We start from the raw sequence: 43,713 nt of genomic DNA on the forward strand, positions 1-43,713 counted from the left end.
TTGCCTTTGTCGAGCATGATCTGCAGCGAGGCGACCCACGCGACCAGCGACAGCAGGCCGATCTTGTCAATGGGAAGCTTGCGCGTCGGGGAGTCGCGGTCGCGGTAGATCACCCAGGTTACGGCGGCGGCGAACAGACCCACCGGAATGTTGATGTAGAAGATCCACGACCAGCTATAGCTGTCGGTGATCCAGCCGCCCAGCGCAGGACCCGCAATCGGCCCGACCGTCGCCGTCATCGCCCACAGCGAAAGCGCCGTCGAACTTTTTTCCTTCGGATACGAGCCGAGCAGAATTGCCTGCGAGAGGGGAATCAGCGGGCCCGCGACGGCGCCCTGCAATACACGCGCAGCGAGTAGCACGATCAGGTTCGGCGCGACGCCGCACAGCCACGACGAGAACACGAACAGCACGATCGCAGCCACGAACAGCCTGATCTGGCCGACACGCTGCGTGAGCCAACCCGTCAGCGGAATCGCCACGGCATTGGCCGCCGAGAAGAGTGTGATCACCCATGTGCCTTCGTCGACGGATACGCCGAGGTTGCCTGAGATGGTTGGAATCGCAACGTTGGCAATGGATGAATCGAGTACGTTCATGAACGTCGCGAGCGCAACGGCGATTGTCGCGAGAACCAGCTTTCCGCCTGTCAACGGAGGCGGTGCAAGTTGCATTGGGGAATTCATCTCGCTTCCAGTCTGAAGTATTCGACAGGCCCGGCATAGTTATCTGGCCTGTCCGACTATTGAATAAACCAGGGCGCGACTACGAGGTGCACCCCGGGGATGCGATTCAACCTGCTCGCTGTTTAGCGCCACTCTTGTCGCTTGCGTCGCGCTTTGCGGAATGCATCGACGATACGACGTTGCCCATGGATCCAGCATGCAAAGGGACAACGTTCTGCGCGATGATCTTCTCGATCTCGGCATCTGCCTGCGCGCCATACTCGGCAAACACGTCCGTGCGATACGACGTGTTCATCGCCGCGCCGAGCTGCGGGCCCGTGTTGTTGCGCGTATCCACATCGACATCCATCGACAGGCCGATGCGCAGCGGATGCGCTTCGAGTTCCTTCTGATCGAGCTGGATGCGCGCGGGCAGACGCTGCACGATCTTGATCCAGTTGCCCGTCGCGTTCTGCGCCGGCAAGCTCGCGAACGCGCTGCCCGTACCCGCCGAGAAGCCGACGACGCGGCCGTGATACTTAACCTTGCCGCCATACACATCGGCCGTCAGCGTGACGGATTGACCTATGCGCATGTTGCGCAACTGGCTTTCCTTGTAGTTCGCATCGACCCACACGCCGTCGAGCGGCACGATCGCCATCAACGGCGTGCCCGGCGACACCCGCTGGCCGACCTGCACCGAACGCTTCGCGACATAGCCTGTGACGGGCGCGGGCAACGTGTTGCGCGCGTAGGCGAGATACGCATCGCGCACTCTCGACGCGGCAGCTTGCACGTTCGGGTGCTGTTCGATCGTCGTGCGGTCGGTCAACGCCCGGTTGGCTTGTGCCTGTTGACGCGCGGCGTCGAGCGCGGCCCGCGCGGCCGTCACGGTGTCGCGCGCGTGCGCGATGTCTTCGGCCGACACGGCGCCCGTATCGGCGACGGCCTGGCGGCGGCGCAGATCGTCCTGCGCGCGGGCGAGATCGGACTGCTTCTGCGTGACGTTCGCTGCGTAGAAATCGTTGTTCACGTACAGGCTGCTCACCTGCCGCACGGTCTGCCCCAGCGTCGCCTCGGCGTTGCCGAGCGCGACTTTCGCATCGGCGTTGTCGAGCGTAACAACGGAATCGCCCGCCTTCACGATCTGCGTATCGTCGGCATTCACGGCGACGACGGTGCCCGCCACCTGCGGCGTCAGTTGCACGAGGTTGCCGCTGACGTATGCGTCGTCGGTGGACTCATGGTAGCGCGCATATGTCGTGTAATACGCGCCATATGCCGCCGCCGACACGACGACAGCCACGCCGAGCAGCGCGAGCAGCACCTTGCGCTTACGTGTGTCGGGTTCGTTTGCAACAGAAGCTTTCGTCTGTGCCGCGTCATGTTTCGCGCCCGCCGCTTGCATCTCTTGGCGCTCCGTTGCATCGATTTCGCTCATTTCAAGTCTCCAGACAGATTCGGTAGGCAGCCGCTCAGCGCGCGGCGACGACAGGCGTGTTGGGTGCGGACGCGTCGGCGCGCGGCGCTGCTCCGGCGTTTGCGTTCGACGTGTCGACGAAACCGCCGCCCAGTGCGGCAGCCAGCGCAATCTGTTGATCGAGGCGATTCATGCGCAAATTCGCGACGCTCTGATTGGCGGAAAGCGCGTTGACGTCGGCGTTCAACACGGTCAGTTGATTCGTGAGACCGGCCTTGTATTGCACAAGCGCGAGTTCGGCGGCTTTGCGGGCGGCGTCCTGCGCGGTCTGCGCATCGACAAGCTGCGCATCCGTCGAACGCACATCGGCGAGTTGCGTTGCGACTTCGCTCAACGCTGTCACGAGCGCCTGGTTGTAGGTCGCGACGGCATAGTCGAAATCGGCATAGCGGCCCTTCAGTTGCGCACGCAGTTCGCCCGCGTCGAAGACCGGCAGGTGGATTGCCGGACCGACCGATGCCGTGCGACTCGCCGCCGTCAGAAAGCGGCCGAAGCCGAAAGCGTCGAGCCCGATTGCGGCGCTCAGGTTGATGTCTGGATAGAACTCTGCCTTCGCTTCCTTCACGCCGTGCGTCATCGCGTCGACGCGCCAGCGCGCAGCGACGATTTCCGGGCGGCGGCTGACAAGATCGGCGGGCAGGTTGTCGGGCAGGCGTACTTCGTCACCCATGCCGAGCGCCGGGCGTGCGATCCGCAGGCCACGGTCGGGACCCGCGCCGAGCAGCACCGCGATCTGATAGCGCGTCGTGAGGATCTGCCCGTCGAACGATTTCAGCGCAGCGCGGCTCGTTGAAAGATTGGCCTGTGCGGTCTTGCGTTCGACTTCCGTTTCCAGGCCCGTCGCGATGCGGCCCGCTGTGATACGGTCGATCTGTTCGCGCTGCATGATTTCCTGTTGCGCGATATCGCGCAACACATACAGACGCGCAAGCTGGTTGTACGTGCGGGCAATCGACGTCGTCAGCGTCAGCTTGACGACTTCCGCGTCGGCCTGGCTCGCCTGAAGCTGCGAGATTGCCGCTTTGAGCGCTTCACGGTTCTTGCCCCACAAATCGAGGTCATAGGAAGCGCTCAGCAGGCCCTTGTTCTCCGTCTGCCACGCCCCACCAAATGGAGGCGGCACGAATGTTGTATTCGAGAACTGTTGACGCGTGAGCGAATAGTTCGCGTCGACGCGTGGCATCGTGCTTGCCTTCGCCGTTTCGCTGTATGCCGATGCAGCCGCAACGCGAGCATGTGCCTGGTCGAGTGTCGGGTTGCTTTTCAACGCTTCGTCGATCAGCGCCTTCAGTTGCGCGTCGCCAAACTGGTCGGCCCAGTTGGCGCCGGGCCAATGACCTTGTTCGGCGGGAAGGCTTTGCTGCGTCGCATACTGCTGCGGCTCGGCCGTTTTCGCGTCGCTGTGGATGCCGGCGTAGTTCACGCACGCCGACAGCACCGCCGCTAACATCGCCGAGACACCCAGCTTCAGCGCGCGTGATACGCGCTGTTCCGTGTGTGACTGAATGCTCATTTTCTGGCCTATCAGATCGTTGAGTAAAAGAGTCTTTGTTGAAGTCACGGTGCACATCCGGTGCAACCTCTGCGTCATGCAGCGCTACCTAAACTGCGACTGTCCCGGCGAGTCGGCTTCGCTTGGTCACGGAGGGCATGCATTCTCCCCTCGCAAGCGCAAACAGCATCTTGATACCTGTCCACGGATTCCTTAAGCACCTGCGTACCTGCTCACTACGCGCGACGCCTAGTACACACCATGTGCAGAAGTGTTCGCAGTTATTGGTCAGCAACTGATATTGATCTTCGCCGAGGCGGGACCTAGCCCTGTCCACGGCATCAGTCCCGGTATAAATGGCGTCTGGTTCAGACTGAACTTTTATCCCTTTTCCTGCTGCAAAGCCGTGCAACTGAATATATTCAATGGGGCGCCGTTTCGCGGAATGATGAAAGCCCCCATAGTGAATAACCTGCCCATTCCCCGCATAAATTCCGTGGTGTGTATAGCCTTCCCGCTCACTAACAAGATGGGCGCCAATTGCGATAGTGCGTTCTGTGCCGATCAACGCCGGCGAAGCTGCGAGCCAATCAATATGTGGAGTGTCCATGGCGAGCCGCCGATGTCATATCCGTGATGAGTTCAGTACCACCGGAAACCTTGTTCATAAACGCACCGAAGAGCCAATCACTCTCCCCGGACCGAAGACAAAGCGAGTCCTTCCGAGGAGGCTCCCCTCAGGAAAAGTGATCACTTCATCACGGTGGATTTACATTCACCCGCCGCCGGCAAATGGGCTGTCAGGAAGATCGAGTCGTGCGGTCGCCCTCAAGCACACTCCTGCGGATTGCTAATCCAGTTGGATGGCCGGCTTGCGAGTCGCATTTTCCAGACCTCATACCTCGCCGACTACAGAAGATGGCGATCTGGGAGGCCGGTATCAGACTTCAGAAAATGCCGCTGAACGAGACAGCAATTGCAAGTCCGACACTGACCGCGGATAGCATGATCCAGCCTACAAACACCGACAGGGGTCCGAGACGAAACATGGCACTCTCCACTAACGACCTCAACGACCTTCAACTCAATCGATTCGCTCACGAAGCCATGTCGGAATGGTAGGCGCCGAGTCCCCCGCTCGGTAGATACGCACCAGAACACTCACTGTTGCCGCGTAGACACCAATAGGTGCCGCCACGGTACTGCTCCCGAAGTCAGCGAGGCTGAGCGGCCTCGTCACCGGGGGCTCGCTCGGGAGGAAGACATCGGCGAATTTGCGTCGCTTGCGTTTCCACCAAACACTATGCATCGCCCGCAAAACTGTGCAAGGAAGCTCAGTCATGCAGATGATGACGCGAGCCAACGAGAGTAACGGCACGTGAGTATCGAGACTTGGTTCGATCCCGATACGCAGCTCGCCGAAGCTGGCCGAGCATGTGCACGTAAATGGATAGGCCGATTTGCAAACTAAATGAGGGGGTTCTCAGGCAAGCGGCGCTGTCGGACAGCAATTTCCGTTCGACATGTCGGCACCCTGATGGAATTGAAGCGACTACGTTTGTAATTGCGGCAGCGTCACGATACAGAAGCACCGTGGCCTTCAACGCAACATTTGAAGGGTGCGCAAGAGTTCCGGAGTGGACTGGAATAGGTATGATTTCGTCGACTATGAGGACTCTTTGAGGAGGAAAGTTGTTGAAGCCTCCAGCCGGTCATCATCGCCGTCAATATTTTTGTGCAATGTGGATGAGGTTTGTGACCGCGAAGCACGTCGACAATGTGATCACACCACTTATGGGGTCCATAAATAGCTTCACGCCTGATGCTCGCGTTCCAAATAGTCCGGATTGAATTCTCCCAGGCAAAGCGGGTTGAGCGCCCGAATCTCCTCCGTCATGAAATCGACAAACACGCGAATGCGTGAAGGCAAATTCTGTCGGCAGAGATAGCAGATGTAGTGGCCCCGGTCGTCCGGCACATACCGCCTTAAGGCCATGACGAGTTCATTGCGCGCGATGTAATCACCTATCTGATATCCCGGCATCTGGGCGATTCCGCGACCTTCCAGGACTGCCTGCAATACCAGGTCTGCATCATTGAAAGTCAATCTGGCGGTTGGCAAATACTTTCGCATGCGGCCGTCGACCTTGAAATCCCACTCAAACACGCGACCGCTAAATCTCAAATTGATACAGTCGTGCTGCGCCAGATCTTCCAGCGTAGATGGCAGCCCCCGCTCTTCGGCATAGGCACGGGACGCGCAGAGTACCATCTGCATTGGAATCAACTGTTTCGCAATGATGCTGGAGTCCTCGATGCATCCATCGCGAAACGCGACATCGATCTGTTCTGCAGCGAAATCGGCTGGCCTGTCATCCAGGCTCAGATCTACCGCGATATCCGGGTAGACCTCGGAAAACTTGAAAAGCAACGGAGCAACCACCTTGCGTCCAAATCCAACTGTCGAGCGGATTCGAACGAAGCCACGAGGTGGACCTTGGCGGAGGTCCAGCATGTCGTTCATTGCCTCGACGATATGGGTCACGCCCTGGTTGCAGTTCTCGAAGAACCTTTCGCCCTCCTGCGTCAGGTTTGTGGTCCTGGTCGTTCGGAGAAACAGACGAGTGCTTAGCTGCATTTCGAGCTTCTGAACATTTCGACAGACGGCCGAGCGTCCGATCCCCAATCGTTCCCCGGCTTTGGCGAAGCTTCCCTCGGTCGCGACCGCCATGAACGCGATGATCCCCGCGTAGCTCGTCGCGAAACAGGTAGACAAAGCGTCAGCGTTATTGGGTAAGCCAACGCGAAAGCCTCGCTGCGATGTATCCGATTGATCCATTGATGGCCCCACTACTGACACATGAACGGGTGAGCCGTCCGGGGCGCCAGCATGCGTTCTGGCGCCGACCACGACTATCGTGTTGCAGCTATGAAGCGACCGTGATTGACGCTGCCCTGGCAAGACGGAAAACGCCTGTGAATGCAGCCCGGGACGACCGTCGCGCTACAGTCCGGGACGCAGCCTCCAGCTGGACAGATACCAGCGACTGCATCAAGGACTGTCAGGATTTCCCTATAGGGGTTTCCTATTCCGCTCTGTCTTACCCGACCTTCGTGCAGCCACAGAAGCTTGACGCCCGAATATCAATACCCGTCGAGACGGCCGTATTCCGCATGCGGCGCCGTCACACTGAAGTCTAGCGTGTAGCAGTCTAGCACTTGCCTGTTGCAAACGAATTGCTGAATGCGGCCGCTCTCATCTAGCCGGTGCGTATGGGTCCAGGCAACTTTTTACGCTTCGCCCGGCTCGATCGAGACCCGTCAGTCTTGATATCCCACGCCCATCGACACCCCTGCGCACGAGCACGGAATCAGCCGCCTCGAGCGCGTGACGGGACGCTCCAGTTTCGTGTGACCATTTTGCATTGGCGCCAAAGCGGAAACATCATGTCTCCCTGGACGACTCTACCGTTACCATCCGCGCTCATCTACCATGGGGGCGGCGTTGTCCCGTCGCCTACCAGAAATCGGAGTGGGCGAGAGGTCGCCCCATTTACTATACGATCGTTCGTTCCATGCAACTCCTCGAAGTCCCAGAGATCGTGCTTGCTCCTGCAGGTGCAGCCCGCCGTGATAAGGCAGGCTTCGACAAATTGACGACTGAGAGCCGGAACGCGCATCACTGAACTCGAGACCGCACCATGGACGACAAGAAGCTGCAAGCTCCTCCGCTTTCCCTCCTCGACAGGTATCGGGGCCGGGATTTTCATCCACTGTACACAACGACTGTCACCGTTTCCGGCGGCGAAACGGGACACGGTCGCGCATCTGGCGTGGCCCGTTCAGATGACGGAAATCTTGTCGTGGAACTGCGGCTCCCCACCGAGTTCGGCGGACCCGGTAACGGGACCAATCCCGAGCAGTTGTTCGCGGCGGGCTTTGCCGCGTGTTTTCACGGGGCGCTAAACCTGATCGGGAAACGCGCCGCAATGGAGATCAACGATACTGCTGTGGAGGTGCAGGTTTCGTTTGGTCGTGATCCCATGGATGGAGGCTATGCGTTGGTCATCGATCTCCGCGTTCGGATGCCGGGCGTTGACCGATGCGTGGCCGAAGAGATGGTTCGAACCGCGGAACGCCTGTGTCCGTATGCAAAGATGGCCAGACAAGGGACTGTCAATATCGTGACCGTTGTTGACTGACTCAACGCCTCTCGGGCGGCAGCAACGTGTGATTGTCTGTTGAAGACGTTCATTGCCGCTGCCGCACGTGGTTGACCGACTCCGCTCATCGCAACAACTTAGGCGGCGCCAACGGGTTAGCCAAGGGAAGCTTGCGGGTTACCCGCTGCCAACGCTTCGGTACGGTTCGGCGCTGGCGGGTAGATCCACTGCGTGTTGATCATCTGTTTGCGCGCCTTTCCTTCCGCGTGCGTCAGTTTGATCTGTCGATCCCAGCCTTCCGAGTAAACAGCGCCCCATTCGCCAAGGTCGAGGCAAGTCGCATAGAACGGCTGTCTATATTCCAGTGTCGGAACACCGATCAGGTCTGCAGCCACGTTGTGCCCGCCGAATTGCCCCATCACGATAGCGTGTTGACAGGACATCAATGCATAGTGGCCGTCATCGTCGCTCCGAGCTCGCGCAACATCGCCCGCTACAAATACCTCAGGTGCTTCTGCCACGCGAAGATCAGGTGTCACCTCGACGCGTCCAAGTGGGTCAAGATGCGAGGAAACTTGCGCTGTCAGTGAGCTGGCACGCATTCCACCCGCCCAGATCACGGTCATGGCTGCGATACGGGTACCCGCCGCAGTGCGAACCCCGTCCGCATCGACCGACACTACGCCAGATCCAAGTACCGTCTCAACGCCCAGCGAGTCAAAGGCTTCGGATACATACGGCCGAGGATTGGGGCCGAGATCGGGACCGATATCGTCCTGGGATCCGATCACGATCACACGGACTGCCGCGTCGGCGCCAAACAACTCACGGATTCGCTTAGGCAATTCAGTTGCGACCTCGATACCCGTAAAGCCACATCCGACAACTGCAACCGTGTTGCGTGCTGGCGTATCCGGCAGTTTCGCCAGCTCTGTGAAGTGGTTGTCGAGCGCTACCGCGTCCTCAATGCGATCGACAGAGAATGCGTACTCCGTCAGACCCTGAATCGGCGGCCTGTTTAACCTGCTGCCACTGGTCAACAGCAACCGGTCATAGGCGAGCGAACGCGTCGCCCCGTTGGCCGACACGACACTTACCGTCTTGTCATGAACGGATATCTCTTCGACACTGCCTTCCAGAAAATTTACGCCCACAGCGTCCAGCAGCGGACGCAGCGGTGCAGCCATCCGCTGCGGCTCGCTTTCGTACAGCCGCGGACGGATCTGCAATTCCGGTTTCGGGGAGATCAAGGTGATTTCAACGTCACTGCTCCTTACGCCGGCACCATCGAGCACGCGAGCCGCGCCTAGTGCACCCCACACTCCAGCGAAGCCGGCACCCACTATCAGGATTTTCTGCGACATGATTATTGCCTTCGGTTGGAAAATTACGAAGTCGACGATAAGCACCGAACTCATAGCAACGGGTGCCTGCTTTATTCAGCGGCGAGTGTCGAGATCGCTGAGCATGATTCCCGAACTCGGAGAACGATGGCGGCCGCGCGCGCAAGCGACATCACAGACGTCGCTTGCGCGGCACCGTCAGGACAGATCGTAGACTCGGACATCGAGGGCTAGTAGCCCCGCGAGCGAACTCACCATGTTGCCTCGACAACAACAATCAACAAGACGGAACGACATCGGTATCAATTGCCGCGCTTACGTCCGTTGCCAGAAACGGAGCCGATGTCCGAATGTCCGAGCGTGATTGCGGGTAATTGTCCGTAGATGACGTGCGCAGTGAAAGGGCGGTGCTTTCCGGTGGGTGAAGCCCTTGATCTGCCTTTGATTGGTGCCGGGCGGGCAACGCCGTGTGTCTGTTTGCGTGTCTACCGCAACAGGCGGCGCCCGCCTACGATCACGATGTGCTTTAACGAGCGTAGCGCATGCTCAGGGCACATCCGACCCGCAAAATGCTCTGTCGGAGTCCACTTCAACCAGCCGAGGATGGCCGTCCATCGGAAATCAGCACTGCGACGGACAGTGGGACCCACGCGCCGGCCACCCGTGGTCATCGGCCTCAAGGAACCCGAACGCCGGTCACTAAAGTGCGAGCTGATCGTGGGAACATCGCGAATCAGGTCGATTTACCCGCGAAAAATCCCGGATTTTTCCTCACCTGCATTCGAGCCCGATTGGGGTATCGAGTGGTCGACAAAGGATAGCAAACCATGAAGATCGTCGTCATCGGCGGCACCGGCCTGATTGGCTCGAAGGCCGTCGCCATTCTGCGCCAGAACCGCCACGAGGTCGTCGCTGCCTCACCCAGAAGCGGTATCAACAGCATCACCGGAGAGGGACTCAAGGAGGCCGTGGCCGGCGCGCAGGTGGTGATCGACCTCGCTAATTCACCATCATTTGAAGACAAGGCGGTGCTTGAATTCTTCGAGGCTTCCAGCCGCAACCTTCTCGCGGCCGAGGCAGCAGCGGGCGTCCGGCATCATGTCGCGCTATCCATCGTCGGAATCGACCGGACGCCCGCTAACGGCTATTTCCGCGCCAAGGTCGCGCAAGAGAAGCTGATCGAGACCTCCGGCATCCCCTACACCGTCATCCGCTCCACGCAGTTCATGGAATTCCTCGGCGGCATCGCCGCGTCAAGTGCGGATGGAAACGTAATCAGGGTTTCACCAGGCCTGTTCCAGCCCATCGCGGCTGACGACGTTGCTGCGATCGTTGCAGACGTGTCGCTCACGGCGCCGCGAAACGACATCGTCGAGATCGCCGGCCCGGAACGAGCGCCGTTCAACGAAATCATCGCCCGCTATCTGAAGGCCGCCGGCGATCCGCGTGAGGTCGTGAGAGACCCCGAGGCCCGATATTTCGGCGGCCTGGTCGAGGAGCATTCGCTCGTGCCGTTGGGCGAGGCCCGCCTCGGCCGCATCGGTCTCGACGAATGGCTCCGCCACTCGCAGGCAGGAGCCTGATCCTGCATCCGCCAGCCGAATGATAGGAGCGCGATGAACGCATCCTTTATCCGGTGCTTGCCGCCATCCTGTCGTTCGGCAGCGTGTTCACGGACGCGCCGCAGTCGAGAGAACGCCAAAGCGCCCCTCGTCTACCAGCATGAGTTGCCGAACGTTCCGGGCAAGAGCATCACAGGCGCGTCCGCGTCGAATCCTACCCGGGGGGCTACTCGCCCGGGCACACGCATCTCAGATCCGCCTTCATCTAACGTCTACCAGGCGGCACGTTCCGCCTCGTGATTGATTGACACGACTAACTAACCATCATGCGTACCATCCAGATCCTGCTTCAAACGACCATCCTGCCTTGCAGCGACAACTGGTCAATTGCGCGATTCAGCCGCCTGGCGGAATTACTGCGGACACGTCAGGATCCTGAAGGGCGCGTGACGTTCAATGTCGTTGCTCGGGACCGCGAGCGGCTCGGGCAACCGGACCCGATTCTTTCTCGTCTCGATGAAACCGGGTTCGACGAGTTGTGGTTGTTTGCCGTTGACGAAGGCGACGGTCTGACCTCCGAAGATTGCGGAGGGATCACGCGATTCCGACGGGCAGGTCGCGGCCTGTTGGTCACGAGGGATCACATGGATCTGGGCAGTTCGCTGTGCAGTTTAGGCGGGGTGGGCAAGGCACACCACTTTCACACGCGCAACTTGGATCCCGACCATTCCAGACGTGTGGCCGACGACCCGTTCTCAACCCACATCTCCTGGCCCAATTTTCACTCCGGCACAAACGGAGACTTTCAGGAAGTCACGATCGTTGGACCCACACATCCAGTATTGGCGGACCCTGACTCTCCTGGCGGCGCAATCCGCTTCCTGCCCGCACACCCCCATGAGGGCGCCGTTAACGCTCCTGACGACGAACCAGCTCGAGTGATCGCACAAGGCAAAAGCAAAGTAACAGGCAAGCGTTTCAATCTTGCAGTCGCATTCGAACCTTCGGTTCGGGGAGGTCCCGCAGTCGCCCAAAGTACCTTTCATCATTTTGCCGACTACAACTGGGACACTCGACTTGGTTGTCCGAGCTTTGTGACCGAACCTCCTGGGAACGGGATGCAGACCGAGCGGCAAGCCCTGCGGGACATCCACCGTTACTCGGTCAACGTCGCGCTGTGGCTGGCTGGAGCGATCTGAATCCGTTTGCGCAGAATAGGACTATCGAAGCGAGCCATCTGCGGCGAGTTCCAATCGCAACGTGGCGAGTTGCACGAGTTCCTTGACCAGCGTGTCAGCGGGCGACGTACTCAGGAGATACTTGCGCGACCTGTTCCATCACACTTCATGCCAGAAGGTTCATGCGATCACCCACCGTTTGTTGCTTTTCAGGCAACACGGAAACCGCAGTGCGCAGTCTTCTATGCCGAACAAGATACGCATACGATAGCGTTCAGATCCGCTTCGTGCGCTATCAACGCCAACGATTTCTGAATCAACCGGAAAGGGATACTGATAAACCTCATGCAGCTCCTTCCCGCTCGAGTGTTACGACCACGACGAAATCATTTTCTCAGGATCATAAAATGTTTTCCCATGAGCTGCTTTCTCAGTATGGAGCGTTGATCGTATTCTTCAGCGTGCTAGCCTCATCGCTCGGTCTGCCGTTTCCTTCCATCACGACGCTAATGACGATCGGCGCGAGCATCGCCAGTGCGAGATATGACCTCGCGCGTACGCTGCTTCACTTCGTCATTCTGCTCGGTGCCGCCGTTTCCGGTGGTGTTCTTGGCGACTTCCTCTGGTTTCAAGGCGGCAAGCGCTACGGCAGACGCGCCCTCCAGTTGGTATGTAAGCTGTCGTTCGCGAGGCAATCGAGCGTTACTAGATTCGAGTACTTCTTTTCTCGACGTGGCGCGCGTGCGTTAATGATTGTCCGTTTTGTGCCCGGCCTTTCGCTGATCGCCGTTCCTCTTTGCGGAGCCATGGCAATCAAAACACGCTCCTTTATTTTGCACGACTGCGCCAGCGTATGCATATGGGCATGCGCTGGTCTCCTCGCGGGTGCGCTGTTGGCCGATCGACTCGACGCATTGTTCGCACGCCTTCACCAATCTGGATGGCAGGTGTCGTTGTTGGGCATCGTCGCGATGGGTCTTCTTTGCCCTGTATGGCTTGCTCATAGGGCTCGCACACGAACCCCGGTGGCAGACAGGCCACCGGGCGCGCCCCTCTGTACCGCCGGCATTGCGGGTTATTGCTGATCAACGCGAGACCAAATCGGCACGAACACCGCAGGCCCTCCCTCAAGCGTCGAATAGCCCAGACTCGTCTGGTCCGATATTCGTAAGCCTTGTATCTTTTCTCTTCACAAGGTACAAGGCTTCGCGCAAACACTGAATGCCAACCTCACGTTATCGAATCGTCCATCAACTCATAGGATGACGTATCAACTATATATTGATGAGCGTCTGATCGACCGTCTGCTGGGCCTTGATCGTCTGTGAATTTGCCAGGTAGTCGAGCTGCACCGTGATCAACCGAGGCAGGCTGGCGCGTGTTGCCGCCGAGTATGGCAACGTCTGAATGCTTCCATTTCTCTGTGGCGGATGCATCTGGGCCCGCTTTCGCTGCGCAGATCCGCCGGAACTGGAATCGGCCCGCGACGACGTAAACGTTGATGCCAGCGGCAAGCCAAACGGGCAAAACCAGAGCTTCACCACACGAACGTGCTTACTTCTCCGGCACGAGAACAGGCGCGCCTTTGTCCTTCAGAAGAAGCACGATGAACTTCGCGGGTTGGGTCTGGCTTGCGTTGCGGCCGACGGTGTGTACATCGTTAGGACCTTCATAGAAGGTCTGCCCAGGCGTGAGCGTGACTTCCTTGCCGCCCTTGACCTGCATCACGATCGACCCCTCCAGCACATAGACGAAGGCGTGCGCGTGATGCCGATGAACGGGATCGACAGAACCCGGTGGATAGGTCACGGTGATCATCAGCGCTTCCTTGCCGGGATAGTCGTCGAGCGGCTTTGTCATCAGCGGTGTCACGACGGCTTCGGGAGCCGCCGCACAAGCCACGCCGATATGTGCGCCCGCGACGACGAGCATTGCGATTGCCGTGTTCTTTAGTGAAAACATGGTCTGCCTGCCAAATGACGCGTCCCGCACATGCGGGACGAAGGTGGAAAGGAACGGAAGAACCGGACGGTTCAGGCGAGGTTCGCCCTGTCGAGGCCGAACGCCTTGTCGGCCGAACCCGGCACGGTCCTGAACGCGACGTTCGCGCGGTTCCAGGCGTTGATGGACATCACTTCGTACGTCAGGTCGGACAACTCCTTCTCGGAGAACTGCGTACGCACGCGTTCGTAGATATCGTCGGGCACGCCGAGTTCGGCAAGCGTGGTCAACGCTTCAGTCCACACGAGTGCGGCGCGCTCGCGCGGCGCGAAGAGCGTCGATTCGCGCCAGATCGCCAGGTGATGGAGGCGCAGTTCACGCTCGCCGTGCAGGCGTGCTTCCTTTACGTGCATGTCGACGCAAAACCCACAGCCATTGATCTGCGACGCCCGGATCGAAACGAGATCGCGGATCGATTCTTCGATTGCGCTGTCCTTCAGTTGATTGCTGAATTCAAGGAATTTCTTGAACAGCTCCGGCGATTGCTGAATGTAGTTGATACGCTGTGTCATGGACTTCTCCCGGTGAACACTCGCGCTTAGCGGATGTCGTTAGCGGCAATGCGCCGCACGAAGTCATCGTAGGCCGACGTGGCGTAGCGCGGTAGACCCGCAAACGGGATCACGGTGTTGTCCCTTTGGCACCAATCAAACGCAAGCTAGCGCAGGCAGGCCGGAGAAATATCAGCGTTCAGGTATTGCCGTGTGCTGCGGCGATACGTGCCAGCTTGTCGGGATTGCGCTGCACGAGAATACGGGCGATGCGCGTGCCGTCTGTTTCGAACGACTGCGCCGATTCGAGCTTGCCTTCGACAAATCGCAGCAGCGCCCATTGACCGTTGAGCATCACGAACCTGATGCTGAGTTCGCTGCCGTAGCGCCGGCACGCAGCGTAGAAAAGCTGTGCGATGCGCCGGCCGCCAACCATCGGTTTCGGGAAGCTCGGCACCTTGCCGCCGCCGTCGCCGACTAGCATCGCGTCTTCGGCCAGCAAGGCATTGATCGCAGTGAAATCGCCGCGCTCCAGCGCCTGCGCGAAGGTCTGCAGCAGGCGGAGATGGGTTTCGCGCGGCACGGCATAGCGTGGACGTTCATCCCGTAGTTGCGCTTTGGCACGGCTGACCAGTTGGCGGCACGCGGCCTCCGTCTTGCCGATGGCTTCGGCGACTTCGTCATAGTCCGCGTCGAAGACCTCGCGCAGCAGGAACGCTGCGCGTGCTTCCGGCGTAAGCCGCTCGAGCAACATCAGAAATGCCACGGAGACGTCGTCGGCACGCTCTCTGCCCCCTTCTGGCGTAGCAGCCGGGTCTGTCATTTCAGGTTCCGGCAACCATATACCCGAGTAATGTTCACGTTGAGTTTTTGCCGCACGAAGACGGTCGATGCACAGGCGCGTCGCAACTGCGACAAGCCACGCTTCAACGTTTTCGATGACCTCCCGGGGCGCCGTATGCCAGCGCAGCCAGACATCCTGCACGACATCTTCGGCCTCGGAAATTGTCCCCAGCATCCGATACGCAATCTTGTGTAGCCGAGGGCGAAGCCCATTGAAGGCACTTGCGTCGTCGTTCATGAACAAATCTCTCCAGCCGTGTGAAAACTTGGGCGCCAGTCCAACAACCCTCTGACAGCTGGATATTGCCACGCATGGAGTTGAAATCGCCGTGTGACGTTGCCCGGATGGTCCGAACATGATGCGGCGCCGGAATCGAACCTGGCCGACATCATATGCATGTCTAGTCCTCAACAGAAGACCAAAAAAGGACGCCCCCGTGTTGTCTTAAGAACAACAATCACCACTTGAATCAACCGTAGCATGAAGTCTGATGGAAGATTTTTCTGTCATATGTCACAAAAGTCGAGTGTGCAACGTCTTAGGGGAGGAGCAGTCCGATCAGTGTCAATTGGGCGCAGAACGTGGCGCTGGGTGCGCACGTTGTCCGCGTCTTTTTTCATTACTCACCTGCGGTAGCCTGAGACACACAAAATGCACCTTGGAAAATCGTATAAGTTATTGGAGTTTTTGATTTGGACTCGACGACAAATCTACGGACTTCTCATTTGCGGCTCTGTACCGGTCGTTCTGTACAAGTTCTTCGCTTTTACATGGTTGTCGGTACCTCTGACGATTGTGGTTTTGCTCGGAACCGCGACGTCGTTTATCGTCGGCTTCAAGAACGTTCAAACATACAACAGGGCAATGGAAGCCCTCGACATCTGGATTGACATACTGAGCGGAAGCCGTCGCTGGGGCCAAATCGCGCGCGATCTTGTCAATGACGAAGAAATTTCCCGAAAACTGGTGTATCGACACATTGCCTGGCTGACCGCGCTGCGATATGAGCTACGTCGACCCCGTGTGTGGGAAAGTACGAGCAAGCGTTTCAACGCTGAATATCGTCGGTTTTATCGTGTGCCGGAGTGGGAAAGGGACATTGATGAATTATTGCCAGAATATTTGTCTCCCGCGGAAACAGTGCAAGCGCTTTCTTCCATTTCTATCCCTACGTTCGTACTGAGCCTGCAAGGCGCTTCGCTCAAGATGCTTCACATGGCGGGGCACCTGAATTCAAACTTCTACATCGAGCTTCAAAGGGCGGTTGGGGATTTCATCGATCTCCAGTCAAGATCGGAACGTTTCAAGAATTTCCCCTATCCACGTCAATATGCAACGGTCAGTTCGCTATTCGTGAGGTTTTTTTGTTTGCTTTTCCCATTCGGGCTGCTTCACGAATTCGATAAGCTGAATGATGGAGTGAGTGGCTTCATGCATGGCAACATGGTATGGCTGGTGGTGCCATGCAGTGTCGCAGTATCGTGGATGTACACGTCGCTCGAGCAGGTTGGGGAAAGCACGGAGAATCCGTTTGAAGGCGGCGCAAATGACGTTCCCATTTCGACGCTGTGCAGCATCATCGAGCGCGATCTGAAGGAGATGCTCGGAGAACATGCTGGCGATCCATCTAGCCAGACAATCATTGCGCTATAGAGTCCAGTGTCTTTGTTTAGTAGATCCTCTGTAGCGCGAGAGTCGTCAAAGCCCGAAGTAAGATCCTGGCGTCCGTCGAAGCTCTATCGCCCTGGCTCGACGAGCATGCCTGGATGATCTGCCTGCGATCGGCGGCAACGAACACACGTGGTCCTAGAACGGGCTCCCCAATGCCCACCGCTCGTACACGTGGGCAACGCGACGGCCTATTGGTGACACCGGTGCGGCTGCGCAGAACGCATCAAGCAGCCCTACCGCATCGTGCGAAGGCATGCCGCGCCGCGCTTGTCCGAGATCGGGAGACATGCCCCGCGCGTCAGCCGTCCAGACACGCGCGTAACGCTCGCGCGAGACGGCCTGCTTCATCCGCATCAGCGATGTTCGCGAAGCCCATCACGAGGCCGCGCAGCGTGTGCCGCGCGCGGCCATTCGCGTACCAGATCGAAAGCGGCAGCACCGCGAGCCCCGCCTCGCGAGCGCGCGCGGCGACGGCGACGTCATCGACCGGGCCATCGGAGCCTTCGGCGAACTGCACTGCAAACTGGATTCCCCCTGGCGGCAGATCGACAATCAGCCGTTCGCCAAACGCCTGCTCCAGTGCGTGCACGATCAGCACGCGCCGCTCGCCATACAACGCACGCATCCGCTTCAGATGCCGTGCAAAATGCCCCTGCCCGATGAAATCCGCCGCGGCCGCCTGCAATAGCGTCGGCGATCCGGCGTTCATGCTGCGCGCCACGCGCCCGACGCGCTCGACGGCTCGCTCCGGCACCACCACATACGCAAGCCGCAAACCGGGAAACATCACCTTGCTGAACGTGCCGCAATAGATCACGCGATCGCGCCGGTCGAGGCTCTTCAAAGCCGGCAACGGCCGGCCCAGATAACGGAACTCGCTGTCGTAGTCGTCCTCGATGATCCAGCTGGACGCTTTCTCTGCCCAGTCCAGCAGCGCCATGCGTCTTGCGAGGGACAGCGTGTGCCCGAGCGGGCTCTGATGCGACGGCGTAACCATTGCGAAGCGCGCCTGCGCATCCAGCAGCGTGCCGCGCTCGACATCGATCCCCTCGCCATCCACTGGCACCGGCACGAGCTGCACGCCGGTTTCGGCCAGAAAACTACGCGCGAGCAGATAGCCGGGATCCTCGAACCACACGCGATCGTTCGGGCGGGCGAGACTGCGCAACACGAGTTCGAGCGTCGCACGGTAGCCGCCGGTAATGAACACCTGTTCCGGCAGGCAGGTCACGCCGCGCGACAGCCCGAGATACGTAGCGATATGTTCGCGCAGCGGCCGGAAGCCGGCCGGATCCGGGTACGCGAGCATCGCGCGTTCGCCGCTGCGCGCGTGCTGTGAAACAAACCGATTCCATACCTTGACCGGAAACGCGTCGAGCGCGGGCAGCCCTGGTTGCAACGGCCGCGGCTCGCCGCTCATGGTGACGGTAACGGCCAGCTGACGCGGCGCCACTTCACCGTCGCGCGATTCGCCTGGCGTCTGCGGCATGCCCGCTCCTTCCGTGCTTCGACTACCGCGCGCGTCCTGAACGCCTTGCGCAGGCGACGAGCGCATCACCGCTGCCGGCAGCGACGGCGATACAAACGTGCCCGCCGCGCCGCGCATCTGCAGGTAACCCTCGTCGACGAGGATCGTGTACGCCAGCTCGACCGTGCCGCGCGCCGTGTTCAGCTGCGTGGCGAGGCTGCGCAGCGCAGGCACGCGATCGCCGGGACGCAGATGCCCCGCGGCGATCGCGGTCCTGAAGCGCTCGCAGATCTGCAGATAGACCGGCAACTGCTGCTGCCGGTCGATTTCGATGGTCAATGCGGGAGTCGGTGCGGTCATGACGGTCTCGTTGGCAAGCGGCGCGGAGAAGATTTGGACTAGTCGGTTCGACGATTCTTGTCACTTTTCGGTAGAGCATGATTCTTCCACAATGGCCTCACGCGATGCGACGGCGGCGAACACTTTCACGCGATACGACACTCGCCGGACGCCCCACGCGTCCATTTACTCTCATCTGGAGAATCTGCCATGAAAATCGTCGTAATCGGTGGTTCCGGCCTGATCGGCTCGCGTCTGGTTACGCTGCTCAGGGAAGCCGGCCATGAGGCGCTCGCTGCGTCGCCGCGTACCGGTGTGAACACCGTCACGGGCGAGGGCTTGAGCAACGCACTGACGGGCGCCGATGTCGTAGTGGACGTGGCGAACGCGCCGTCATGGGAGCCGCAGGCGGTGCTCGACTTTTTCCGCACCTCGGCGCGCAACCTGGGCAAGGCCGAAGTGGCCGCAGGGGTTCGCCATCACGTCGCGCTATCCATCGTCGGCTGCGACCGCACGCCGGAGAACGCGTATTTCGTTGCCAAGGTCGCGCAGGAAGAGGCGATCGAAGCGGCGGGCGTGCCGTACACGATCGTGCGCGCGACTCAATTCATGGAGTTCATCGGCGGTATCGCGGATTACGGCACGGAAGGCGGGACGGTGCGCATCGGCGACGGACTGTTTCAGCCGATCGCCGCGGACGATGTCGCGGCGAACCTCGCGCAGGTCGCGCTCGCAGCGCCGCTGAACGGCACCGTCGACATCGCCGGCCCAGACCGCCGTCCCTTCGCGGAGATCGTGGCACGTTATTTGAAATCGGTAGGCGACGCGCGCCCGGTGGTGAAGGATCGCGATGCGCGGTACTACGGCGGCCGTGTCGAAGAACAGTCGCTCGTGCCGCTCGGCGAGGCGCGGATCGGCCGCGTCAGTCTCGATCAGTGGCTGGCGCAGGCTAAAAAGGGTTGATTGCAGGTCTATACGAAACCTGCAATCAACGCGTCTACATTTACGTTGATCGGAGTCGTCGGCCCGATCGGCGTTGAAGCCGAACAGAAGTTTTCTGGGTAAAGCATGAGCACATCACAAAAGGTCGTCGTCGTTACCGGTGCATCGCAAGGCATAGGCGCTGAAGTCGTCAAGGCGTTTCGCAAGCTCGGCTACCGCATTGTTGCGACCGCGCGTTCGATCATGCCGTCGGACGACGCGAACATCCTGACCGTCGCCGGTGATATTGGTGACCCGGCAACCGCCCGCCGTGTCATTTCCGAAGGTGTCGCACGATTTGGCCGGATCGACACGCTGGTGAACAACGCCGGCATTTACATCGGGAAGCCTTTTACCGAACACACTGCGCAAGACTTTGCCGCCGTGATGAATGTGAATGTCTCGGGCTTCTACTACGTCACGCAACTCGCCATCGCCGAAATGGAAAAGCATTCGAGCGGCCACGTGGTTAGCGTGACCTCCAGCGCCGCCGATCAAGCGATCAGCGGCGTGTATTCGGTACTGGCAGCCCTGACGAAGGGTGGTCTGAACGCCGCCACGAAGTCCCTGGCGATCGAGTACGCCAGGAAAGGTATTCGCGTGAATGCCGTCGCGCCGGGGATCATCAAGTCGCCGATGCACGCGCCGCAAACCCATGAAGCACTGGGCGCCTTCCATCCGCTCGGGCGCATGGGCGAGATGAGCGATATCGCCGACGCGATTCTGTTCCTCGATTCCGCACCGTTCATCACGGGAGAAATCCTGCACGTCGACGGCGGCCAGAGCGCCGGTCACTAATATTCCTCGGGCACCGCAAGCCGGTGCCCCTTTGTATCGCTACAGCAATTACATCATTCGAGAGTTCCTGGAATCACGCTGTGCACGCGTCAATCTTCTTCGGGCGCAATTCATGTCCGACGCGCAATACCAGGTTGTTCATTTTTCAGTCTGCGCGGTGAACATGTCTGGGCACCAGCTGGATTTACCCCTGTACCTCTGGACACCGCCTCACACTTAAGTTGATGAATCGGTCCTGCGCCTGAACTCGCGTGGCGAGCGGTACTTCAGCGCGCTATCGGGGTGCTGCTCGTTGTAATGCTCGAACGCGAGGGCGAGATTGTGCGCTGCGGTTGCTGCATCTGGCTTCGGCCTGAGGGCGACATAGTCACGCTTCATCGAACGGTAGAGATTCGGACAGATACCACTAAAAAAGACCACCATTTATCGCCGGCTGCACATCGATACTCTCGGAACATGCAGGTACAAAAAAAGCCGCAGAGCCTTATGGCGCGGCGACGTTGCGGATTCCATCGGAACTTGTCGGAAGAATTTCTGGTGCCGGGGACCGGACTCGAACCGGCAAGCCGTGAAGCGGCGGATTTTAAGTCCGCTATGTTTACCAATTTCATCACCCCGGCAAGGGCGGACGCGATTCTACCATTGTGCCGCGGGCGCACCAAACCGGGCGGCCTCGCGCCGGACGAACCCCGGCCCGCGCGGCACGCCGCAATTCCAGCGTCATTCCTGAGTCACAAACCCTGCCGATAATCCCTCCGACGAAAACGTTTACATCTCGGGCGGAAACAGTGATTCCAACGATCAAGGATGTGGCTGCACACGCGGGCTTTTCCATCGCCACGGTCTCGCGCGCGATCAACGCGCCGCACACCGTCAATCCGGTCACGCTCGACAAAGTGCGTCAGTCGATCGACGCGCTCAACTTCCGTCCCAGCCCGCTGGCCCGGCAGTTGCGCAGCGAGCGCACGCGCCTCATCGGCGTGGTGCTGCCGACGCTCGCCAACCCGGTGTTCGCCGAATGCCTGCAAGGCATCGACGATCTCGCCTCGGCACAAGGCTACCGGCTGATGCTGATGACCACCCAGTACGACGCCGATCGCGAACGCCACGCAATCGAGACGCTGCGCGAACACCGCGTCGAAGGCATGATCCTGACAGTCGCCGACGCGGACACCCATCCGCTGCTCGACGAGCTCGACCGCGCGGGTCTGCTGTACGTGCTGATGCATAACGACACGGTGCGGCGTCCGTCGGTGTGCGTCGACAATCGACTCGCCGCCTTTGACGGCGTGCGCATGCTGATCGCGCACGGCCATCGCCGGATCCTGATGCTGGCCGGTACGCTGGCCGCCTCCGACCGCGCCCGTCAGCGCCATCTCGGCTACGCGCAAGCCATGCAACAGGCCGGCCTCACGCCCGCGCCGGCGCTCGAGGTCGATTTCAACGCCGACGAACTGTCGCCGTCCGTACTCGCTCATCTGACGAGCGGCCCGCACCGGCCGACCGCCCTCTTCTGCAGCAACGATCTGCTGGCAATGGTCGTGATGCGCGGCCTGCGCCGCGCGCGTCTGCAGATTCCGCACGACATGTCGATCCTCGGCTTCGACGGCCTGGCGATGGGCGAACTGCTGTCGCCGCCGCTCGCGAGCATCTGCGCGCCGAATCGAGAGATCGGCTGCGCGGCATGGCAGCGCCTGCTGGCCCGCGTCACCGGCACCTACGAAGCACTCGGCGAAACATCGCTCGCGCTGACCTTGCCGCACACCTTGCGCGAAGGCGCCACCATCGCCGCGATCCCGAACCTGAGCGCCGCCTCGCCGGCGCGCACATCCGGGCTCACCGCGCGGCCCTTTGCATAACCCCGTTTGCGTACCTCATTGTCATCAATTCCGTTGTCACAACCTTCAAGCCTCGAACCACCCGCTTGCTTCCTCATCAGGAGACCCGCTGTGATCCGCTCTTCAGCACGCTTAGCTGCGCCCGTCAAACCGCTCTGGCGCCGCCTCAATCGCACCGCTGCCGCCGCGCTGTCGGCCTGCGCCATCGCCGGCGCCGCGCTGGCGAGCTTCGCGCCGCACCTCGCCCACGCCGAAGAAACCGCGATCTGCTACAACTGCCCGCCCGAATGGGCCGACTGGGCCAGCCAGATCAAGGCGATCCAGCAAAAGACCGGCATCCGCGTGCCGTTCGACAACAAGAACTCCGGCCAGTCGATCGCGCAATTGATGGCCGAGCAGAAGAGCCCGGTCGCCGACGTGGTGTATCTCGGTGTGTCGTCGGCTTTCCAGGCGAAAGACAAAGGCGTGATCCAGCCGTACAAGCCGGCGCACTGGGACGACATTCCCGCGAACCTGAAGGACTCGCAGGGCTACTGGTTCGCGATTCACTCCGGCACGCTGGGCTTTTTCGTCAACAAGGACGCACTCGAAGGCAAGCCGGTGCCGCGTTCGTGGGCCGACCTTCTGAAGCCTGAGTACAAAGGCATGATCGGCTACCTCGATCCGTCGAGCGCGTTCGTCGGCTATGCGGGCGCCGTCGCGGTGAATCAGGCGCTCGGCGGCACGCTCGAGAACTTCGAGCCGGGCCTCGACTGGTTCCGCAAGCTGAAGGCCAACGCGCCGATCGTGCCTAAGCAGACCGCCTACGCGCGTGTGATGTCCGGTGAAATCCCGATCCTGCTCGACTACGACTTCGACGCCTATCGCGCGAAGTACAAGGATCACGCGAACGTCGAGTTCGTGATTCCTAAGGAAGGCACAATCTCGGTGCCGTATGTGATGAGCCTCGTGAAGGGCGCGCCGCACGATGCGAACGGCAAGAAGGTGCTCGACTTCGTGCTTTCCGACGAAGGCCAGAAACTGTGGGCCGACGCGTATCTGCGTCCGGTGCGCGCCAATGCGATGAGCCCGGAAAGCGCCGCGAAATTCCTGCCGGCAAGCGACTACGCCCGCGCCAAGCCGGTCGATTTCGGCAAGATGGCCGAGAAGCAGGCGAGCTTCGGCGAGCGTTATCTGCAGGTGATGCATTGAACGACATCACGTTCCCGCTGCGCTGGCGCGTCGCGTTGATCGCGCCGGCGCTGGCGGTCTTCGTCGCGTTCTGGCTGCTGCCGATGGGCGCGCTCGCGCAGTTGAGCGGCGACGGCCACGCGTTCGCCACCTACCGCGCGATGCTGACCCATCCGCGCTACATGTCGAGCCTCGGCGCGACGGTCGTGTTGTCCGCGGCGGTGACGGCGGCGACGCTGGCGCTCTCGGTGATCGCCGGCTTGCTGCTGGCGCGCCGCGAGTTTGCGCTCAAGCGCACGCTGCTCGCGTTGCTGACGTTTCCGCTGGCGTTTCCCGGCGTGGTGGTCGGTTTCATGGTCATCATGCTGGCGGGGCGCCAGGGCCTGATCGGCGCGCTGTCGCTCAAGCTGACGGGCGACCGCTGGGTATTCGCGTATTCGATGAGCGGCCTCTTTCTCGGCTACCTGTACTTCTCGATTCCGCGCGTGATCGTCACGGTGATGGCGTCGGCGACCAAGCTCGACGCCTCGCTCGAAGAAGCCGCGCGCTCGCTCGGCGCGTCGCCGTGGCGGATCACGCGCGACATCGTGCTGCCCGCGCTGTCGCCGGGTCTGATCGCGGCGGGCGCCGTGTGCTTCGCCACCGCGATGGGCGCGTTCGGCACCGCCTTCACGCTCGCCACCGACATCGACGTGCTGCCGATGACCATCTACACCGAGTTCACGCTGAACGCGAACATGATCACCGCGGCAGGCCTGTCCATCGTGCTCGGCATCGTCACGTGGCTCGTGCTGGCGTTCGCCCGCAGCGTGACCGGCTCGGCCGTCGCGGCAAGCGCATGAGCGGCGTTTTCAAACCGGATGACAAGACCCCGATGAATTCCGTCACTGCTCCTATCCGCCCGGCTGCGAAGCCGCGCTCGCGGCTCAGGTTGCCGGACTCGCGCAGCTTGCTCGCGGCCGGCCAATGGCTCGTCACGCTGCTGCTGTGCGCGTTTCTGATCGTGCCGGTCGTGATGTCGATCGTGGCCGGACTCACGGTCAACTACTTCAAGGGCGTAGCGAGCGGGCTCACGCTGCGCTGGCTGAGCGAAGTGTGGACGCAGTATCACGGCTCGGTGTTCCTGTCGCTCGAAGTGGCGGCGGCGACCTTGCTCGTTACACTCGTGACCGGCGTGCCCGCGGGCTACGTGCTGGCTCGCAGCAAAACGCGGCTGTCGCGCATCATCGAAGAGTTTCTGGTGCTGCCGATCGCGCTGCCCGGTCTCGCCTCCGCGCTCGCGCTGCTGGTCGTCTACGGCGGTTTTACGATGTTCCGCATGAGCGTCGCGTTCATCGTCGCGGGGCATGTGGTGTTCACGCTGCCCTTCATGGTCCGCGCGGTCGCGGCAGTGTGCGCAAGCAGCGATCTGCGCACGCTCGAAGAAGGTGCGGCGAGTCTCGGCGCGAGCTTCCTGCAGCGCTTCGTGACGATCGTGCTGCCGAATGCGCGGCCGGGCATCGTCGCCGGTGCGCTGGCGGTGCTGACGCTTTCCATCGGCGAATTCAACCTGACGTGGATGCTGCACACGCCCGACACCAAGACGCTGCCCGTCGGTCTCGCCGACACCTACGCGTCGCTGCGTATCGAAATCGGCAGCGCGTACACGATTCTGTTCTTCATCATGACGATGCCTTTGCTCGTCGCGATGCAATGGCTCGGCGTCGATGCGACCGGCCAGCGCAGCGCGGCGCAGCGACGCGGCAACGCCGCCCGTTCGAAGCCACTACCGACGTCCACGCTATGAAACTCGCCTCCGTTCCCATCACGCTCACACAATGCGCGAAAACGTTTCGCGGCACCCGTGTGCTCGAACCGCTCGATCTGCAGATCGGCGCCGGTGAAACGCTGGTGCTGCTCGGCCCGTCCGGTTGCGGCAAGACCACCACGCTGCGCATGATCGCGGGCCTCGAAACACCCGACGCCGGCGGCCGGATCGCGTTCGGCGACGAGGACGTCACCGCGCTGCCGATCGAAAAACGCCAGGTCGGCATGGTGTTCCAGAGCTATGCGCTGTTTCCGAACCTGACCGTGCGCGGCAACATCGGTTACGGGCTGAAGATCAAACGCGTACCGGCTGAAACCGCGCGGCAACGCGTCGACGAATTGCTCGCGATGATGCGGCTCACCGCCCACGCCGACAAACCGATCGATCAGCTGTCCGGCGGCCAGCGGCAACGTGTTGCATTGGCGCGCGCGTTGGCCGTGCAGCCGCGCGTGCTGCTGCTCGACGAGCCGCTGACCGCCCTCGACGCCCGCCTGCGCGACACCTTGCGCAGCGAGATGAATACGCTGCTGCGCGAACTCGGCATCACGACCGTCTACGTCACGCACGATCAGGCCGAAGCGATGGAACTGGGCGACCGGATCGTCGTGATGAGCGCGGGGCGCATCGAACAGATCGGCTCGCCGCGCGAGATCTACTATCGTCCCGCGAACCGGACGGTTGCGCAGTTCGTCGGCACGATCAACCGGCTGGCGGGCGAACAACGCGACGGCATGCTGACCACCGCGGGCGGCGCCGTGCCTTTGCCCTCGAACCGCGCGCGCGCAAGTGCCGCGCAGGAATTCTTCTTCCGTCCCGAAGACGCCTATCTCGCCGACCCGGCGAGCGCCCAGTTGCGCGGCAGTATAGAAAGCACCGCGTTTCTAGGCGAGCGCACCCGGCTGACGATCGGCGGCGCCGCGCCGGACCCGTTGCTGGTCGACGTGGCTGGCCGCGTCGAACTGGCGCGCGGGACGCCGGTCGGCATTTCGATCGAGCGGGATGCGCTGATTGCGCTATCGTGACAAAGCCGCGGCATTTTTTGCGCGCTAAAAAAGGACCTTCCCATGCTGCTGGCTCAAATTAGCGACTTGCATATCAAACGGCCCGGCGCGCTGGCCTATCGGCGCGTCGACACCGGCGCCTACCTCGCGCGCTGCGTCGCCGCGCTCAATGCGCTGGATCCGCGTCCCGACGCGGTGATCATGACCGGCGACCTGGTCGATCAAGGCAGCCCGGACCAGTACGAACACCTCAAGGCGCTGCTTGCACCGCTCGAGATCCCCTACTACCTGCTGGTCGGCAATCACGACGAGCGCACCGCGTTGCGCGCGGCGTTTCCGAATCGCACGGAATTGCAAGGCGGTGGTGAATTCGTGCACTACGCGATCGATGTCGGCCCGCTGCGCGTGATCGCGCTCGATTCGATGGTGCCGGGCCGAAGCGCGGGCAATCTGTGCGACGCGCGGCTCGCATGGCTCGCGGCGCAACTCGATGCGGCACAAGGCAAGCCGACGGTGGTCGCGTTGCATCATCCGCCGTTCGCGTGCGGGATCGGACATATGGATGACCTGCGGCTCGATCCGGCTGCGTCGGACAAGCTCGCTGCGTTAATCGCGCGTTATCCGAACGTCGAGCGGGTGATCTGCGGGCACGTGCACCGGCCGATGTTCGTGCGCTTCGGCGGCACGATTGCGTCGGCGGTGCCGGCGCCCGCGCATCAGGTCGCGCTCGATCTGCGCGAAGAGGCGCCGTCCGCATTCGTGATGGAACCGCCCGCGTACGCGCTGCATCGCTACGATCCCGCAACCGGCATCGTCACGCATCATGCGTATGTCGACGAGGCCGACGGGCCGTATCCGTTCTATGAGCCCGAAGGCGAGTTGATCGACTGACGCTGTTGCCGGCTCGGTTGGCGGCTCAGTTGCGAGGTCAATGGGCCACGAAGGTTTCTTGCACACGCCGGGACAGCCTGAAATACGGTATCCCGAGCGTGGCCGCGACAAGCGCCTGGATGAAGCCGCCGAACGGCATCGCGATGTCGATAGCGATCGCCTGGCACATGTAGTCGCCAAGTAGATAGGCGCCGGTGCGCATGACGACGATCGCGACCAGCCAGGCCTGAACCTGAACCGGGAAGCGCGCCGATTTGCGCCACGCGAGTAGCGAAAGCCAGCCCGCGCCCGCCACGATAAACGCGCCGATGATCACGTCGCAGCCGACCGCCACGATCACCGTCCGATACCAGCCGTGCGTACCGGGCCGCACGAACACCGCGAGCAACTCCCATTCGAGCATCAGCTTGAGCGGATCGCGCAGCGCGATCGCGGTCGAGAGCACCCATGCGGCGAGGCAGAGCAAGGCTGGTAGAAGCCAGCCGCCGATCGCCCTCGGTTCGCGTTTCGTTGTTTTCGCTGCGTTCGTTGTTTTCTTGGCGATAGTCATGAAGTCGGTCACGTGATCAGTGCTTTAGCGCGTGACGATTCTACGAACGGCAAGCGAACGGCCATCTCATTTTGTCCGTGGACAAGTCCGCGCCGCCGGCGCGTTGCTTGCACCCCGCTTGCACCGCGTAAGCGCCCTGCGCGACCGTCAGCACGATCCGCCCTGCTCCGGTATGATCGGCACGCTTGAGGACCGCGCATGGGCCGGTCCCTCGACGGCTCTTCTCATGTCCACTTCCGACACCTCTTCTGCCGCATCCGCCGACCAGTCGTTGCGCGGGTTATTGCTTCTGCTCGCGACGATCGCCGGCGTGGCGGTGGCGAATATCTACTACAACCAGCCGCTGCTCGATAACCTCCGGCAGTCGTTTCCGGGCAGCGCGTCGTGGGTTGGCGCGGTGCCTGCCGTGACACAGCTCGGCTACGCGGCCGGAATGCTGTTGCTCGCGCCGCTCGGCGACCGCTTCGATCGGCGCCTGTTGATCCTGTTGCAGATCGCGGCCATGTGCGTCGCGCTGGTGGCGGCCGCCGCGGCGCCGACGCTGCCGGTGCTGATCGCGGCGAGCCTCGCGATCGGCGTGCTCGCCACCATCGCACAGCAGGCCGTGCCGTTCGCGGCCGAGCTGGCGCCGCCGGCGCAACGCGGGCATGCGGTCGGCACGGTGATGAGCGGCCTGTTGCTCGGGATATTGCTGGCCCGGACCGCGGCGGGTCTCGTCGCCGAGTATTTCGGCTGGCGCGCGGTATTCGTCGCTTCCGTCGCCGCGCTGATCGTGCTGGCGATGGTGGTCATCCTGCGCCTGCCGAAGAGCAAACCGACGTCGACTCTCGCGTACGGCAAGCTGCTCGTCTCGATGTGGCATCTCGTGGTCGAGCATCGGGCATTGCGCGAAGCGTCGCTGACGGGCGCGGCGATGTTCGCGGCGTTCAGTATTTTCTGGTCGGTGCTGGCGTTGCTGCTGGCGGGCGCGCCGTTTCATCTTGGGCCGCAGGCGGCGGGACTATTCGGGATAGTCGGCGCTGCCGGGGCGATGGCCGCGCCGCTGGCCGGCAAGTTTTCCGACCGACGCGGGCCGCGCGCGATTATCACGCTGTCGATCGTGCTGGTGGCGCTTTCGTTTGTCGTATTTGCCTTGTCGGCGAAGAGCATGGTGGGGCTCGTGATTGGCGTGATCGTCCTCGATGTCGGTGTGCAGGCGGCGCAGATTTCCAACCAATCCAGAATTTACGCGCTCAAGCCCGACGCGCGCAGCCGGGTGAATACGGTTTATATGGTCGCCTATTTTATTGGCGGAGCCCTGGGGTCGGGGGTCGGCGCTTTTGTCTGGCCGGCGTTTGGATGGATCGGAGTGAGTGTTGCCGGACTGGGGTTTGCCGCGCTGGCTGCATGGAATCATTTGCGGCTTGCGGCCGGGCGTGAGGCTTTGAGTTGAGGTGCAACGGCGAGGCGCCGCAAGCTCGAGCTGATCGTGATCGGCGGCGCCAGAGTCGCGACCGAGCTAGATGCTAAACGCACGATCCGCGAAGCCGCGCAAGCGGCAGCGGCGCTTCAGACGCGGCGCGCCGCCGCTCGCCTCACGCTAGCCCCTTCTTCCGGCGATCGAACCAGAAGGACAGGCCCACGCTCGCCAGAATCACGATGGTCGCGATCACGGTGGAATGCGTGACCGGCTCGCCGAGCAGCAGCGCGCCGAGCGCCACCGCGACCACCGGATTCACATACATGCAGCTGCTGGCGATCATCGGACTCGTATGGCGAATCAGAAAACCATAGGCGACATACGCGGCCATCGTCCCGATCAGCATCAGGTAGATGAACGCCAGCACCGGCAGAAAATGCACCTCGAGCATCCGTTCGCCCGATGCCAACGCGACCATCGTCGACATCGCGCCGCCAAGGCCGATCTGCAACGACGTCGATAGAAACAGATCCGACGGCAGCTTCAGACGTCCGGCCAGATGCGCGCCGCCGGCCCAGAAGAGCGCGCCGCACAGAATCGCGAGGCTGCCGCCCGCCGAGCCCGGCGAGTTGTCGCCGTGACTCAGGATCGCGATCCCGAAGAGCCCGAGGCCGACCGCGAACCACTCGCCTCGCGCGATCTGCCGCCCCGCCACCGCCGCGATCACCGTCGCGAACAACGGCACGGTCGCGACCATCACCGCCGCCGTGCCGGTGCCGACGGTACGCATCCCGAAAGCCAGCATGCCGCTCGACAGACCAACCAGCATCGTGCCGACCAGGCCTGCATTGCGGATTTCGGCGAAGCTCGGCCAGACCTGTGCGCGGCGCGCCGCAAACACGAACAGCCCGATGCCGGCAAACAGGTTGCGCAAACCGGAGAGCAACAAGGGCGGAAACGAACCGAGCGCCACGTGCACCGCGAGATAAGTCGAGCCCCACACGAGATAGACGACGGCGAGCGCAAGCGCGATCCGTCCGTTGTGGGACCGCGGCAAACGGATCGGGAAACCACGCGGAAAGCGTAGGGAAATACGCGAAAAGAGGCTAGGAAATTGCAGCGACATGCGTTCAGCCCGCCAATACCGTTCGAGGCGCCGCGCCCCCGCTGAAGACCCAGTGACGGGATGGCGGGCACCGCATCGGCGATGCGGTCTGACGGGCGAGGCTGGCGGACATGTCGGTGGAACGGAAGGACGATTACTGGCCAATGGGGCCATAACGCCGCGGCCATCGAGAAGGATCGGTCCACGGCTGACACGCGCCAAACGTCAGGCGCGAGCCCGCATTATGCAGTAAGCGCACACCGTGCCGCTCGAAAGAATCGTAACTTTTTGGTGTACTTGCAACAAAAAAGCCGGGGACTTCTCCCCGGCTTCAGGTCACGCGCTACCTGCCATGCGCGACGTGTCGCGCTCGATCTATGCGGCCGGCATCGCGCAATACGTCAGTTGCCCATGGCGCCCGACGCTTCGTGCTTCATGCCCATCTCGCCACTGCCTTTTTTCATCTTGTCGTGCTTCATCGCGCCCTTCTTCATGTGGTCCTTGGACATGGTGTCTTTGGACATCGAATCCTTCGACATCGCGTCGTTGGACATGGCGCCGCTTGCCTGCGCGAACGCGGTGCCGCCGCTGGTCAGGAAGGCGACTGCGATTGCTGCGATTGCGACTTTTTTCATGGGATGACTCCGTGGTGTTGTGGATGAATCTGAACCGGCTTGAGCCGGCCTGTTGCCGAAGCTTCTGCCGCTCGAGGTCACGCATTGCGCATGCCTGACCTGCGCGCGTCAGGAGCCTCCGAACCAGTTGTAGCCCTGGTCGACCCAATAGCCGCCGGGATAGGTGTTGGTGACGAACATCTCGACGATGTGCTTCGGATTCTTGTAGCCGAGCTTGGTCGGCATGCGCAGCTTCATCGGAAATCCGTATTTCGCGGGTAGACGCTCGCCGTCGTAGGAGAACGTGAGCAGCGTTTGCGGATGCAGCGCGGTCGGCATGTCGATGCTTTCGTAGTAGTCGTCCGCGCATTTGAAGCCGACGTACTTCGCGCTGGTGTCCGCGCCGATGCGCCGCAGAAAGTCGGCGAACGGCGTGCCGCCCCAGCGGCCGATCGCGCTCCAGCCTTCCACGCAGATATGCCGCGTGATCTGCTCGGCGTGCGGCAACGCGTACAACTCGGGCAAGGTCCAGACGCGCTGGCCGGTCACGAGGCCGCTCACCTTGAGCTTGTAGTCGGACGCATCGACCTCGGGCACTTCGTCGATGCCGTAGTACGCGTTGAACGGGAACGGCCGCGTAATCTGCGCCTCCGTGTAGGTCGGCGCGAGCTGCTTCGGATCGAACAGCGCGGCTTGCGCGCGGTCGTTCAGGCGCGACACCATCATCAGGAATTTGTTGACCGACTCGTCGTCGGTCAGCGAGCAGCCGGTCAGCATCGACAGACCGCCGAGCGTCAGAAGCCGTTTGCCGAACAGCCGGCGCGACGGCATCGCGAGTTCGCGTCGTGCGTCGATCAGGATCGATTCGCGGTCGAGTTTTTTGGCAGGTTGATTCATGATTCGATGTCCTTAAGCTTGGCTCACCGTCCGCGCAGCATCGCGAGAAGCGAGCGCGGCACGAGCGCCACCATCGCCAGATGAACGACGATGAAGGCCGCCATCAGCGACATTGCGCAGAAGTGCACGATGCGTGCGTTGTCGTAGCCGCCCATCAACTCGCGCAGCAGCGGGAATTGCACCGATTTCCAGATCGCGAGGCCCGACAGCACCAGCACGATCAGATCGCAGACCACGAACAGGTAAGCGAATTTCTGCACCGCGTTGTAGACGCGCAGGTCCGCGTGCGAGAGCTTGCCGGTGAGCGCCGCGACGAAGTCGCGCAGCACGGCGCGCGGCGAGAGCGGCAGGAATTTGCGCACGAAGCGTCCGCTGAGCAGATTCAGCGCGAGATACACGAGGCCGTTGAAGACCAGCAGCCACATCGCCGCGAAGTGCCATTGCAGCGCTCCGCCAAGCCAGCCGCCGAGGGTGATCGCGGGCGGAAAGGTGAAACCCGGAAAGACCGGCGAGGCGTCGTAGATGCGCCAGCCTGACAGCATCATCACGATGGCCGCCAGGGCGTTGAGCCAATGCGTGACGCGCACCCACACTGGATGAATCGTGCTGCTGAGCGGTGCCGCGGGCGGCGCGGTTTTGCTTAGCGTGTGAGGAGTAGCCATGAGAATCTCCCGTGAATAGTGGCGCGGCGAGCGCGGCGCGATTGGCCCGCGCGACTGGCCCGCGCAGCTGGCCCGATCAATGGCAGGCGGCCAGTTCGGCCACTTGCAGTACGTCGCCGGTCGCGGCGTTCTCGACGAAGGCGACGACGCCGAAGCTGTCGGCCGATGTGGCGGCATTGACATCGGCGTCGTCGATGCGGATGCCGCGATGGATTTGCGCGTTGCCGGCAATCAGCGGCACGGGGCCGATCCATTGCCGCACCACTCTTTCGTGATGCAGGGTTGCGCCGCTGTTTTCACCGGCGTGCACTTGCGAGGTCAGCGCGTTTTGATAGACCGCGACATAAGCGTTTAGCGTGTTGGCCGAAGCGGGGGTTCTGGCGGCGAATTGCGCGTCGACATCGAATGCGCCCTTCGCTTGTGGCTTCAGTTCCACGGCGACGTTGGCTTGTGCCGGCTCGGCTACGAGTTTGCCGACGCGGCTCGCGAAGCTGTCGCGCTGCGACCAGCTGCGCAGTTCGCGGCCTGATATGAAGATTTCAGGCGTGTAGATTGTGTGGCCGCCGGCCAGGTCGGTGAGGGTTTGCTGACGTTCGGTGAAGCGATGCTGCGAGAAGCGGTCGGTCCAGCCCAGGCTGTTCCAATAGTCGACGTGGAGTGCCAACGGCACGACGCTTTGGGTGGCGCCGCTGTTTTTCCATTGACTCAGCCAGCTGTCGGCTGGAGGGCAGCTGCTGCAGCCTTCGCTGCTGTAGAGCTCCACTAGCGCTACGCGGTGAGATGGGCTGTGGGACGTGCACATGGCGGTGGCCGCTGTTGCCAGGCCGCAGTTGGCCAGCGCGGCCAATGCGATGGTGAGCGCGATTACTCGCGTAAAGGGCCGGTTGGCTCGGCGGGTCAGTGCGGTTTGCATGGCGTGCTCCATCTGGATTTGCACGTTTGTCGAAGGTGGGGGCCGGATATGACGACCGGTTGGAAATATTTTTTTGGTTTTTTTGCACGCTCCGCGTGGGGATTTGTTTTTTTCTTCGCTGGTGTTGGTCATTGTGCGCCTGTGGTGGTTTGTTTTGTTTGCCTGCACGGCGTTCGTGTTTGTTCGCCTATGGGGCTGGTCTTTGTTTGTCCGCACCCCGCATCGAACAAAGAACCATCCCGCCCGTGCTAACATTCACCTTTCAATCGCGCCGCTGTCGCTTACCTCCGGCGCTCATTCGAATCCTCCTCTTTATCTGCCGGCTATTCAGATGCGCTTCCCGATCTACCGTGCCTTCACCCGCTTGCGCCCCCGCCGCGCAACCGGTTGTGCACGCGCGAACGTATCGCAGCAACGCGCCGGCCAGCCGCCCCGAACGCTTCCGCTTCCCGCCGCCCGGCGCCCGATCTGAACGCTGTGCCCCTTCACCGGAGCCACGTCGCCGGGCTCCGGGCCGATTTCATCCGCACGCTGTCCACTTACATGCAGATCGAATTGGAGAACCCATCATGAAAAAGACGAAAACCTGTTACCTGACCGAACTCGACGTCGCCCGCCTCGAAAAGCACGCCGCCGCGCCCGGCGCCGACGCCAGGTTGCACGGCATGCTCGACGACGTACTGGAACGCGCCGTCATCGTCGAGTCGCGCGACATTCCGGCGAACATCGTCACGATGAATTCGCAAGCCACACTGGTCGACGAAACCAGCGGCGAGCATATGACCTGGACGGTCGTCTACCCGCCCGACGCGGACTTCGCGCACGGCCGCCTGAACGTGTTTTCGCCGGCCGGCCTCGCCTTGCTCGGCGCCAAACGCGGTGATCGCATTCGCTTCACGCCGCCAAGCGGCACGGAAAAAGTGCTGAAGCTCGAAAAGATTCTGTTTCAGCCCGAAGCCGCCGACGATTTCACGCGGTAAATCCACCAGCCCGCGCGAACCCGAACGCGCCTTCGCGGCGCACCGCTGTTGCACCGCGTCACGTCTGACAACCCAATCGACTTAGGAATAGTGCACGGCTGAGCGCGGCGTGATATCCGCTATCCAAAATTTCAGGCCGGGTTGCCAAGCAGCGTCCGGCCGGTGTATCGTGTGCGCTGCTAACGCGGGGGTCCTGCGTCGCACGGTGGTGGGAGGTCCGTGTTGCGTGGGTGAGAAATACCCTTTGAACCTGATCTGGATAATGCCAGCGCAGGGAAGCGTACGGAGTTCGCACCCTGGTCTACCGCTTCATCTCTCGCGAATTCCGACGACATTCATCTCGTCTCCTGCTTAGCGGCCCCACATATTGCTTTGGGACCAGAGTAAGTGCTTTGCATGGGACCGGAGTAACGCGCTAAAGCGCGAACTCCGGTCGACAGCTAAAGCACCAACTCGGGTCGACCGCAATAAATCGCATGGGACCAGAGTAAGGCGCTAAAGCGCCAACTCGGGTCGACCGCAATAAATCGCATGGGACCAGAGTAAGGCACTAAAGCGCCAACTCGGGTCGACACAGGAGATCTGCATGAACGCCAATCCGAAGTTCCTTTCCGCCGACGCGCACGTCGATGCCGCCGCTGTCGCCCCGCTGCCGAATTCCCGCAAGGTCTACGTGACCGGCTCGCAACCCGATATCCGCGTGCCGATGCGCGAAATCTCCCAGGCCGATACACCGGATAGCTTCGGCGGCGAGAAAAACCCGCCGGTCTTCGTCTACGACACGTCGGGCCCCTACTCGGATCCGGACGCGAAGATCGACATCCGCGCGGGTCTGCCGGCGCTGCGTCAGCGCTGGATCGAAGAACGCGGCGACACTGAAGCCCTCGACGGCCTCACGAGCCAGTACGGCCGCGAACGCGCCGCCGATCCGGCCACCGCCGAGCTGCGCTTCCAGGGCTTGCACCGCACGCCGCGCCGCGCCGTCGCCGGCAAGAACGTCTCGCAGATGCACTACGCACGCAAAGGCATCATCACGCCGGAAATGGAATACATCGCGATTCGCGAGAATCAGCAGCGCGCCGCGTATCTGGAAAGCCTGCGCACGAGCGGTCCGAACGGCGAAAAACTCGCTGCGATGATGGGCCGTCAGCATTTAGGCCAGGCGTTCGGCGCAAGCGCGTTCGGTCCGAACGGCCTCACGGAAATCACGCCGGAATTCGTGCGTGAAGAAGTGGCGCGCGGCCGCGCGATCATCCCGAACAACATCAACCACCCGGAGAGCGAGCCGATGATCATCGGCCGCAACTTCCTCGTGAAGGTGAATGCGAACATCGGCAACTCGGCGGTAACGTCGTCGATCGGCGAAGAAGTCGACAAGATGACGTGGGCGATCCGCTGGGGCGGCGACACGGTGATGGATCTGTCCACCGGCAAGCACATCCACGAAACGCGCGAGTGGATCATCCGCAATTCACCGGTGCCGATCGGCACGGTGCCGATCTATCAGGCGCTGGAAAAGGTCAACGGCAAGGCGGAAGACCTGACGTGGGAAATCTTCCGCGACACGCTGATCGAACAGGCCGAACAAGGCGTCGACTACTTCACGATCCACGCGGGCGTGCGTCTGCAATACGTGCCGCTGACCGCGAAGCGCATGACCGGCATCGTCTCGCGCGGCGGCTCGATCATGGCGAAGTGGTGTCTCGCGCATCACAAGGAAAGCTTCCTGTACGAGCACTTCGAAGACATCTGCGAAATCATGAAGGCGTATGACGTGGCCTTTTCGCTCGGCGACGGCCTGCGTCCCGGCTCGATCTACGATGCGAACGACGAAGCTCAACTCGGCGAGTTGAAGACCCTCGGCGAACTCACGCAGATCGCATGGAAGCACGACGTGCAGACGATGATCGAAGGCCCGGGCCACGTGCCGATGCAACTGATCAAGGAGAACATGGACCTGCAACTGGAATGGTGCGACGAAGCGCCGTTCTACACGCTGGGACCGCTGACCACCGATATCGCCCCCGGCTACGACCACATCACGTCGGGCATCGGCGCGGCGATGATCGGCTGGTTCGGCACGGCCATGCTCTGCTACGTCACGCCGAAGGAGCACCTCGGCTTGCCGAACAAGGACGACGTCAAGACCGGGATCATCACCTACAAGCTCGCCGCGCATGCGGCCGACCTGGCGAAAGGCCATCCGGGCGCGCAGGTGCGTGACAATGCGCTCTCGAAGGCGCGTTTCGAATTCCGTTGGGAAGACCAGTTCAACCTGGGTCTCGATCCGGACAAGGCACGCGAATTCCACGACGAAACGCTGCCGAAGGATTCGGCCAAGGTCGCGCACTTCTGTTCGATGTGCGGCCCGCATTTCTGCTCGATGAAGATCACTCAGGACGTGCGCGAATTCGCAGCGCAACAAGGCGTCTCCGATGACGAAGCGCTGAAGAAAGGCATGGAAGTGAAGTCGATCGAGTTCATGAAGAAAGGCGCCGAGATTTATCAGCGGCAGTAAGGTTCGTCGGGCGGGTGCGGTGTTACGCGCCCGCTGCCGGGCCGCCCGAACGACCCGAACCGGAATACTGCATTGCAGCGTCGAAGCCCGCCCCCTGGCGGGCTTTTGCGTTTCTGCGGCGCTTCTGCAGCGCTTCTGCAGCATCGCTGCGCGAGCGGGCACGCCGCATGCTGCTTCATCAGAAACATTTAATTACGAAACCGACAGTCCGCTGACAAGCGCACACATCTGGATACCGGCTGCGGCGATAAGATGAAAAAAAAGAGGACGGCGCAAGCGTGTCCTGTTCCGAATCACCACTGGAGTAGGCATCATGAAATCGATCCGACAAATTGGTACGTTCGCGGCGATCGTCGCTGTCGTGGCGAGTCTTTCGGCGTGTGACGGCATGACTACGCGGCAACGCGATACCGCGATCGGCGCGGGCGTCGGCGGCGTGGCGGGTGCCGCGATCGGCGGCAATGCGCTATCGACTCTCGGCGGCGCAGCGGCCGGCGGCATTATCGGCAATCAGGTCGGCAAGTAAACGACTCGAAGCAAGGGACTCGATGCGAGCCGCGCTCATAGCTGCGGCTCGCGAGTGAACGGAAGCGGTGGCGCTTCAAATGCCGCGGCATGATCGCGCGCGGCTTCGGCACGCTGTGCAATGACGTGAAATAAGCCGTTACGGTTTTGCAATCCTGCGCGCGCGAGCGCGGCGTAAGCTCATGGCATGGCGCCTGCATGAGGGCGTCCAATGCAAACAGGAGCGCGTCATGAAGTCCCGCGTCGTCAATACCCTCAGCGCGATGAGCCAGCGGCTCCCCCGCGGCGTGCCACGCGTTTCACAAACAGGCATTGCGCTGACCGGCGTGGTTTCCATCCTCACGCTGTCCGGCTGCTACTACTACCCCTACGGCTACTATCCGGCCTACTACCCGTCTTACGCCACCGTCCCGGCCGCCGCGACCCAGCGCGAAGTACCGCTCGGATCCGTCGATTCGACTGCACAACAGCAAGCCCTAGCCGATTCGCAAGCCTCGCCGCCGGCCTACGTGGTGGCCCAACCGCCCCCCGTCTACGTCGCGCCGGTCTACCCCGCCTACTATCCGCCGCCCGTGTATCCGCCTTACTACGGCTATCCCGGCTGGTATGGGTATGGACCGTCCCTGTCGATCGGTTTCGGCTACTCGTGGGGCGGCCACCGCCACCATCGCTAAAGCATGCTTCGCCGGTAGTTTCCCTTCTTGACGCGCCTCGCCCGGACTCTATGCTTGGGATTGCCACACACAGTATCCGTTTAAATAAACGCCCCCGGCGCGCATTTCACGCGCGCCGCCGGCGCTCATCCGTCAGACCAGAGCGACGCGCCCGGTAGTGCGTAGTCCCGCGTCGAGTTCGAATAACAATGAAGGAGACGCGATGTTTCACCAACTACTCACGCCCGTCGGCAATTCGCTACTGCCGTCGTTCCTCGTTGCCGCATTGCCGATCATCGTCGTGCTGCTGTTGCTCGGCTGGGCCCGCCGGCCGGCGTGGCAGGCATCGCTCGCCGGCCTGATCGTCGGCTTGATCGTGGCGATTTTCGTCTGGCAGTTCCCTGTCAAGCTCGCGATCGATTCGGTCGTGGCGGGCGCGGTGTTCGCCTGCTGGCCGGTCATGTGGATCGTGTTCGCGGCGATCCTGCTCTACAACATCGCGCAGCGCTCGGGCCGCTTCGCGGCGTTCCGCATGTGGATGATCGACAACCTGCCGAACGACCGGCGCGTCGTGCTGGTGGTGGTGGGCTTTTCGTTCGGCGCGCTGCTCGAAGGCATCTCCGGCTTCGGCACGCCGGTCGCGATCACCAGCTCGCTGCTGATCCTGCTCGGTTTTCCGACGCTGGAGGCGCTCACCTTCACGCTGATCTTCAACACGGCGCCGGTCGCGTTCGGCGCGCTGGGGGTGCCGATCACGGTGCTCGGCGCGGTCACCCACCTGCCGGCCGACTCGCTCGCCAAGATGGTCGGCCGCCAGTTGCCGTTCTTCGCGCTCCTGCTGCCGTTCTACGTGATCGGCATGTATGCGGGCTTTCGCAACATGCTGCGCGTGTGGCCGGTGCTGCTGGTGGCGGGCGCGAGCTTCGCGCTGACGCAGTTTGTCGCGTCGAATTACGTGAACTACAGCCTGACCGACGTGTTGTCGTCGATGGTGTCGCTGATCGTGACGATCGCGTTCCTGCGCGTCTGGAAACCCGTCGCCGATCCGCAATTCGCCGTCAACATCGACCGCGTCGGCGAGGTACGCGGCAAGATCGGCGGCGGCCAGGGCTGGTATCCGTGGGTCATCGTGTCGGTGGTGGTGATCGTCTGGACCATTGCGAAGGTCTTTCTGATCGGCGACGTCAAAGTGCCGTGGCCGGGGCTCGACAAGGCCGTCTTCATCACCCTTTACAACACGCCGTACAGCGCGGTGTGGGACTTCCAGCCGCTTGGCACCGGCACGGCGATTCTGGTGGCCGCCATCATCACGTCTTTCGTGGTGGGACTCGGCGCACGCGAATTCGGCGCAGCGATCGTCGATACCTGGGTCCAGACGCGAATCGCGATTCTGACGGTGGCGACCATCGTGGGGCTCGCGTATCTGATGAACTACTCGGGCCTCAACTACACGCTCGGCCTGGGCGTCGCGTCGGTCGGACCATTCTTTCCGCTGGTATCAGCCTTCCTCGGCTGGGTCGCGGTGTTCCTGTCCGGCAGCGATACGTCGGGCAACGCACTGTTCGGCAATCTGCAGGTGGTAGCCGCCAACCAGCTGAACCTCAGCCCGATCCTGATGGCGGCGACCAACTCGTCCGGCGGCGTAATGGGCAAGATGATCTCGCCGCAAAACATCTCGACGGGCGTAGCGACCACCGACCTCAAGGGCAAAGAAGGCGTCGTGTTCGCGAAGACCTTCAAGCATTCGATTCTGTTGACGGTGATACTCGGCGTGCTCGTCTGGCTGCAACAAGGTGTCCTGCAAGGGATGATTCCGCACTGAATGCGCAGTGCGTTTAGCGGCGGGCGCGCGATTCGGACGGTGCGCCCGTGTGGTGGTGGGCGCCATGTTTGCCCCGCTCACGGAGACTTGCGCAACTGCTGCGCTGCGACAATAAAATTCACCTGCGCCCATTGCCTGCCTTATCGCACCGGCTTCGCCTGCCGCATCGCGCCATTTTCATCGCAATTTTCCTCACATCAGCGTGAGAATTACTCGTTTTGCGAGCGCACCGGCAGCGCTTACGATCACGCTATCGGACGCCCGGCCTCTCCCGAATCTTGCCATTTCATTCCAGCCTGAAACGTTTCGGGCGATTGCGCTGCTACGATGCGCTGGCGTCTCGACTCAACCGCGCGCGACGCCACCACAATGAATGCTAGAAACCTGTTGCAGTTGTTGATTCTTGCCGCCCTGTGGGGCGCGTCGTTTCTGTTTATCCGCGTCGGCGTGACCGACTTCGGCGTCGCGCCGCTGATGGCGCTACGTGTCGGCATCGGCGCGGCCTTCCTTGCGATCGTGCTGATCGCGCGACGGCCGCTGCGCCAGTCGGCCGCGACGCTGCGCACGCGGGCTTTTCCGCTGCTGGTGGTCGGCATTCTGAATTCGGCGGCACCCTTCTGTCTCTTCGCCTATGCGGAGTTGACGCTGTCGGCCGGCGTCACCTCGGTGATCAATGCAACCACGCCGCTGTGGGGCGCACTCGTCGGCTTCTTATGGCTGCGCGATCGCCTGAGCGCGCTGCGCACCCTGGGGCTCGTGATCGGCTTTCTGGGCGTATTGATGCTGGTGTGGGATCAGATCGCCGCGCCGAACGGCTCGGCCGCTACGCCGCTGACAACCGCGCTCGCGGCCGGCGCCGCGCTCGGCGCAACGCTGCTGTATGGTATCGCCGCCAATTACACGAAACGGCACCTGACCGGCGTCGACGCATTGACCGTCGCGACCGGCACGATGACCGGCGCCACCCTCGTTTTGCTGCCGCTCGCCGTGATCTACTGGCCGGCCACGCCGATCTCGCTACAAGCGTGGGGCGCCGTGATCGCACTGGGTGTCGCATGCACCGGCGTCGCGTACATGCTGTTCTTCCATTTGATCGCGGTGGCCGGACCGGCGCGTGCAATCACAGTGACCTTCGTGATTCCGATCTTCGGCATTCTGTGGGGCGCGCTGTTTCTCGGCGAAAGCGTGTCGCCCGGCATGCTGGAAGGCTGTGGCGTGATCCTGGTCGGCACTGCGCTCGCCACCGGCGCGATCAAACGGCTGCCGTGGCTCGGGACGCGCCGCGCCGACACCTGAATTCCGCTTGGGCGATGTCATCGACATCGCCACCTCTGTTGATCGCGTTCATTCCCGCGCACAAAAAATAGCCCGCACTCCACCGGAGTGCGGGCGAAACCGTCGCCCTACGAGGATAGGCGACGGGGCCACCGAGGCCGCGCGCGCCACGCGCGCAGGCCGACATCGGGCTCAGTACCGGTTCGTTGGCTGGTGCTGGAATGACCTGGGAATCGCCGGGCTGAAAGGCGCCGCCAAACTCACGCCGGACATAGTCATCCGGCCCCATGAGTCTTTATAAGCAGCTTGTGTGCCAGTTACGGCATGACACGAGGAACAGTTCGTAATACATTGATTATTATCATAATTTCATACGAACTGAGGATTGGATGGCGCGCGTTGGAGAGCGTGTCGAGCGTTACGTCACCGGCGTAACGTCACGTTACATGCGGCCGCACGCGGCGGCCGCGAGGCATCGCTTCAAGCGGTTGAACCGCTTTTAAACCGCCCGGATTCATGGCGCCGGCCACTTCGTCCGCTGCGACGTATGCCGCATCCGCAGGCCGGTCGGCCGCCACGGTTCCCGCGGCGCCAAAGCGGCTCCGCACACGAGCGCGAGGACGAGCAAGCTCGCAGCCCACATCCAGTAAGGGATCACATCGAACATGGTCAACTCCCGTAGGTATCCGCGTTGATTTCGCGTTGGTATCCGGTTGGTGCCGGTGATCCTGCATCGAAGCAAGACACGTGCGCAGCAACGAACACCTCCGTGATCACTAGGGAGAAATAGCGAGAGGCATAAAAAAACCCGCCCGGTTTGCATCCCGGGCGGGTTTTCAGACTGCGTTTTTGCCTACTACGGCTTCATTCAGTGCAACTGGTCGACCATCAGGCTCATGATCTGCTTAGCCGGCGCGCTCTGGTCGATCTGACCGCTTTCGTCGACCACGGCCACACGCGTCTGGTTGGGCGTCACCGCGCGCACGTTCACGCGATACTGCTTGGCGACCTTTTCCTTCTTGCCGTGGAAGACCTGGCTCCAGAAGCCCTGCTCGGCCGAACTCATATCCTTCGGATCGACGTAGCGCACGAAGTAGAGCCCGCGGTTGAGGTCGCGATCGTCGACGGTGAAGTTGCTGCGATCGAGCGCGAGACCGACGCGCAGCCAGGCACTGTCATACGGCTCGCCGAGCGTCAGCTCGGTGGACGAGAACTGCGCTGAGGTATTCGCCGAGTCCGCGTCCGGCGAGCGCTGCTGCGCCGACAGCGCGACATTTTGAGCCGCGATGGCCGCAGCCGCCGACTTCGCCCCCGCCGTGGCCGCATTCGGCGCCGTTTGCGCGCCGGCTGGCGACAGCTCGGCGCTTTGCGTATCGCCGCCCGACTTGGCCCGCGAATCGGCGAGCGCCAGCGCCGCCATCAGCCGCTTCAGATATTCCTGTTCGAGGGCCGGATCGTTCGGCTTCGGTTCCCACTTGGTCGACTCGTTGTTCGGGCCGGTGAGCGCTTCGCGCAGGCCTTTCTGGCTGATGAACACGTAGGTGCCGCCGTTCGGCGCCGCTTCGAGACGCGTGCGGAATTTGTTGCGCTCCGAGCTCACGTAGCTGTTGCCCATCGCCTTCGACAGCGTGCTGCGGATCAGGCCGTCGTTGATCTGCGCGTGAGTTTCGTTCCAGTCGGTTTCCATCACGCCCTTGTCGCGCTGGTCGACCACCAGCAGGAAGCCCTGTTCCTGCCAGAAGCGGCGGATCTGCGCCCACGCCTGGTCGGGCGCCTTGTTGTCGATCACCAGCCAGCTTTCGGTGCCGTCGCGCTGGATATGCATGCCGGTGACAGGCGGCACGACGACCACGCTATTGGCGGCCGGCGCTTGCGCCTGCACCTGCTTGAGTGTGGACAGCGAGGTTTCGCCGCCTTGCGGGGGCAACGAACGCTGATCGGACGTCTCATCGATCATGTTCGGCGGTACGGCGAGTGACACCTGCTTCGATTTCGAGTCGCTCTTGTAGTCGATTTTGGTCGGCGACGAGGTACCGCAGCCGGCGACCAGCCCGCCTGCCATCAGCATTACTGCAAACCGCTTGGTAAGACGAAGATCAGTCATGTTCGGGGAATCCTTCCGCTACGCCACGGCAAGTTTCCGTGGATCAACCCAACATTTTACCGATCCCGGCGACACATGTGCAAAAAGAGGGGTTTGCCCGCGTATTGGATACGATGCGACTAGCGGGATGCCCGCGCCAATGGCTTGCCAGCAAGCCGCCAGACCGCCCCCGGGGCGGTGACCTCGCCGGCAGCCCGGAACGGTGGGTGCCGGGTTCGTTGGCTGCTTCTGCTGTCTCCTGTGCTGTCTCCTCTGCCTCCTCCTCTGCCTCCTCCTCTGCCTCCTCCTCTGCCTCCTCCTCTGCCTCCTCCTCTGCCTTCTCTGCCCCCTCTGCCGCTTCATCAAGCAGCGAAATTTAACAGTTCACAACACTTCCCACTGCACTGTCAGGCATCCTGTAGTGGTCAAGTTATTTCGGACAGGGAGATAGGTTCTTTCACTGTCGGTTTCGCCTCGTAGGCAGCGGGCGACAGATAGCCCAAAGTCGAATGCAGGCGTACGGCATTGTAGAAA

37 protein-coding genes, 1 tRNA gene, 1 pseudogene and 1 riboswitch (1 of these 40 running past the window's edge) are annotated in these 43,713 nt (G+C 61.8%); of the genes and pseudogenes, 20 read left to right on the forward strand and 19 right to left on the reverse strand.

All coding sequences use genetic code 11. The annotated features are described in order from the left end of the window. The 5 genes from DLM46_RS25430 to DLM46_RS25455 form a co-directional block, all read right to left on the reverse strand. On the reverse strand, positions 1-686 hold the 5' portion of the coding sequence (locus DLM46_RS25430; protein ID WP_115105161.1) for a DHA2 family efflux MFS transporter permease subunit. The gene continues 865 nt to the left of window position 1, outside the view; the window shows 686 of its 1,551 coding nt (coding positions 1-686); its start codon is at positions 684-686; its stop codon lies beyond the left edge, outside the window. A gap of 106 nt (positions 687-792) precedes the next feature. Further along, on the reverse strand, positions 793-2,106 hold the full coding sequence (locus DLM46_RS25435) for an HlyD/EmrA/EmrK family protein (protein ID WP_115105163.1): 1,314 nt from the start codon (positions 2,104-2,106) through the stop codon (positions 793-795). Between the two features lie 34 nt (positions 2,107-2,140). Next, positions 2,141-3,658: an efflux transporter outer membrane subunit gene (locus tag DLM46_RS25440; RefSeq protein ID WP_115105165.1), complete on the reverse strand. Its 1,518-nt coding sequence runs from the start codon at positions 3,656-3,658 to the stop codon at positions 2,141-2,143. A gap of 88 nt (positions 3,659-3,746) precedes the next feature. After that, complete coding sequence (locus DLM46_RS25445) at positions 3,747-4,247, reverse strand: lecithin retinol acyltransferase family protein (RefSeq protein WP_115105167.1); 501 nt, start codon at positions 4,245-4,247, stop codon at positions 3,747-3,749. A 1,203-nt stretch (positions 4,248-5,450) separates the two neighbouring features. After that, a complete protein-coding gene (locus tag DLM46_RS25455) occupies positions 5,451-6,476 on the reverse strand; it encodes a LysR family transcriptional regulator (protein ID WP_115105172.1) in 1,026 nt (341 codons plus the stop codon). A gap of 862 nt (positions 6,477-7,338) precedes the next feature. On the opposite strand from DLM46_RS25455, the gene DLM46_RS25460 reads away from it, so the two are divergent. Next, the gene (locus DLM46_RS25460) at positions 7,339-7,839 is read left to right on the forward strand and encodes an Ohr family peroxiredoxin (protein ID WP_097389801.1); all 501 of its coding nucleotides are present in this window, start codon (positions 7,339-7,341) and stop codon (positions 7,837-7,839) included. Positions 7,840-7,955: 116 nt separating this feature from the next. On the opposite strand, the gene DLM46_RS25465 is transcribed toward DLM46_RS25460, so the two are convergent. Then, positions 7,956-9,164, reverse strand: coding sequence for an NAD(P)/FAD-dependent oxidoreductase (locus DLM46_RS25465; RefSeq protein ID WP_115105242.1), 1,209 nt, complete (start codon positions 9,162-9,164; stop codon positions 7,956-7,958). An 806-nt stretch (positions 9,165-9,970) separates the two neighbouring features. Here DLM46_RS25465 and DLM46_RS25470 point away from each other — a divergent pair. From DLM46_RS25470 to DLM46_RS25485, 3 genes are all read left to right on the forward strand, one after another. Then, positions 9,971-10,726, forward strand: a complete 756-nt coding sequence (locus DLM46_RS25470; RefSeq protein ID WP_115105174.1) for an SDR family oxidoreductase — start codon at positions 9,971-9,973, stop codon at positions 10,724-10,726. Between the two features lie 305 nt (positions 10,727-11,031). After that, positions 11,032-11,904 (forward strand): hypothetical protein, encoded by an 873-nt coding sequence (locus DLM46_RS25480; protein WP_115105175.1) that lies wholly within the window; start codon positions 11,032-11,034, stop codon positions 11,902-11,904. 266 nt (positions 11,905-12,170) lie between these two features. Then, a complete protein-coding gene (locus tag DLM46_RS25485; RefSeq protein WP_165848057.1) occupies positions 12,171-12,968 on the forward strand; it encodes a DedA family protein in 798 nt (265 codons plus the stop codon). A 469-nt stretch (positions 12,969-13,437) separates the two neighbouring features. On the opposite strand, the gene DLM46_RS25490 is transcribed toward DLM46_RS25485, so the two are convergent. The 3 genes from DLM46_RS25490 to DLM46_RS25500 form a co-directional block, all read right to left on the reverse strand. Beyond that, on the reverse strand, positions 13,438-13,845 hold the full coding sequence (locus tag DLM46_RS25490; protein ID WP_115105177.1) for a cupin domain-containing protein: 408 nt from the start codon (positions 13,843-13,845) through the stop codon (positions 13,438-13,440). 71 nt (positions 13,846-13,916) lie between these two features. Next, on the reverse strand, positions 13,917-14,396 hold the full coding sequence (locus DLM46_RS25495; RefSeq protein WP_115105178.1) for a carboxymuconolactone decarboxylase family protein: 480 nt from the start codon (positions 14,394-14,396) through the stop codon (positions 13,917-13,919). 178 nt (positions 14,397-14,574) lie between these two features. Further along, a complete protein-coding gene (locus tag DLM46_RS25500) occupies positions 14,575-15,456 on the reverse strand; it encodes an RNA polymerase sigma-70 factor (RefSeq protein ID WP_115105179.1) in 882 nt (293 codons plus the stop codon). 414 nt (positions 15,457-15,870) lie between these two features. Here DLM46_RS25500 and DLM46_RS25505 point away from each other — a divergent pair, with 414 nt between their 5' ends. Then, positions 15,871-16,872: a bestrophin family protein gene (locus tag DLM46_RS25505; RefSeq protein ID WP_115105180.1), complete on the forward strand. Its 1,002-nt coding sequence runs from the start codon at positions 15,871-15,873 to the stop codon at positions 16,870-16,872. A gap of 316 nt (positions 16,873-17,188) precedes the next feature. Here the strand turns inward: DLM46_RS25505 and pdxR are convergent, their stop codons facing one another. Continuing rightward, entirely contained in the window at positions 17,189-18,718 is a 1,530-nt protein-coding gene (gene pdxR, locus DLM46_RS25510; RefSeq protein ID WP_115105181.1) for a MocR-like pyridoxine biosynthesis transcription factor PdxR, read from the reverse strand. A gap of 189 nt (positions 18,719-18,907) precedes the next feature. Here pdxR and DLM46_RS25515 point away from each other — a divergent pair, with 189 nt between their 5' ends. Beyond that, positions 18,908-19,660: an SDR family oxidoreductase gene (locus tag DLM46_RS25515; RefSeq protein WP_115105182.1), complete on the forward strand. Its 753-nt coding sequence runs from the start codon at positions 18,908-18,910 to the stop codon at positions 19,658-19,660. A gap of 105 nt (positions 19,661-19,765) precedes the next feature. Beyond that, positions 19,766-20,476 carry an SDR family NAD(P)-dependent oxidoreductase gene (locus tag DLM46_RS25520; protein ID WP_115105183.1) on the forward strand — a complete coding sequence of 237 codons (711 nt, stop codon included), beginning with the start codon at positions 19,766-19,768 and terminating at the stop codon, positions 20,474-20,476. Between the two features lie 216 nt (positions 20,477-20,692). Here DLM46_RS25520 and DLM46_RS25525 read toward each other — a convergent pair. Next, positions 20,693-20,857, reverse strand: a pseudogene (locus DLM46_RS25525) (integrase core domain-containing protein); the annotation flags it as partial. A gap of 154 nt (positions 20,858-21,011) precedes the next feature. Then, positions 21,012-21,096: transfer RNA gene (locus DLM46_RS25530), tRNA-Leu, on the reverse strand. Positions 21,097-21,264: 168 nt separating this feature from the next. On the opposite strand from DLM46_RS25530, the gene DLM46_RS25535 reads away from it, so the two are divergent. The 6 genes from DLM46_RS25535 to DLM46_RS25560 all read left to right on the forward strand — a co-directional run bounded on the left by DLM46_RS25535 (position 21,265) and on the right by DLM46_RS25560 (position 27,183). After that, positions 21,265-22,335: a LacI family DNA-binding transcriptional regulator gene (locus tag DLM46_RS25535; RefSeq protein ID WP_115105185.1), complete on the forward strand. Its 1,071-nt coding sequence runs from the start codon at positions 21,265-21,267 to the stop codon at positions 22,333-22,335. A 90-nt stretch (positions 22,336-22,425) separates the two neighbouring features. After that, positions 22,426-23,505 (forward strand): ABC transporter substrate-binding protein, encoded by a 1,080-nt coding sequence (locus DLM46_RS25540; RefSeq protein WP_115105187.1) that lies wholly within the window; start codon positions 22,426-22,428, stop codon positions 23,503-23,505. Next, positions 23,502-24,326, forward strand: coding sequence for an ABC transporter permease (locus DLM46_RS25545; RefSeq protein ID WP_115105189.1), 825 nt, complete (start codon positions 23,502-23,504; stop codon positions 24,324-24,326). The genes DLM46_RS25540 and DLM46_RS25545 overlap by 4 nt, the downstream gene beginning before the upstream one ends. A gap of 32 nt (positions 24,327-24,358) precedes the next feature. Then, positions 24,359-25,270: an ABC transporter permease gene (locus DLM46_RS25550; RefSeq protein WP_115105243.1), complete on the forward strand. Its 912-nt coding sequence runs from the start codon at positions 24,359-24,361 to the stop codon at positions 25,268-25,270. Further along, positions 25,267-26,313 (forward strand): ABC transporter ATP-binding protein, encoded by a 1,047-nt coding sequence (locus DLM46_RS25555; RefSeq protein WP_115105191.1) that lies wholly within the window; start codon positions 25,267-25,269, stop codon positions 26,311-26,313. Before DLM46_RS25550 ends, DLM46_RS25555 begins: the two co-directional genes overlap by 4 nt. Before the next feature lie 42 nt (positions 26,314-26,355). Beyond that, entirely contained in the window at positions 26,356-27,183 is an 828-nt protein-coding gene (locus DLM46_RS25560) for a phosphodiesterase (protein ID WP_115105194.1), read from the forward strand. A gap of 37 nt (positions 27,184-27,220) precedes the next feature. Here the strand turns inward: DLM46_RS25560 and DLM46_RS25565 are convergent, their stop codons facing one another. Then, entirely contained in the window at positions 27,221-27,733 is a 513-nt protein-coding gene (locus DLM46_RS25565) for a DUF2569 domain-containing protein (protein ID WP_115105244.1), read from the reverse strand. 226 nt (positions 27,734-27,959) lie between these two features. On the opposite strand from DLM46_RS25565, the gene DLM46_RS25570 reads away from it, so the two are divergent. Then, positions 27,960-29,165, forward strand: a complete 1,206-nt coding sequence (locus DLM46_RS25570; protein WP_115105245.1) for an MFS transporter — start codon at positions 27,960-27,962, stop codon at positions 29,163-29,165. Between the two features lie 142 nt (positions 29,166-29,307). On the opposite strand, the gene DLM46_RS25575 is transcribed toward DLM46_RS25570, so the two are convergent. From DLM46_RS25575 to DLM46_RS25595, 5 genes are all read right to left on the reverse strand, one after another. Beyond that, positions 29,308-30,258: an EamA family transporter gene (locus DLM46_RS25575; protein ID WP_115105197.1), complete on the reverse strand. Its 951-nt coding sequence runs from the start codon at positions 30,256-30,258 to the stop codon at positions 29,308-29,310. A gap of 380 nt (positions 30,259-30,638) precedes the next feature. Then, positions 30,639-30,872: a pentapeptide MXKDX repeat protein gene (locus DLM46_RS25580; RefSeq protein WP_115105200.1), complete on the reverse strand. Its 234-nt coding sequence runs from the start codon at positions 30,870-30,872 to the stop codon at positions 30,639-30,641. A gap of 108 nt (positions 30,873-30,980) precedes the next feature. Continuing rightward, on the reverse strand, positions 30,981-31,748 hold the full coding sequence (locus tag DLM46_RS25585) for a molybdopterin-dependent oxidoreductase (protein WP_115105202.1): 768 nt from the start codon (positions 31,746-31,748) through the stop codon (positions 30,981-30,983). A gap of 23 nt (positions 31,749-31,771) precedes the next feature. Then, positions 31,772-32,410: a cytochrome b/b6 domain-containing protein gene (locus tag DLM46_RS25590; RefSeq protein WP_115105204.1), complete on the reverse strand. Its 639-nt coding sequence runs from the start codon at positions 32,408-32,410 to the stop codon at positions 31,772-31,774. 76 nt (positions 32,411-32,486) lie between these two features. After that, the gene (locus DLM46_RS25595) at positions 32,487-33,323 is read right to left on the reverse strand and encodes a DUF1223 domain-containing protein (RefSeq protein WP_115105246.1); all 837 of its coding nucleotides are present in this window, start codon (positions 33,321-33,323) and stop codon (positions 32,487-32,489) included. A gap of 569 nt (positions 33,324-33,892) precedes the next feature. Between DLM46_RS25595 and DLM46_RS25600 the strand changes: the two genes are divergently transcribed. The 6 genes from DLM46_RS25600 (at position 33,893) to DLM46_RS25625 (ending at position 41,117) form a co-directional block, all read left to right on the forward strand. Beyond that, positions 33,893-34,303 carry a GreA/GreB family elongation factor gene (locus DLM46_RS25600; RefSeq protein WP_115105207.1) on the forward strand — a complete coding sequence of 137 codons (411 nt, stop codon included), beginning with the start codon at positions 33,893-33,895 and terminating at the stop codon, positions 34,301-34,303. Positions 34,304-34,479: 176 nt separating this feature from the next. After that, a riboswitch (TPP riboswitch) is annotated at positions 34,480-34,598 on the forward strand. Between the two features lie 291 nt (positions 34,599-34,889). Then, the gene (gene thiC / locus DLM46_RS25605) at positions 34,890-36,821 is read left to right on the forward strand and encodes a phosphomethylpyrimidine synthase ThiC (RefSeq protein WP_115105209.1); all 1,932 of its coding nucleotides are present in this window, start codon (positions 34,890-34,892) and stop codon (positions 36,819-36,821) included. A 313-nt stretch (positions 36,822-37,134) separates the two neighbouring features. After that, positions 37,135-37,347, forward strand: coding sequence for a glycine zipper 2TM domain-containing protein (locus DLM46_RS25610; RefSeq protein WP_115105211.1), 213 nt, complete (start codon positions 37,135-37,137; stop codon positions 37,345-37,347). A 229-nt stretch (positions 37,348-37,576) separates the two neighbouring features. Continuing rightward, positions 37,577-38,020 carry a hypothetical protein gene (locus DLM46_RS25615; RefSeq protein WP_115105247.1) on the forward strand — a complete coding sequence of 148 codons (444 nt, stop codon included), beginning with the start codon at positions 37,577-37,579 and terminating at the stop codon, positions 38,018-38,020. Positions 38,021-38,222: 202 nt separating this feature from the next. After that, complete coding sequence (locus DLM46_RS25620) at positions 38,223-39,821, forward strand: L-lactate permease (protein WP_115105214.1); 1,599 nt, start codon at positions 38,223-38,225, stop codon at positions 39,819-39,821. Positions 39,822-40,190: 369 nt separating this feature from the next. Then, the gene (locus tag DLM46_RS25625; RefSeq protein WP_115105248.1) at positions 40,191-41,117 is read left to right on the forward strand and encodes a DMT family transporter; all 927 of its coding nucleotides are present in this window, start codon (positions 40,191-40,193) and stop codon (positions 41,115-41,117) included. An 847-nt stretch (positions 41,118-41,964) separates the two neighbouring features. On the opposite strand, the gene bamC is transcribed toward DLM46_RS25625, so the two are convergent. Then, on the reverse strand, positions 41,965-43,200 hold the full coding sequence (gene bamC, locus DLM46_RS25630; RefSeq protein ID WP_115105215.1) for an outer membrane protein assembly factor BamC: 1,236 nt from the start codon (positions 43,198-43,200) through the stop codon (positions 41,965-41,967). Positions 43,201-43,713: the final 513 nt, after the last annotated feature.

Source organism: Paraburkholderia lacunae, assembly GCF_003353175.1.
Taxonomy (GTDB): Bacteria; Pseudomonadota; Gammaproteobacteria; order Burkholderiales; family Burkholderiaceae; genus Paraburkholderia; species Paraburkholderia lacunae.

Bases quoted from the DNA above. Each gene is read 5' to 3' on its own strand.
- DLM46_RS25460 (WP_097389801.1), top strand. From the start codon at position 7,339: ATGGACGACAAGAAGCTGCAAGCTCCTCCGCTTTCCCTCCTCGACAGG.
- DLM46_RS25505 (WP_115105180.1), top strand. From the start codon at position 15,871: ATGCACCTTGGAAAATCGTATAAGTTATTGGAGTTTTTGATTTGGACT.
- DLM46_RS25515 (WP_115105182.1), top strand. From the start codon at position 18,908: ATGAAAATCGTCGTAATCGGTGGTTCCGGCCTGATCGGCTCGCGTCTG.
- DLM46_RS25435 (WP_115105163.1), bottom strand. From the start codon at position 2,106: ATGAGCGAAATCGATGCAACGGAGCGCCAAGAGATGCAAGCGGCGGGC.
- DLM46_RS25555 (WP_115105191.1), top strand. From the start codon at position 25,267: ATGAAACTCGCCTCCGTTCCCATCACGCTCACACAATGCGCGAAAACG.
- DLM46_RS25615 (WP_115105247.1), top strand. From the start codon at position 37,577: ATGAAGTCCCGCGTCGTCAATACCCTCAGCGCGATGAGCCAGCGGCTC.
- DLM46_RS25440 (WP_115105165.1), bottom strand. From the start codon at position 3,658: ATGAGCATTCAGTCACACACGGAACAGCGCGTATCACGCGCGCTGAAG.
- DLM46_RS25500 (WP_115105179.1), bottom strand. From the start codon at position 15,456: ATGAACGACGACGCAAGTGCCTTCAATGGGCTTCGCCCTCGGCTACAC.
- DLM46_RS25610 (WP_115105211.1), top strand. From the start codon at position 37,135: ATGAAATCGATCCGACAAATTGGTACGTTCGCGGCGATCGTCGCTGTC.
- DLM46_RS25495 (WP_115105178.1), bottom strand. From the start codon at position 14,396: ATGACACAGCGTATCAACTACATTCAGCAATCGCCGGAGCTGTTCAAG.
- pdxR (WP_115105181.1), bottom strand. From the start codon at position 18,718: ATGACCGCACCGACTCCCGCATTGACCATCGAAATCGACCGGCAGCAG.
- DLM46_RS25550 (WP_115105243.1), top strand. From the start codon at position 24,359: ATGAATTCCGTCACTGCTCCTATCCGCCCGGCTGCGAAGCCGCGCTCG.
- DLM46_RS25490 (WP_115105177.1), bottom strand. From the start codon at position 13,845: ATGTTTTCACTAAAGAACACGGCAATCGCAATGCTCGTCGTCGCGGGC.
- DLM46_RS25445 (WP_115105167.1), bottom strand. From the start codon at position 4,247: ATGGACACTCCACATATTGATTGGCTCGCAGCTTCGCCGGCGTTGATC.
- DLM46_RS25565 (WP_115105244.1), bottom strand. From the start codon at position 27,733: ATGACTATCGCCAAGAAAACAACGAACGCAGCGAAAACAACGAAACGC.
- bamC (WP_115105215.1), bottom strand. From the start codon at position 43,200: ATGACTGATCTTCGTCTTACCAAGCGGTTTGCAGTAATGCTGATGGCA.
- DLM46_RS25625 (WP_115105248.1), top strand. From the start codon at position 40,191: ATGAATGCTAGAAACCTGTTGCAGTTGTTGATTCTTGCCGCCCTGTGG.
- DLM46_RS25465 (WP_115105242.1), bottom strand. From the start codon at position 9,164: ATGTCGCAGAAAATCCTGATAGTGGGTGCCGGCTTCGCTGGAGTGTGG.
- DLM46_RS25470 (WP_115105174.1), top strand. From the start codon at position 9,971: ATGAAGATCGTCGTCATCGGCGGCACCGGCCTGATTGGCTCGAAGGCC.
- DLM46_RS25560 (WP_115105194.1), top strand. From the start codon at position 26,356: ATGCTGCTGGCTCAAATTAGCGACTTGCATATCAAACGGCCCGGCGCG.
- DLM46_RS25455 (WP_115105172.1), bottom strand. From the start codon at position 6,476: ATGGATCAATCGGATACATCGCAGCGAGGCTTTCGCGTTGGCTTACCC.
- DLM46_RS25600 (WP_115105207.1), top strand. From the start codon at position 33,893: ATGAAAAAGACGAAAACCTGTTACCTGACCGAACTCGACGTCGCCCGC.
- thiC (WP_115105209.1), top strand. From the start codon at position 34,890: ATGAACGCCAATCCGAAGTTCCTTTCCGCCGACGCGCACGTCGATGCC.
- DLM46_RS25595 (WP_115105246.1), bottom strand. From the start codon at position 33,323: ATGCAAACCGCACTGACCCGCCGAGCCAACCGGCCCTTTACGCGAGTA.
- DLM46_RS25585 (WP_115105202.1), bottom strand. From the start codon at position 31,748: ATGAATCAACCTGCCAAAAAACTCGACCGCGAATCGATCCTGATCGAC.
- DLM46_RS25590 (WP_115105204.1), bottom strand. From the start codon at position 32,410: ATGGCTACTCCTCACACGCTAAGCAAAACCGCGCCGCCCGCGGCACCG.
- DLM46_RS25580 (WP_115105200.1), bottom strand. From the start codon at position 30,872: ATGAAAAAAGTCGCAATCGCAGCAATCGCAGTCGCCTTCCTGACCAGC.
- DLM46_RS25620 (WP_115105214.1), top strand. From the start codon at position 38,223: ATGTTTCACCAACTACTCACGCCCGTCGGCAATTCGCTACTGCCGTCG.
- DLM46_RS25480 (WP_115105175.1), top strand. From the start codon at position 11,032: ATGCGTACCATCCAGATCCTGCTTCAAACGACCATCCTGCCTTGCAGC.
- DLM46_RS25570 (WP_115105245.1), top strand. From the start codon at position 27,960: ATGTCCACTTCCGACACCTCTTCTGCCGCATCCGCCGACCAGTCGTTG.
- DLM46_RS25575 (WP_115105197.1), bottom strand. From the start codon at position 30,258: ATGTCGCTGCAATTTCCTAGCCTCTTTTCGCGTATTTCCCTACGCTTT.
- DLM46_RS25520 (WP_115105183.1), top strand. From the start codon at position 19,766: ATGAGCACATCACAAAAGGTCGTCGTCGTTACCGGTGCATCGCAAGGC.